Here is a 50,777-nt window from a genome sequence, read left to right as displayed (position 1 = left end):
GCAAGTGGCGGATCACCTTGTGACTGTTCGCGCACACGCCAACCTTCTTGCCGGCTCGGACCAGATCCAAAATCATTCGCGCGCCGGTAAAGGTCTTGCCCGATCCAGGCGGACCCTGGATTGGCAGTACGCCGCCCTCTAACGCGAGTGCTAATCGACACGCCGCATCGAGCGCGACTTCGCCTTCGATTTGGATCGCCTGAGCGCCGAGTCGAGGCCCGAGCCGCAACAGCAAATCTCGTCCTGCCTGAAACGGGCCCAAACCCTCAATGCCCTGCACGACGACGTGATTGCCGAGCCGCACTAGCGAATGCGCCAAGACTTTGGCGTCAATCACCTTGTGGCGGAACATCGCTTCCGGATGGAGCTCCGCAGTGTCCTTGCGCTTCTTGACGTCGACCCAGCACTCATCCCACGAGATTGCATGGATTGCGCCGAACTTCTCACCGCCCACTCTCCGCACCTCGTCGCCCGCACGTGCGTCGCCTTCCTGGGGCGGAAAGGTATAACGGTGGATCGGCACCTTGGTGGTGCCGCCCTGATTGCCGACGTAACTCAAACCCGACACGCCCGCCCGTTCGTCTAGCAGGTCATCCGCAGGCAACTCCGCCAAACGGAAGTACTCCCACCACACTGTCTTTTGCTCCCGGCGATGCCAATCCAAGGTATGCGCGAGCAACCAACGTGCGTGCTGCTCCGCGCTGCGGTCGGCGGCATCCACGGGGACGCCATGGATCAATTGAGCCACTAAAGCATCGACTTTGGCCTGCCATTCTCCCACGGCCTCACTCGGAGCCGCGTCAAGCGCCTTCGGACGAGGCACCTCGGTACCTTGTGCGATTAGGGTGCTTCGTTGGACCTCGAGCCAATCGCGCAGGAAACGTGTCGACCCGCAGTCGTCTCGGTTGTAGCTTGCGACCTTTTCGCGCGTGTCGGCATCGATGAGGTCCATGTCGCCAAGTTCGAGCGCGGTTTGAACTATTGTCAGCGCTTGGTTTGCCTCGGGTAGTGGCGTAGCGCGCGTGAACTCGTATAGGGGTTCGAGCCTTTTGATCGAATAACTCTCGACGCTCGCGCGCAGACCTTGGCGTACCACGGCGAATAGATCCACCAGGCAACGGCCACGGAGCAGCGCGTCAATTTCGTCTTCGCGAGTCGCATAGCGACCCATCAATCGCTTCAAGGCCGCCGGCTCGTAGGGGGCGAAGTGATAGATGTGGAGATCGGGAAATTCAGTCAAGCGCTGAGTTACGAAATCGACGAAACGCTCAAAGACCTGTTTCTCCTCGGCACGCGACAGCGCCCAATCCGCAACGTAGATCTGTTCGCCGTTGGCGTCCTGATACTGATACCCAAACAAGTACTCTAGGCCGCCGTCCCCGGCGAAAGGATCGCCCTCGAGGTCCAGAAAGATGTCGCCCATGCTGGGCGCGGGCAAGGCAGCGAGTCCGAACCCTTCGACGATCGGCAGCAGTTCGTGCATGGCTACGCCCGCTTGGCGGCCGAGTAGTTGGATTCGGGCTTGTTCGCGGACTCGCTCGTATGCTGGCACTGAGCCACGAGAAGGCTTCCAGGGAAGCGGTAGAGGAACGGATGCGAGGCTGGCCAGCGTGTCGATTCCGCGCGCGGTCAACTCATCGATCTGTACCTTGCTGATGCCGGCGACCAGGCTCAGGTGATCGTCAGCTCGCCATTGCGAGTCACACCGCGCCCGCCAACGACATACTTCGCAATGCGCTTTTGGCTCCGGGTAAGTGACTGGGGCGGGTTGTTGCACTACCGCCAATTCCAGAGCCCGCCGCACATACCGATAGTAGGCGGCGAATTCGTCCATGCGGTACGGCTGTAGCGAGTAGACCGTCCAGGGGGCCACGATGTAACCAGTCTCTGGTCGTTTGCCTTGTGACGCTTCGAGCAACGCGGCGTAGAGGCAAAGCTGCAGCACCGCGCCAGCCTTGGTTTCGCGGGCCAGTTTGGTGTCGATGACTTCGTACGACCAAGAGCCGAGGTTGCTCGGCTGTTCAACCCGCTGAAGCACGTCAACTCGCCCGACAAAGTTATTCGAGCGCAAAGCGCCTTGAACGATAACTTCGTGCCCGGAGCGCATTGCAAGTAGCGTTTGCTCGACGGCGGCGTCATCTCCTCCAATACCGTCTACAAGGGTGACGGCTCGTCCTTGCGCTTTGAGGTGATCGACGAAGCCTTGCTCGTGCTGCGCACCGCGCGCCTGAAGAAGCTCCAACAATGGGTCCCAGCGGGTGGGCTTAGCCAAAGCCCCGTTCGCGACCTCAAGGTCCAATCGTGTCAAGTGATCACAGTTCAGGTGCCCGACTAAGTCAGACGCGCTTAGGAGCAGGACGTCGCAGTGCTTGTGCATGTTATCTCCTGACCGAAGCGACGTCAGAGTTTGAAAGCGAGCGGTGCAGAGTTCGAACCTGCGACCCTAATCTCAGGGCTGCCACGACTCCAGCGAAGTGTCATAAGCCAACGTCAACGGATGCCTTGGGTCTCCGCTCGAAGTGAGGCCAAGCACCCGAATTGGACAGACTACGTCGGACGCCAGCGCGCCGTGCACGCTCGCAATCCTCCCCCGCAGATTGCGCGGAACCTTGTTGGCTCGGCCCCAGCACGGCACGACGAGCGAAGCGCCCTGCAGGAGATTGCGGAGGTGGATATCGTTGCGCGGTCCTATCGGATCAGTGACGTACGCCAGTTCATCGACGTCGGTCGATCGCCAGGCAAACAAGTTGGCGACGGCGAAGCTGCCGTATCCCCATCGTTCGGAGAAGCCGCGCCACTTACGCACGGTGTGGTCGTCCACCTCCGCGTCGGCCGTGCTCGGATTTACGCCGATAAAGAGGACGCGGGGTAGGGCAGTGTTCCATTCGCGCGCCAGCGAGTAGCGGTAATGCCCGCACGACGAAATGGTGGCTGACGCCGCAGTTCCTCGCGTGACCATGCGCGTCAACGACGTCAGGCGTGATCGGCCACGGCGTCGTGGAAGTCGTTCTCGTGCACGATCGCCACGCGATGCCCGGCTTTTCGCAACTCCACCGCCTTCTCCACCTTGCGTCCGTAGCACGCGAACGCCCAGCAGGGATTCCCATCCGCCCCAATGACCAGGAAGTGAACCTTGCCGGACATGCCGCTGTGGAATCCGCCGCCCAGATCAACGACCGTCTGCGACAGCTTCTGCCTCGTGTACCGCGCCGAAGCGCCGGTGAAGCAGAAGTTCTTGTCGACGAACGTGATGTCGGGGCAAACAGCGCACAGGCCGCCGATGGAACCTCCGTCGCTAATTAAGCCGCTCGTGATCGTCCTACCGTCGAAAAGCGCGACAAACTCCGAGAAGAAGGATCGGAGCATCTCGTGCTCCTTGTCGTCGATCTTCTTGTCAGACAGGACAGACGTAACAAGCGCGCCGATCTCGTCGTATGGCCAGCAGGTCTTGAGGTGGTCATGCTCGTCGAGCCAATCGGAGAGCCCGCGCAACTCGGCTTCCGTGATCTCGCTGTCAGCGATGATGCCGCCGAGGATCGCGTGCAGGCGCTGCAGGTCTGCGGTGACTCGGTCATAGAACTCGGTCGAGGTCATGCGCTCGCAGAGCCAGACGAGATCTTCGCGCTCTTCGTCGGTGAGCCGCCCGTCAGCCACTGCGGCTTCGACGGCCGGGATGAACTCGTTGTAGGGGTGCAGCTCCCGCAATTCTTCGTGCTCGGACAGCCATAGATTCAGGAAGCTGACTTCCTTGGGGTTGATCTCGCCATCGATGGCGATGCCCTGGATGATGCCGAGGAGCGAGTTGACGGACTTCTCCAGACGCGAGCGTCCGGTGAAATGGAAGTAGGGTCGATGGTCTGTATGCACGGGAGCCCCCTCTCCGTGGATTTCGAGATAGTGAATATACCGCCGCGAGCACGGCTTTCACTCCTTTCGTCCGTTCCGCATTGGGGGGGGGCGAACTACCCACTCCAAATCTCATGATCTCGTCGCCAGGCCTGACGACTCACGACAGTTGCGGTATCGACGTGGCTATTGGTATCCCCGAGCCCGGCCTGTGGCCCGTCCGAAACTCGTTGAGCGAAGTGTGAGGCCGCGAGATCGACACTCGTAGCCTGCGCGGAGCGAATAGACTGTTCGCGCCGGTCGGGGGGATCGGGTAACGGGGAAATTGCGGAACGTATGAATAAGTTCGTATTGGGCGCCCTGGAGTGGCCGCTCTACTTGAAGTTGACGGGCGCCTTCCTGTGCGTGCTTTTCGTTGCTTTTCTCGTCTTGTTCTTGGCCAGAGGGTTTTGGCACTGGGTAAAGTTGGGAAGCATCTTGAAGGGCATTCGGGCGCTCGATGCCACCTCTCGGCCAGAGGCCTACCGCGATCTCTTCAAAGGCGACAAACGCCTTGTGCATCTGTGGGACGAGTACAAGGACACTCTTCACGAGCAGCGGGAAGAGCGGGGTGGCGTGAGTCGCACCGTCGCCTGGCGCGCGACGGTTCCGTCTGAGGTTTACTTCAGCAGCCAATACGTAGTTGACAGCAGGCTGAGCACGGAGTTCTTCAAGCACTTGCCTGGCATCTTTACGGGCATCGGAATCATCGRCACGTTCTTTGGCCTCATCCATGGATTGCAGAGCTTTCAGGTAAGCGCGGATCCAGCAAAGACGATTGAAGGCATCAAGCCTTTGATGGAGGCAGTGCGGGAGGCGTTTTTCGTCTCTGCATCTGCCATTACCGCAGCAATGCTCGTCACATTCTTTGAGAAAGTCTTGGTGAACGCGCTGTACGCGCGGACCGAAGAAATCTGTCACGCAGTCGACGCGCATTTCGATGCGGGCGCAGGCGAGGAGTATCTGTCGCGATTGGTTGCCGCCTCCGAAGACTCGGCAAGCCAATCCAAGATACTGAAGGACGCTCTGGTTACCGAGCTCGGCGACATCCTTCGTGAAATCAGTGGCGCCCAGACTGCTGCGCTTCAAGCATCGAACCGCGATCTTGGGGGCATGATCTCAGCGAGCATCGAATCGAGCCTTAAAGAACCTCTGACGCGGATCGAGAACGCGTTCAAGGACGTGCAGGGTGGTCAAAGCGAGCGCACGGTGCAGATGCTGGGCGACGTGATGGCCAGCTTCAGTCAACGATTGAATGATCTGTTCGGTGGGCAGATCACGGGCATTAATGAGCTCAATCGCCAAAGCGCCGAGACGATGAAGGAAGCCGTCGCATCTCTCAACAAGTTGGTAGGCGAGCTGGGAGACAAGGGGGCGCAGACCACGGATCGTATGGCCGAGAAGATGGTCGAGGCGATCCAGGAAATGGAGCGACGCCAGGCTGACATCAACGCGCGGACCGAGTCTGTCCTACAGAACGTGTCGACGCAGATCGCTGGCTTTGTGGCTACGGTCGCGGAAACGCAGTCGAGCACGCTTGCGGCTAACCGCGAGCGCGAAGCTGAAATGGGGCGCCGGACGACTGGCTTGGTCGAGGGATTGACCGAAAGCGTCGGGGCCGTCATGGAAGAAGTCGCAGCCGCGTCAAAGGCTATGGCCAACAGCGTCGATCGCCTATCCAGCGCGACGACGACGTCGATCGACAAGATGAACGTGGGTGCGGACAAGATTGCTACGGCGTCGGCGAACTTTGTTGCTTCGGGCACCAAGGTGTCCGAGGTCATGGACAAGGCGGCGCTCGTCGGCAACCGCTTGTCCGAGATCTCGGGTCATATGGCCGGGGCATCCAGTGCGCTGCAAGAGTCCCTGCGGGACTATCAAGCGCAACGCCAAGCGGTCGCCGCGCTGCTCGAAAATGCAAAAGCGACTATCGAGCTTGCGCGCAAGGAGGCGGGAGTCACGGAGAACGTACTCCAGCGCATCGAGGCTTCGAGCAACAAGCTTGCTCAGGTCCAGTTTGATTTTGAGGATTATCTCAACGGAGTGAGCGACACCTTGGCGGCGTCGAGCAACGCATTCCAAGATGTGGTTAAGAACACGCTACAGCAGGTCAACACGGAGTTTCACGGTCACCTCAGCAATTCCGTCAGGCTGCTCAAGGGGGCGGTTATGGATCTCGAGGCTACGTTGGGTAGCCTGGATCCGAGGCGCTAAGCGATGTTTGGCACGCGAATCACAATCAAGCGGGGCGGCAAGGACGAGGCAGAGAAGCCGTTCTGGATCTCGTTCTCGGACATGATGACGGCTTTGATGGTGCTCTTTCTCGTTGTGATGGCGGTGGCGTTGCTATCAATTCCCAAGAAGGTCCTCGAAACCGAAGATGGCAGCCGTCAGCACCAGAAGAAGATCGCCGAGATCCTTCAGAAGCTTGAAGAGGCGGCAAAGCGGCACGAAGGCGTGATCGTCGACAAGGAGCGGGGAGTCATCGATTTCGGGCCGAGGGCACAGTTCGAGTTCGGTCAGTGGCAGCTCGATCCGTCCAAGGAGCTTGTGCTTCGCGAGTTCGTGCCCGAAATCCTCAATTTGGCAAATGACGAGATAGGCAAGAGCGTCCTCAAGCGCGTCGTAGTCGAAGGCTACACGGACCGAAAGGGGACGTACCTAGCGAATCTCAATCTGAGCTTGCTGCGAAGCCAGCGTGTTCTTTGCGCGCTGTTCGCCAGTTCGGGCGCGAATGTGTTGAGCGACGCACAAAAGGAAAGTGTGCGACGCCTCTTCTTCGTAGGTGGCTACTCGTTCAACGCGGTTAAGAGAAGCGATGAGGAGAGCCGGCGCGTCGAGATGCGTTTGGAGTTCCTAGCCTTGGGTGAGCGGCGGCCGGAGCCTCCGGAAGGTGCGGTAACGATCGGCGAGTGTGCATTGCGATGAGCTCGCTTGATCGACTTCGGAACCGAATGCGGGAGTCAGGACTAACGAGTCTCCACCTAGACGTGGGTGGCGAATTGGCCGAGTTCAACAAGAAGTTCGAAAAGCAGATCAAAGCGAGCAAGGCATTGATCGACGATGACGTGGTGCGAAAAAGCATTGCCCGCTTCTGGAATGAGCAGAAGTTGGATTCATTGCGCGACGCGCAGTTGGTGTCCCATGGGCTAACACTGAAGGTGGATTCGACCAAGCCTAGCCTCATGGAGGACCGTCAGAGATTCCGTGCAGTGTTAGATACCCAGGCCGGTGTCGGGCAGTGGCTGGAAAATCCTCGATGGTTCAGGCGCTGCTACCGAGGCTTGGTAGGCAGCTACTTTTCGTACGATGGTCGAGACTCGAAAAAGCCGGTAGATGGCCAGAAGAACTGGATCGATCTGCGTGACTATTTGTTTAAACACTCAGAACGCATCATCGACGCCGAATTCAGTATGGACTGGGTCGAAGTCGCGACGCAGAACCGCTCTCTGTTCTCGGACAAGCCGTGCGCGCAATGCGCAAGCGCTGCCTTCGAGGGGCGCACCGAGGTCATTGATTTAATCACGAATGAGCTTGGGATCGATCGAGACTCCTGGTTTCATTGGGAGTTGATCATGGCGCAGGTGCGTCATGCCACCAGCCTCGTCGACGACCGCTTCGTAGATCAGATTCCCCGATTGCTATCGCTGATAACGGGCAACGTGTTCGTTCGCGAAAAGGCGATGGCGCAGATTCTTGACCGATATGCGGAGTCGCGGCAGACGGTGGTTCATCCGGCGCTTCGCGATACGGCGGTGGCTTGGTGGGGAAATCCTTGGCTGCCCTCAGATGAGCAGCGGTGGGGTGGGGTGCAGCAACACACACGGGAGATGGTCGCCGTGTGGCTGCGCAAGGACTTCATCGAAGCCTTCTTTGCGAAGCTCGCCAGAGACGGCGTTGGCGACAAAACGCGCGCCAACTTCTGGCTGCGCTATGTCAAGTCGATGAAGCAGGTCGAGTTTGGCCTTGGCTCCCTCGCACTAAATTCCCGGGATAGGGACTTCGTCCTGTTACGCGAAAAGATGAAGGGGCTATTCCAGCGATTGGACGATCCAAACCCTTCTAACAACGCGTTCATTATGACGTTTGGAAGCCTCGTCGCGGTGGAGTTCGGAGGAGAGAGCAACGCCCTTTACGGATATGACCAGCGTAGGCAGTTACCGTTCGATATGAGCCGCCCGCTTCAAGTTCCCGTCGATGCCCGAAATTCGCTGAAGCACAGGGAGCCGGTACGTGTGCTGTGGCTGCAGCACCAAGACAACATCAGGGGCTACGCGCAATGGGAAGACATGTTCGCCGCGGAGCTGCGTAACAAGTTCGGGATCGTTCCTGACGATCAGCAGCAAGCTAGTGGTGTTGGGCGAAGTACTGTTGTGCGCGGCACTGAAACACGAGGGTCAGACGATCCGCCCATTCCACCGTTCAGCGAAGCCACCTTGGATAATTTTGCGCGGAAGCATGGATTTCGAATCCGTGATAACCGGGCGCGAAACGGCAATCTGCGTGCCGAGACCCATAACTTGATCCCAGAAGTTTCGCGCGTCTTACGGGCCTGGGGGTTTGAGTACAACCACGGCGGGTTTTGGTGGAAGAAGTGAAGGGAGGGCGACAAATGCTCGGAAATCTGTTTACGTCATCCCGGGGTCAGCTGCCGAAATGGCGGATGACGTTCTCCGATTGCGGGGTTCGCGTCAACTCCTCGGGAGAAGGCGTCGATCTAACGTCCTCCCTGTTGCATGGCTACATTGCGCAGCTCGTCGATGACGGATTCGCCTCGGAAACCGCCGACGGGTTCGAGATTCCTTGGGATGGCTTGTATGCGGCGCTGGAAAGTCCTGGTTACGCCGAGTTGCCGCAGTTGTTATGCCTCCCGGTATTTACTGAGCTGACGCCCTCGCTGCGAAGTGCCGGCTCGCTGACGGACGAAGAATTCGCAATCGCTATTGATCAGTGGTCTGCGCCTTCCGGTCGTTCTCGAACGGCAGACTTGACGGGCGCTGTGATTGACGGCGGGCAGAACGCGACTCTCATGCAGCCAGAGCAATGGGCGCTTGTTCGCGAAGTCATTCGATTTGCAGGGCGCGATGCGTCAGAACGCTCCGATGCATCCCAGCGCGCCGCTTGGGGGCGCATCCGAGCACTCGCCAACAAGGCAGGCGCACGCTTAGACGACTTTCTCGACCGTACCGTGGTCTTGACGCCGGATCGCCTGAGCTTCGATCTGCGAAAGTCGGGGGCCGTGGTCGGAAGTACCGTCATCGAGGTGGCTCCACAGTTCGAAGGCGCTCCGACGGACTGGCTCGAAAGGTTTGACGCGCGGCGAGACGTTCCTGACCGATATGACATTCCGACCGATCGCGGGATCGTTCAGGTTCTCGTGACGTCACAGGTAAGAACAGTCTTGCAGGAGATCAAGCGCTTTCCGGGACGGCGGATCGCGGGATCGCGTGCGGAAGCCTTCCTGCTCAATCCTTATGGTGTCTTGGGAGATGATGCGAAGGAGGTAATCGATGAGACTCGGTTCGAAGAGGCCAAGTCGGAAGCCGGCATCTATTTCGAGCGCTTCACTCCCGCTATCGAACATGACGCAAGCGGATATCCGGTCAACGTTGGACTATTGATCGAGACATCTAGCGCAGCGGGCCCTGTCTCTTCGCGAGTTGAGTCTCTGACGGACGAAGACCTTCGTGAATTCGTTAAAGAGCTCGAAACGGCGATTTCAGGCAACCATCCCCTTATGGGGTGGAATGGATACGACCTGGAAGTCCAAGGGGACGCTTCAAGCCATATAGCCGAGCTGAAGGAAGCGCTGGAGCGGCGCAAAACTCCGCCGCCGGTCATCTCGTGGGAGCGGGTCTACGACCTGAGTTCGTACTCCGAGCGAATCGAGGGCATTGGCGAGGAAAAGCCATACTACTCGCCCTACATCGCCAAGAAGAATGACGACGAGCCTTGGTTTCCGGAGAACGTCGAGCCGTACGTAGTACTCACCCCGCCGGATGAATCGGAACCCATCCTGATCCCCGTGAGCGAGAAGTTCCTCAAGCAACTCAAGGCGCTGTTGGAACAGGCGAAGGCAAACGGGCAGCAAGTATTCGACGTTCCTGGCCTTCCTCGGCCCATTTCTGTCGCAGACGCCGAGGGAATCACGGGAACGTTCGAGCGGATCGACGAAGTCATCGATCGCGGTGAGTTTAACCCTGAGGCAAACGTCACCCCGCGTCCCGGAACCCGACGCAACACACTCATCCTTCGTTCGAACATCCAATCTCTGGATTACGAAGTTCGCAGACAAGCGCTGCAAGCTGTCCCAGCCGAACCGGACGTTCCTAAGAGCTTGCGCGCGGAATTTCCGCTGTTGCCGCACCAGAGGACGGGCTTGGCGTGGTTGCAACATCTCTACCGCGCTCAATCCGAGTTTCAGGTTCGCGGCTGTGTCCTCGCCGACGACATGGGGTTGGGCAAGACTTTCCAGTTGCTTGCCTTCATGGCGTGGCTCGCGGAGCGGGATGCCGACGTCTCCCCGATGCTGATCGTCGCGCCGGTTTCGTTGCTGGAGAACTGGAAAGAGGAGATCGCAAAATTCATCCAGCCGGGCGGCCTCCCGGTGTTGACGGCCTATGGAGCGTCGCTTTCCGCGCTGCGTGTGCCCAAGCAGGACGTCGACGCGCGGTTGCGAACTGAAGCTGGGCTGGTCAATTTCCTGAGACCTGACTGGGTCGGCCAAGCCAAGGTGGTTTTGACAACCTACGAGACCCTGCGCGATCTCGAGTTCTCGTTCGCTGCCCAGCGATGGTCGGTGATGATCTGCGACGAAGCCCAGAAAATCAAAAATCCCGCTGCGATGGTCACACGCGCAGCGAAGAAACAGAAGGTCAACTTCAAGATCGCATGCACCGGCACACCCGTGGAGAACACGTTGGCAGACCTGTGGTGCCTGTTCGACTTCATCCAGCCGGGCTTGCTCGGCGCGCTGGATGAGTTCGGAAAGCGATACCGAAAACCGATCGAAGCGAGGACCGATGAGGACCGCGCGCGCGTTGAAGAGCTCCGCGAGCGCATCGCCCCTCAGATTATCCGTCGCACGAAAGCAGAGGTCGCCACGGACCTCAAGCGGAAGGTTGAAGTCGCCGATTGCCAGAGCCTGAAGTTGTCCAATGCGCAGCGGATRCTGTATGCAAAGGCGATTGATGGATTCAAGCGCCGGAATGAACCTGGTTCGGTGGTGCCGTTCAAGAACCACTTGGGGCTGCTGCACTATTTGAGATTGGTTTGTACGGACCCCAGGCTGCCGGGGCTTCATGCATCAACGACTGAGGCGCTAAAGGAGTATCGAACGAAGGCGCCGAAGCTGGACTGGTTGATCGATGAACTGCGCCAGATCGAGAGGCGTGAAGAGAAGGCGATTCTCTTCTGCGAGTTTCGAGACATCCAGCGCCTACTGCAGCACTACATCTCGGACGCGTTCGACTATCGACCCGACATCATTAATGGCGATACGAGCGCCGCTGCGGAATGCAGCGATAATCGACAAAAGCGAATTCGCGCATTCCAGGCGAAGGCCGGCTTCGGCGTAATCATCTTGTCGCCGGTCGCCGTTGGCTTCGGCGTCAATATCCAAGCCGCGAATCATGTCATTCATTACACGCGAACCTGGAATCCCGCCAAGGAGGATCAGGCGACAGATCGCGCTTATCGAATTGGTCAAACAAAGGACGTCTACGTCTACTACCCCGTGGTGCGGGCAGAAGACTTCGTGACCTTCGACGTCAAGCTTGACGAGCTGTTGCGCCGCAAGCGAGTGCTTGCGACCGACATGCTCAATGGCGCCGGGGATCTCGACATCGGTGACTTCGACATCGGCGATGTCGTCCCTCCAGGGGTGGCAGAGGGACTGAATCCGCGGGTCGATATTGGAACCACCAATAGAATGTCTGGGCGCTACTTCGAGGCATTGGTCGCATCGTTGTGGCAAAAGCAGGGGCACGGGTATGTGCTCTGCACGCCGTCCGCAGGCGACCATGGCGTGGACGTCGTGGCCATCTCTGGCGACCAAGGTGTCCTGATTCAGACGAAGCAGAGCTCCGTTGAAGGAAATCGCCTAGGTTGGGATGTGGTCAAGGAAGTGACGGGCGGCGAGGCGTTCTATCGACGCCAGTTTCCAAACATCAACTTTACGAAGGTCGGCCTGACAAACCAGTTCTTCAACCCGAACGCGCACGAGCAGGCTCGATTGAACAACATTCAGCTGATTGAGAGGCCCGGGCTGCAGCAGTTGCTGGAGAGTTTTTCCGTCAATCTAGCCGGGGTGGAACGGCAGATGCACGGATCCAGAGGTTTGGATGCCAATGTTGAGGTCGACTTGGTCTGACTTGATTGAGGATTTAAGCCTAGGTATTCGAATCGGAAGCGGGCAGGGCTAGCGAGGGGGTCTGTCATGTTGCTGAGTGAACATCCGATATGTCGTGTGATCGCGGAACACGCACGCACACTGGCCAGCAGGATTGGACAAGAGGTCGTGTCGGACCTCAAGAAGATAACCGAGCCGCTGTTGTCCGGTGACGAAACGATTCTTACGTCAGTCTGGCTGGAAATCTGCGTGCAAGTGCAGGGCGAGGAATCGTATTTCTGGGACGCGTACCTTCAGCTGATGCGCGACGCTGCACTATCGCGGTTGCTGCCGGTTTCTTCAGCCGAGCTGGAGATGCTATGGATGCAGACAGAACCCGGTTGGGATTGGGCTTGGGACGTCGTCAATTGCGGTGAAGAACCGCCACCCCCGCATCCTGGCGTCGACGACGAGGCGATTGCGCAATGGATCATCCGGGAGTTCGTGAAACCCGCAGCCGAAGCCGACGACCATGAATTGATCGCGCAGTTCTTTCAAGCGCGATGACTTGCGCTTGATCTCCTGCACCCGCCTGCCCGCGGGCACTAGCCTAACTCTTGCAGACCTGTACTCCCCGAAGCGCGGAGCTCGTTGGATGAAAATCCGTACCCAGATCCGTACAACGAAAAGGCCACCTTGGAAGGTGGCCTAAATCACTGATTTATTTGGTGGGCGGTGCAGGGTTCGAACCTGCGACCCTTGCCGTGTGAAGGCAATGCTCTACCGCTGAGCTAACCGCCCGGATGCCGTGCCGCCGCGGGGCGGGGCAGGCGCGGCATTCTACGGAAGCGCGGCCGTTCGGGCAACGGGTTTCACTCGATCTGGTCGCGGGCGTACGCCGCGTCCAGGGTTTCCATCGCATCCTTCGGTTTGGCCTTCGCCGCTTTTTCGAAGGCGGCTGCCGCCGCGTCTTCCTGTTTTTCGCCGTGGAGTAGCAGCAGGACGTTGGCGTGCTCGACGTGCGCAATGGGCGAGTCGGGGGTGAGCTTCAGCGCGGTCTTGATGTGCGATTCGGCCTCGCTGGCTTTCGCGCCGTAAGTGAGGCCGCCGATCATCGCGCCGATCTTGCCGATGATTTCGGCGTGGTAGAGGGCGAGCGCGGTGTGCGCTTCGGCGTGTTTGGGCGCGAGCGCCAATGCGCTGTCGAGCGAAGCGCGCACCTTGCCGGCGATGCCTTGCTTGAGCGCCTTGGCGATCGACAGGCCCTGGCTGTAGCGACCGAGCGCGAATGCGTGGCGATAGTGGCTGTTGGCTTCGTCGGGGAGGGCCTTGATGGCCGATTCGGCAAGCGTGGCCGCGTGTTCGAAGCGCTTGAGCTTTTCCGCATCGTCCTCGACCAGGTAGGTCGCGTGGATGCCGATGGCCTTGGTCGCGACCGACGCACCGACGGGGCCGAGCTTTTCGCCGGCCTCGAACGCGGCCTGGAAGTCCCCGCGATGGAAGGCGCGCCAGGCGTCCTGCAGCGCGGCGGCGAGTGCGTCGGCGTCGAGTTTCGGCGCCGCCTTTCCGGCGGCTTTCAACAACTTGGCCGCGTGTTTGGCATCGGGAAAGGGCTCGACATCGCCCGCGTGCAGTTGCGGCCAGGCCTTCTTCAGCGCATCGCCCGCGTAGGCGAAGGCCTTGGCCTCATGCGGGAACGGCGCCCATTTCGACTTGGCCATGCGGACCTTCCTGGATTCGATGGAAGCGGCAGCATTGCGCCGCGTGCGCGTCTTCGCAAGGTCTGAGCGCCGGGCGTGGTGTGATTGCTCCATGGATGAGGCGGCAACGTGCCGTCTGCGCAGGAGGCTTCATGTCACGCGAAACCAATCTCCGTCATCTCTGGCTCGCCGGCCTGGGCGTGCTCGCGCGCTTGCGCCGCAGCGCCGACCGCATCGCCGGGCGCATTCCGATCGCGGAAGAACCGCCGCTCGAGCCGCCCTTCGCGACCACGCAGAAGGTGGCCAAGCGCAGCACGCATTCGTCGGGATCGCGCAAGGCGGGCGAGCGGGAATCGCAGCGACGGATCGCGGGGAAGGGGCGGTGAAACCCGCGCGTCAGTCGATGTACGCGCGCGTCAACGTATTGAGATGCACGCGCTCGGCATCGCGCAGGAACGGCGCGAGCAACATCATCACCTGCACGATGCCCGCGCGGATCGAGGCCTGTTCGTCCTTGTCGCCGCGCGCGGAGGCGTAGTTCAACCAGAAGGTGGCGATCACCAGCACGTTGGTCGCCGCCGCGTCGAGTTCGTCGGCGCTCGCGCGCATCACCCCACCTTGCGACAGACCGCGCATCACCGTGTGCGCCTGTTCGTCGGCGCGGCGCAGGATGCGCGCGAAGCGGATGCGCAGGCGGCGGTTGCGGCTGAGGATGTTGGCCAGGTCGCGATACAGGAAGCGATAGTCCCAGATGCACTCGAACACCAGGTGCAACTGCAGCCAGATGTCTTCCAAACCGGGCAGGCGGCCTTCGGGTGCGCTCAGCGCGGCATCGATGCGCTCTTCGTAACGCCCGAAGAGGTGCTCGATGATGTCGTCCTTGTTGCGGAAGTGGTAGTACAGGTTGCCCGGGCTGATCTCCAGCTCGTCGGCGATGTGGTTGGTGGTGACGTTGGGTTCGCCCTGCGCGTTGAACATCGCGAGCGACGCATCGAGGATGCGCTGTCGGGTTTGTCGGGCCACGTCAGGCGGTCAACTTGCCCACCAGGTCGATGTACTTCTGCATCGCCTCGTCCTGGCCGGTGCCCTGCAGCTTGGCCCAGGCTTCGTACTTGGCGGTGCCCACGAAGTCGAAGAAGCCCGGCTTGGGGCCGGAGACGTCGCCTTCCGAGCCCTGCTTGTAGAGCGCATACAGGCGCAGCAGCGTTTCGTTGTCGGGGCGCTCGGACAGCCCCTGGACATCCTTGGCGGCCTGTTCGAAGCGGGCTTTCAGGTCGGACATGGTGCGCAGGCTCCCGGTCGGCAGGCGGGCATCACAGCATGCGGTGTCGACGTTTTCAATACGCAGGGGAATTGTGGCGCCGTGCGGGGCGTGGCAACGTAGGCGCAGGACATCGGGGAGCACGCAGGACATGAGCTACTTCGTCACCGGGGCCACCGGCTTCGTCGGCCGCCACCTGGTCAGCGCGCTGCTCAAGCGCAAGGGCCCCGTCCTCGTGCTGGTGCGCAAGGATTCGCGCAAGAAGCTCGACGCGATCGGCGCAAAGATGGGCTGGGACATGAAGCGCATCGTGCCGGTCGAGGGCGACATGACCGGCGCCAAGTGCGGGGTCGGCGCCGCGCAGGTGCGCGCGCTCAACGGCAAGGTCAAGCATTTCTTCCACCTGGCCGCGGTCTACGACCTCACCGCCAAGGCCGACGTGCAACGCGCGGCGAACGTCGACGGCACGCAGCACGCGCTGGACCTGGCCGCCGCCATCGGCGCGGGCACCTTCCACCACACCTCGTCGATCGCCGCCGCCGGCCTGTATCCGGGTGTTTGGCGCGAGGACATGTTCGACGAAGCCGAAGGCCTGGACGATCCCTACCTGCGCACCAAGCACGATTCGGAAGGGCTGGTCCGCAACGAGAAGCGCATCAAGTGGCGCATCTATCGCCCGGGCATGGTCGTCGGCCATTCGCAGACCGGCGAAATGGACAAGATCGACGGCCCGTACTACTTCTTCTCCTTCATCAAGAAGCTGCGCGAAATGCTGCCGCAGTGGATGCCGATGCTCGGCCTGGAAGGCGGGCGCATCAACATCGTGCCGGTGGATTTCGTCGCCGATGCGATGGACCACATCGCGCACAAGCCCAAGCTCGACGGCCACACCTTCCACCTCACCGATCCCGAACCCATGCGCGTGGGCGAAGTGCTCAACGCCTTCGCACGCGCGGGCCATGCGCCGGAAATGACGATGCGCATCGATGCGCGCATGTTCGCCTTCGTGCCCGGCGGCGTGCGCGCGGCGGTGGGCAACCTGCCGCCGGTGCGGCGGTTCATCGGCATGTTGCTGCGCGACTTCCGCATCCCGAAGGAAGTGCTGAAGTTCATCACCTATCCCACGCGCTTCGACAATCGCGAAGCCGAGCGCGCGCTCAAGGGCAGCGGCATCGCGGTGCCGCGCCTGGATGCCTATGCGTGGCGCCTATGGGATTACTGGGAACGGCACCTGGATCCGGACCTGTTCGTCGACCGCTCGCTCAAGGGCAAGGTGCGCAACAAGGTCGTGGTGATCACCGGCGGGTCGTCGGGCATCGGCCTGTCCACCGCGCAGCGCGTGGCCGAAGCCGGCGCGGTCGTGGTCATCGTGGCGCGCGGCGAAGAAGAGTTGTTCAAGGCGCGCGACGAGATGAAGGCCAGGGGCGGCAAAGTGTTCGCCTACACCGCGGACCTGGCCGACATGGCCGACTGCGACCGGCTTGTCGCCACCGTGCTGAAGGAACACGGCCACGTCGACATCCTGATCAACAACGCGGGCCGCTCGATCCGTCGCTCGATCGAGTTGAGCTACGACCGCTTCCACGATTTCGAACGCACGATGCAGCTGAATTATTTCGGCAGCCTGCGCCTGATCATGGGCTTCCTGCCGACGATGACCCATCGCCGCAAGGGCCACATCATCAACATCAGTTCGATCGGTGTGCTGGCCAATTCACCGCGCTTCTCGGCGTACGTGGCCTCGAAGGCGGCGCTGGACGCATGGGCGCGCTGCGCGCAGGGCGAGTTGTCGGGCAAGGGGATCGCGTTCACCACGATCAACATGCCGCTGGTGAAGACGCCGATGATCGCGCCGACCAAGATGTACGACAGCGTCCCGACGCTGACCACCGAGGAAGCGGCCGACCTGTGCGTGCGGGCGATCATCGAACGCCCGAGCCGCATCGCGACGCGCCTGGGCATTTTCGCTTCGGTCCTCAACGCACTCGCGCCGAAGGCCTACGAAGTGGTGATGAACACCGCGTTCGAATTGTTCCCGGATTCGGCCGCCGCCAAGGGCGACCGCAAGGCGCTCAAGGGCGAGATGGAACCGAGCGGGGAGCAGATCGCCTTCGCCGCGCTGATGCGCGGGGTGCACTGGTAAACACCGGAGATCTCCCGGGTGGAAGAGCCCCTTTTAGTAAAAGGGGCGCGCGACAGCGGGGGAATTTGGCATGCGACCGAAGTGCGACGCTCGTTAGAGCGTCGCGCATTGCTTGAAGCGCGGCGCCTGCTCGCTGTTTTCCGGCGGTTCCAGGTAGACGCGCGCCGTCCGCAGGGTCGCGTAGCGCGTCAGCACCGTGCACACCGCGTCGAAACGTTCGGTCGAGGTTTCGTCGACCTGCACCTGCAACGTGGACTTCGTCGACCACGCCGCGCGGAACACGCCGGGCAGCGACGAGACGCGGCGCACCACTTCCACGCGCTGCAGGTCTTCTTCTTCGGGCGTCATGGGCATGGCCGCCGCCGGCTGCGTGGAGGCAGCCGATGCGACGGTGTCCTGTGCCAGCTCCGCCGCGGGCTTGATCGGCCGCTTGACGATGGGCGTGACGTCGTTCGGCGGCGGCGCATCCTGCATGCCGACGATCGCGCCGACGGTCAGGCCCACGACCAACGCGGCGGCCCACGAGATCCACACGGCGCGGCGCGCGCGCTGGCTCGCATCCTTGCGGACGTCGTCGGACAGGCTCTGCGGCAGCAGCGGTGCGATTTCGGGCCAGAGCCCGTTGCCGTCGATGAGTTCGACGCGCGCTTCCTCCGCGGCCTTGCGCGCGTCGGGGTCGATCGAACCGGGGGTGACCAGCAGGCCGCTGCGCGCGCCCTGGAATTTCATCGCGCCGAGGAAATCGGCCACCGACTGTTTCGACAACTTGTATGCCGAGCCGTGCTTGCAGCCGAGCAACGCACGCTCGCCGTTTCGCGTCAGCAGGAATTCGGTCTGGTGCCCGCGCTCGGACTCATCGTCGGGCGTCAGGACGTCGTAACCGCGGTGGCGCATCGCATCGATGACGAAGTGCGAGAACTCGCGCCAGCGCATCGCCGAGAGCGCGCGCACGCCGTTGAGCGCTTCGTCCTGGCGGCGGCGGATGTTCGAGAAGTACAGCGTGCCGAGCGCGCCGATGAGCACGACCACGATCAGGGCGGCCAGGAGCGATGTCGCTGAGGGCATGCGGGGTCTGCGGGTGCGGGGTGGCGCATCTTACGCCAGCGGCCGCTGTATGCCGTGTAACGCAGGTCGAAAAAAAAGCCCGCCAGTCCGAAACCGTCAGGGGAGGGGAGCGACGGAACCGCCTGGACTGGCGGGCTGGAGCGTTCGGATCAGACGACGGCGCGCTTCTTCGTCGCCTTCTTGCGCGCGTGCTTGGCCGGGGCTTTCGCCGGCGCGGCGGAGGTCGTGGTGCGGCGCGGCGAAACGCGGCGAAGCTCAGCGGTCAGCGCATCGACGCGATCCACCAGCGCGGCCAGGTCTTCGCGATTGGGAACGCCGAGCTTGACCAGCGCGCGCTGCACGCGTTCCTCGAACACCTTTTCCAGGCGATCCCACGTGTCGACCGCGCGTTCGCGCGCCTGGCCGACGCGGCTCTCGACGGCGTCGCGCACGACATCGGCGCGATTGCCCGCGAGCTTGCGCGCGGTCTGTTCCAGGTTGAGGCCTTCCTTCACCAGGCCTTCGAACAGGCGCGTGCCTTCGGCCTGCGCGCGCCCGAACGCGCCGACGCCGGCGAGCCAGATCTGCTGCGCCGATTCGCTGAGGGACTTGGAGAGGCGTTCGGCCTGCGCCTGCGCTGCGGCGTCGGCGGCGGCCGACTTGCGGGCGGTCTTCGCGGTCTTTGCGGTCTTCTTCAGCTTGGCCATGGCGTGGATGCCTTTGGAGGATTGAGACGGAGAATCCGGCCCACGCCTAGAGCATTCACACCAAGGTGTGTGCCTAGCGTCGGGAAGCGATCAGATGGTCGACTTCATCCAGCGCCCGGCGCAGGCGCGCCGTGGTTTCGGTCGCGCGCGGGCGGTGCGGGAGGCCATCGACGATGGACCGTGTTTCGTCGTTGACCACTTCCTCGCGCAGGGACAGGCCATGGGCCTCGAGCACCGGCCGCAACTCGGCGGCGCGCTTGCGCAGGTCGTCCATCGTGTTGCGGTAGGCGATCTCGCACACGCGCCGGCGCGCGGCGAAGGAGAAGACGTTGGTGAAGAACAACTCGCCGTCGTCGCTGTTGGGTTCGAACACGAGCTGGTCGATGTTCGGATAGGTCTGCGCATACCGCTGCAGGCCGACCTGCATGCGCGATTGCAGCAGCGTGCGGAAGGTTTGCGACAGCACCATCGGCAGGCCGCCTTCGGACAGGCGCGAGTCGATGCCATCGGGCGTGCGCCGCGAGACGTTCGCATCGAAGGGCACCAGCGGATTGATGCCGATCAGCAGGTCCACGCCGCGTTCGAGCAACAGCGAGGCGTGCATCGTGCGGCGCAGCGCGCCGTCGACGAAATGCCGCCCGCGCACTTCGACGGGTGCATACAGGCCCGGCAACGCGGCGCTGGCCTGCACGGCGAGCGAGATCGGGATGTCGTCCCAATCCTCGCCGCCGAAGCGCACGGCCTTGCCGCTGTCCAGCTCGACGGCCACGACATACAGGGGCGCGGCCAGTTCGCGGAAATCGTTGCTGCGGCCGCGGCGCGTGAACACCTCGCGCAGGAAGCGTTCGATCTCCGCGCTGTCGAACAGGCCCGTGGGCACCAGGCCCCCGAACCGGTTGATCGCATCGGACCAGCGCGAATCGCCGCGGCGGAAGACGATGTCGCGCCACCATTCCATCGCCAGGCGCGGGGCGCTCGCGGCGCGGCGCATGTATTCGATGAAGGCCGGGCGCAGGAAGGTTTCCGGGCGGAACTGCACGTCGTCGCTGTCGCCGGTGATGAAGATCCGGCACATCTCCGCGGTGTCCATGCGATTTGCCAGGCCCGCGGCGAGGAAGGCGCCGGAGCTGACCCCGACGTAGCAATCCAGGCGCGTGAGGTCCAGGCCTCCGATCGCCTCGTCCATCGCGCGCAGCGCGCCGAGCTCGTACATCCCGCCGATGGGGCCGCCGCCGGCGACGGCCAGGCCGATGCGGGGCGGGTGGGGAGTGGAGGTGCGTTCGCGCGCGGTGTGGAGGGAGAGCATCGGGCGAGTGTAGCGGCGGGGCGGGTGAAAAGCGGGGAGTGCCCCATTCCCCATTCCCCATTCCCGCTCTTATCCTCCCCCAATGTCGCGCCATGCCGACGTCGTCCATCGCCTGCAACGCACCCTGGCCTGCCACCAGGCGCTGCACGATCCGGCGTGCGAACCCCGCAACGGGCTGCGCTGGCTGCCCGAACTCCGGCGCTGGCAGGCCGCGCGTTTGCAGCGCAGCTTCCAGCGTTTCCTCGAAGACCCCCGTCGTGCCGCGGCCGCGCGCTTCTTCCTGACCGACGTCTACGGCGACCACGACTTCACCAAGCGCGACGCCGACATCGCGCGCGTGCTGCCGACGATGCAACGCCTGCTGCCGGCCTCGCTGCTGGCCGCCGTCGCCGACGGCATCGCCCTGGGCGCGTTGACGCATGCGCTGGACCTGCGGATGGCGCAGGCGCTCGGATCGATCGCGCCCAACGGGCGGCGACTGGACGATGCACGCTATGCGCAGGCTTATCGCCGCGTGGGGTTGCCGCGCCTGCGGTCGCGGCAGATCGATCTGATCCGCGACGTCGGCCACGGCGTGGGCAGCGCCTTGCGCCTGCCGGGGATCACGACCTTGCTGAAACTCTCGCGCGGGCCCGCGCATGCGGCGGGCCTGGCGGAGCTGCAGGGATTCCTCGAACGCGGCGTGGCGGCCTTCAGGCAACTCGGCGACGCCGATGCCTTCCTGCTGGACATCCAGCGCGGCGAACGCGCGGTGGCCGCGCGCTTGCTGTCAGGCGCGCCGGATCCGTTCGGCGACGGCCCTTAGGCGAACTTCTCGTCGAGCACGCGGCGGATTTCCTGTTCGATCGGGCCCTTCATCGCCGAGAGCAGGAACCCCAGTTGCGCGGTGACATGCAGCGAATCGGGCTGCAGCGCGATGTGCCCGTCGACACCGCTGCGGGTGAAGTGCAGCGTGTCGCCTTCCCAGCGCGATTGCATGCCGAAGCGGTCGTCGAGCTTGGCGGCGACCTGTTCCAGCGACTTGCGCGCCGTGGCCATCGGCTGGGAATGCGGGTGGCGGATATCGATTTTCGACATGGGGCGCGAGACTCGTCGTAGGGATCCGACCGCATTGTCTGCTAGATTCCCGCGCGGTGGATACCTTGCGATTGCGCTTCCCTGATTCGAACCAGCCCGACGCCGGCATCGGCCCCGGGCTGCACGGTATCGGCCGCACGGCCGATGGCGCGCTTGCGCTCGTGGCCGAAGGCGGGCGCATGCTCGCGCAGTTGTGCGTGGATCGCCGCGGCACCTGGCTCAAGCTCACCGACGGCGCGCGCACCGTGCACGTGAACGGGCGCCCGGTGCAGCGCATGGCGATGCTGCGCGTTGGCGATGCGATCTACATCGACGGCGGGCAGGCGGTGCTCCTGGGCGCGCCGCGCGAACCGCAGCCCTTGCCCGCGCCCGGTGGCGAGGGCGGCGATCCGCGCGTGCTGTTGCGCGGCGTCGGCGGCCAGTATCACGGGCGAAGCTTCACGCTGGACCGCCCGCGCCTGGTCGGGCGCGGCGTGGAATGCGACATCCGCATCGACGATCCCGCGTTCCCCGAGCGCCATGCACGCATCGACGTGCAGCAGGGCCTGGTCGTCCTGCGCGGGGTGAATGGCGCCGAGCCCAGCCTGGTCAACGGCGAAGCGGCGCGCGATGCGGTGCTGCGCACCGGCGACCAGATCGTGTTCGACGCGCATCATCGCTTCGTCGTCGAATCGCCGGGGCGTCCTTCGCTCGTGCACGATGCGATGGCGCCGGCCTTGCCCGACGACATCGACCTGGAACATTCCGACGCGCCGATCCGCTCACCGAGGCCGGCCCGCAATGCACGCCGTCTGCCGTGGTTGCTGCTCGCGGCATTGCTGCTGGCGGCCGCCCTCAGCGCGATCCTGCTGTCCGGCTCGCCTGGTTGAGGGACGGGGCGGCCATGCGCCGCTTGTTCGCCAACCACTTCCACGCACGCCAGCCCAGCAGCACCGCGAGGATGCCCGCGTACAGCGCCGGCTCGCGGATATCGGATTTCACCAGCCACCAGAAGTGCAGCACCGCCAGCACGCCGATCGCGTAGACCAGTTTGTGCAGGCGCGCCCAGTTGCGGCCCAGGCGCTTGATCCAGCCCTTGGTCGAGGTGATCGCCAACGGAAGCAGCAACAACCACGCCGTGAACCCGACCGTGATGTAGGGGCGCTTGGCGATCTCGGCGAAGATCGTCGTCCAGTAACCGCGCAGGTCGAGCACCAGGTAGGCGCTGAAGTGCACGCTCGCGTAGAAAAACGCATACAGCCCGAGCATGCGGCGGAAGCGCACCAGCACCGGTTGGTTCGTCAGTTGCCGCAGCGGTGTGATCGCCAGCGCGAGCATCAACAAGCGCAAAGCCCACAGGCCGAGGAAATGTTCGATCGCCGCGACCGGATCGGCGCCCAGGCCATCGCCGGTTTGCGCGACTTCGTAGACTTTCAGGCCGATCCAGGCGGCGGGCAGGAGGGCGAGGGCGTGGACGACGCCCTTTGCGATCGGAACCCACTTCAAAACCATTTCCTCAGATCCATGCCCGCATAAATCGAAGCCACCTGCGCCGCATAGCCATTGAACGGCCGGGTCGGAATGCGATCGGCGAACAACTTGCTCGCCGTTCCCGCGATCCTGCGTTCGGTCTTCTGGCTCCAGCGCGGATGGTCGACCGCCGGATTGACGTTGGAGAAGAACCCGTATTCCTCCGGTTGCGATGCGTGCCACGCCGTTTCGGGCATCGTCTCGACGAATGCGATTCGCACGATCGACTTGATGCTCTTGAACCCGTACTTCCACGGCACGACCAGCCGCAGCGGCGCACCGTTCTGCTGCGGCAGCGGCTTGCCGTACAGGCCGGTGGCAAGGAAGGCGAGGGGATGCATCGCTTCGTCGATGCGCAAGCCTTCGCGATACGGCCAGTCGAGGATCGGCGCACGGATGCCGGGCATCTGCGCGGGATCGCCGAGGGTGACGAAGGCGACGTACTTCGCCTTCGAGGTGGGCTGGAAACGCTTGAGCACCGAGGCCAGCGGCACGCCGAGCCACGGGATCACCATCGACCAGCCTTCCACGCAGCGCAGGCGATACACGCGCTCCTCGGGCTTGAGGCCCTTGAGCAAATCGCCGAGTTCGAGCGTGCCGGGTTTTTCGCAGGCGCCGTCGACGATGACGTGCCAGGGTTTGGTGCGCAGGGTCTTGCGCGCCTGCGACGGATCGGCCTTTCCGCTGCCGAACTCGTAGAAGTTGTTGTACGAAGTCACGTCTTCGTAACGCGTCAGCGGCTCGTCGGTGCGGAAACCCGACTTCGCCTGCTCGGGCGTAATTGCGACTTTCGACGGCGGCGGAGGAGGCGCGGCTTCGGTGCAACCGGCCAGCGCCAGCGCCGGGCTCGCGGCGAATGCGGCGAGCAGGCGACGGCGATCGGCGTACACCGCTTCGTCGGTGATCTCGGAAGATCGGATGCGCAAGGCGTCGCGCAGGGACATGGACGGCTTCCTCGGGGGTGACGGGACAGTTACGCCTGAAAGCGTCGAGCGGATGCGATGGCCGAGTGTCGGCTCGAATTTCGGTGTTGCATACTGCCGGCATCCCTCATCGACGATACCCAACATGCCACGTGCCTGGAACTTCAGTGCCGGTCCCGCCACGCTTCCCGAACCGGTGCTGCGCAAGGCGCAGTCGGAAATGCTGGAATGGCGCGACGCCGGGGCTTCGATCGTCGAAATCAGCCATCGCGGCCCCGAGTTCATGGAAGTGGCCGCGGCTGCCGAACAGGCGCTGCGCACGCTGCTGTCGATCCCCGACGATTACGCGGTGCTCTTCACCCAGGGCGGCGCGACGGCGCAACAGGCGGTGATCCCGTTGAACTTCGCTGCCCCCGGGCAACCGGCCGACTACGTGCTGACCGGCCATTGGGGCAAGACCGCGATGAAACAGGCGCAGCCCTATGTCGCCACGCACGTGTCGGCGACGAGCGAGGCCGACAGATTCCGTTCGATCCCGGCGCGCGACACCTGGCAATTCGCCGCCGATTCGGCCTACGTGCACATCACGGCGAACGAAACCATCCATGGCGTCGAGTTCCGCGACATCCCCGACACCGGCGACATCCCGCTGGTCGCCGACTTCAGTTCGTCGATCGCCAGCGAGCCGCTGGAGATCGCGAAGTTCGGGGTCGTCTACGCCGGCGCGCAGAAGAACCTCGGGCCGGTCGGCATCGGCGTGGTCATCGTGCGCCGCGACCTGCTCGAACGCGCCGGCCAGCCGCGCGCCGACATCTTCGACTATCGCTCGCAGCTCAAGGCCGAGTCGATGCTCAATACGCCGCCGACGTGGAACTGGTACATGCTCGGCCTCAACGTGCAGTGGATGCTGGACGAAGGCGGCGTCGCCGAATTCGCGCAACGCAACGCGCGAAAGGCGCAACTGTTGTACGCGGCGATCGACGGCTCGGGCGGCTTCTATCGCAACGAAGTCGACCCGGCGGTGCGCTCGCGCATGAACGTGCCTTTCTTCCTGCGCGACGAAGCGCTGGAAAAAACCTTCCTGTCCGAATCGAAGGACGCCGGCCTGCTCGCGCTGAAGGGGCATCGCGCCGTCGGCGGGATGCGCGCATCGATCTACAACGCGATGCCGGAAGCGGGCGTGCAGGCGCTGGCGGATTTCATGCGCGACTTCGCCGGCCGCCATGGCTAAGAAAAAGGCGAGCCCGCCCCTCCCCGACCCCTCCCCGCAAGCGGGGAGGGAGCGTGCGGATGCAGCGCCGCTGGATCTCGTCGCGGTGCGCACGCAGATCGACGGCATCGACCGGCAGATCCAGGCCCTGATCGCCGAGCGCGCGCAGTTCGCGCGACAGGTGGGCAAGGCCAAGGGCAAGCTCGCGGCGGCGGTGGATTACTACCGGCCCGAGCGCGAAGCGATGGTGTTGCGCGGCGTGGTCGATCGCAACGACGGTCCGCTCGCCGACGACGTGCTGGTGCGCCTGTTCCGCGAAATCATGTCGGCGTGCCTGGCGCAACAGGAACCCTTGAAGATCGGTTACCTCGGTCCGGAAGGCACGTTCTCGCAGCAGGCCGTGCACAAGCACTTCGGGCATTCGGCGAAAGGCCTGCCGCTGGCGAGCGTGGAGGAAGTCTTCGACGAAGTCGCCGCCGGCCACGCCGATTTCGGCGTCGTGCCGGTGGAAAACTCGGGGCAGGGGACGATCCAGTCCACGCTCGATCTGTTCCTCACTTCGCCGCTGAAGATCTGCGGCGAGGTCGAGTTGCGCGTGCACCAATACCTGCTCTCGCGCACGGGCCACATCGAAGACATCGAACGCGTGTATTCCCACGGGCTGTCGCTCGCGCAGTGCCGCGCGTGGTTGCGCCAACACTTGCCGACCGCGGAGAAACTGGCGGTGGCGAGCAACGCCGAAGCCGCGCGTCGCGCGCGCAATGCCGACGACGCCGCGGCGATCGCCGGCGAGAACGCGGCGCATGTGTACGGCTTGAAGAAAGTCGCCGGCCCCATCGAAGATCGTCCGGACAACACGACGCGCTTCCTGGTGATCGGCCGGAGCATGTTTCCGCCCTCGGGCAACGACCGCACCTCGCTGATGGTGTTCGTGCGCGACCAACCGGGCGCCCTGTTCCAGGTACTCGAACCGCTCTCGCGTCGCGGCGTGAGCATGAATCGCATCGAATCGCGCCCCGCGCACACCGGCCTGTGGCAGTACGCCTTCTTCATCGACGTGGGCGGGCACGTGGACGAGGCGCCGCTGCGCGATGTCCTGGACGACCTGGCCGACTTCGCGGAAAACGTGACCGTGCTGGGCTCGTATCCGGTGGCGGTGCCGTGAATTTCGACGGCCTCGCGGTGCCGGCGCTGCAAGGTTTGCGCGCGTACGATCCGGGGCACGACCTGGTGGCCTGGCGCCGGCGTTTCGGGCCGTCGCTGGTCGAACTGGGATCGAACGAAAATCCGTGGGGCCCATCGCCGGCGGCACGCGCGGCGGTGCTCGACCAGTTGCACGCGATGCATCGCTATCCCGATCCGCTCGGTGGCGATCTCAAGCGTGCGCTGGCGGCGAAGCACGGTGTCGGTGTCGAACAGCTGATCCTCGGCAATGGATCGCATGAGCTGCTCATGCAGTTCGCGCAGGTCTTCGCCGGGCCGGGCGATGAAGTGGTCGTCTCGCAATATGGATTCGCGGTGTATGCCATCGCGACACAGGCCGCGGGCGCGACGCTGCGCGCGGCGCCGGCCTTGCCGCGCGATCACGCGACGATGCCGCGCGGGCACGATCTCGACGCGATCGCCGCGCTGGTCGGGCCGCGCACGAAGCTGGTCTATCTCGCCAATCCGAACAATCCGACTGGCACGCATTTCCCGATCGACGCGCTCGCGGGCTTCCTGCGGAAGATCCCCTCGCAGGTGCTGGTCGTCGTCGACGAGGCCTACGCCGAATTCGTGGAAGGCGACACATCGGCGCTCGCCCTGCTGTCGCAACATCCCAACATGATCGTCGCGCGCACCTTCAGCAAAGCCTACGCACTCGCCGGACTGCGCGTCGGTTTCGCCGTCGCGCATCCGGGCCTGATCGCCGTGGTCGAACGCGTGCGCGAGAGTTTCAACGTCAATTGCATGGGGCTGGCGGCGGCCGAAGCCGCACTGGGCGATGTCGAGCACCTGCAGTGGGGCCTGGCGCGCAATGCGGAAGAGCGCGCGCGCCTGTCCGATGCGCTGGCGGCGCGCGGCTGGTTCGTGCATCCCTCGCAGACCAATTTCCTGCTCGTCGAATTCGGCGCGCGCACCGCGGCCATCGAAGCGGGCCTGCTCGAACGTGGCGTCATCCCGCGCCCCATGGGCGGTTACGGCTTGCCCGATTGCCTGCGCATCACCGTCGGCGATCGCGACGAGAATCGCCGGTTCCTGGACACGCTGGACGCCATCGCATGAGCGTGACCACGCAGCGCGAATCCTGGGTGGCATCGCCCGGTGCACCGTTGCGCGGCGAAGTGCACGTGCCGGGCGACAAGTCGGTCTCGCACCGCGCGATCATGCTGGCGGCCATCGCCGACGGCACCTCGCGCATCGAGGGCTTCCTCGAAGGCGAAGACACCCTGGCCACCGCGGCGATCTTCGAACGCATGGGCGTGCGCATCGAGAAGGCCGGTGCGAGCACGCGCATCGTGCATGGCGTGGGCATCGACGGCCTGCAGGCGCCGACCAGCGCGCTGGATTGCGGGAACGCCGGCACCGGGATGCGCTTGTTGGCCGGCTTGCTCGCGGGCCAACGCTTCGACAGCGTGCTGATCGGCGATGGGTCGCTGTCGCGGCGGCCGATGCGGCGCGTGCTCGATCCGCTGGCGCGCATGGGCGCGTCGATCGCGTCGCACGACGGGTTCCCGCCGCTGAAGATCGCCGGCGGCAAACCCTTGCACGGCATCGCCTACGCATCGGACATCGCCAGCGCGCAGGTGAAGTCGGCCGTGCTGCTCGCGGGCTTGTACGCGAAGGGCGAGACCGAAGTGCGCGAGCCGCATCCCACCCGCGATTACACCGAACGCATGTTGCGTGCATTCGGTTGGCCGATCGAGTTCTCGCCGGGCATCGCGCGCCTGGCCGGCGGGCATCGCCTGCGCGCCACGGACGTGTCGGTGCCTGCGGATTTCTCCTCGGCGGCGTTCTTCCTCGTCGCCGCGTGCGTGATTCCGGGGTCCGACATCATCCTGCGCCGCGTGGGCATGAATCCGCGGCGCACCGGTTTGTTGCGCGTGCTGCGCGCGATGGGCGCGCATGTCGACATCGAAGCGATGGGCGAGCAGGGCGGTGAAGCGGTTGCGGACCTGCATGTGCGCTACGCGCCGCTGCACGGCATCGACGTCCCGGTGGACGCCGTGCCGGACATGATCGACGAATTTCCCGCGCTGTTCGTCGCCGCCGCCTGCGCGTCGGGCACGACGCATGTGCGCGGTGCGGCGGAACTGCGTGTCAAGGAGTCCGACCGCATCGCCACGATGGCGTGCGGCTTGCGCTCGCTCGGCGCCGTGGTCGAAGAAACCGAAGATGGCGCGGCGATCCATGGTGGCCCGCTGCGCGGTGGCCACGTCGATTCGCATGGCGATCATCGCGTGGCGATGGCTTTCGCGATCGCGGGCCAGATGTGCGAAGGCGAGGTGCAGGTGTGCGACACCGCGAACGTCGCGACCTCGTTCCCCGCCTTCGATGCGCTCGCGCGCAGCACGGGGTTCGCGTTGCGCGAAGCCTGAGCCTTACAGGCGGAATTCGATCGGCACGACCACCGAACCTGCGACGGCCTGGCCGCCGCGCTGCGCCGGGCGGAAGCGCCACTTGCGCACCGCGTCGAGTGCGGCGCGGTCCAGATCGCGCGACTGGCTGCTGCTTTCCACGCTGACATCCGTCGGCACGCCATCCGCGCCGACCGTGACCAGGACGCGCACCGTGCCGGTTTCGCGAAAGCGCAGGGCGCGTGACGGGTAGTGCGGCGCTGGCCGTGAAATCGGCGTCGGGACGGCGAGATCCGCCATCGCGGGCGCGGCCGTGGGCGGCGGCGCCGCCGGTGCGGGCGCAGGCGGGGCCTCGCGGCGCGGCGCTTCTTCCAGGCGGGGTTGTTCGGCGATCGCGTCGGCGTCCGGCTCGTCCATGCCGCTTGCGCCATCCACCTGGCCCGGCATCGGTGCCGGAAGCGGCGCGAAGTCGGGCTTGTCGGCGGTGGCGCGCACTTGCGCGGGGGCGCCGCTGCGCTCGCCCGACCACACGATCAGGAACAGGACCAGGCCGACGAGGACGGCGACGGCGATCATCGAAAGGCCGCGCCGCGTGGGCCGCCAGGCGGCCAGGCGTGCGGCGAATGTGGGGGAATGACTCGACATGCGCCCGATTCTGTCATGCCGTCGCGCTGCAGCCGGTCGGCAATCGACCGCACAGGCCGCATAATTCAGCCCCCGTATCGAAACGTGGCGCCCCATGCTCGACCCCCATCTGTTGCGCACCCAGACCGCCGAACTCGCGGCCAAGCTTCGTTCCCGCGGTTTCGACCTGCCGGTGGCGGCCATCGAATCGCTCGAGGCCGACCGCAAGCGCCTGCAGGTGCGCACGCAGGAATTGCAGAACCTGCGCAACACGCGCAGCAAGGCGATCGGGCAGGCGAAGGCGAAAGGCGAAGACGTCGCGGCGCTGATGGCGGAAGTCGCGTCCTTCGGCGACGAACTCAAGGCCTCGGAAGTCGAACTCGAACGCATCCGCGGCGAGCTCGACGCAATCACCCTGGGCGTTCCCAACATTCCCTACGACGACGTGCCGCACGGCGACGACGAAGCGCACAACGTCGAGCAACATCGGTGGGGCACGCCGCGCGCTTTCGATTTCGAAGTCAAGGACCACGTGCAGTTGGGCGAGCGCAACGGTTGGCTCGACGGCGACACCGCCGCGAAACTCAGCGGCTCGCGCTTCACCGTGCTGCGCGGGCAGCTCGCGCGCCTGCATCGCGCGCTCGCGCAGTTCATGGTCGATCTGCACAGCAACGAACACGGCTACGAAGAAACCAACGTGCCGCTGCTGGTGAATGCCGAGTCGATGCGCGGTACCGGGCAGTTGCCGAAGTTCGAAGACGATCTGTTCGCGACTGCCATCGGCGGCGACGAAGCCGGCAGCCGGCGTTATTTGATCCCGACCTCCGAAGTGCCGCTGACCAACATCGTGCGCGATGTCATCGTCGACGAATCACGTTTGCCGCTGCGCATGACCGCGCATTCGATGTGCTTCCGCGCCGAAGCCGGCAGCCATGGCCGCGATACGCGCGGCATGATCCGCCAGCATCAGTTCGAAAAAGTGGAGTTGGTGTCGATCGCGCGGCCGTCGGAGTCGGCAGGCGAACACGAGCGCATGACGCGTTGCGCGGAAGTGGTGCTGGAGAAGCTCGGCCTGCCGTATCGGCGCGTGTTGCTGTGCACCGGCGACATGGGCTTCGGCGCGGCGAAGACCTTTGATCTGGAAGTCTGGTTGCCGTCGCAGGACACCTATCGCGAGATCTCCTCGTGCTCCAACTGCGATGCCTTCCAGGCGCGTCGCATGCAGGCGCGCTGGCGCAATCCCGCCACGGGCAAGCCCGAACCGGTGCATACGCTCAACGGTTCCGGCGTGGCCGTCGGGCGCGCGCTGATCGCGGTGATGGAGAACTATCAAAATGCCGACGGCACCATCGCGGTGCCGTCGGTGTTGCGTCCCTACATGGGTGGCGCCGAAACGATCGGCTGATGCCTTACGCGGCTTCGAGCACCGGCTCGGCGATCGAAGCATGCGCGCCGGCCAGCGCATCCACGCGATGCTGGTCCGAATACGCCACGCCTTCCGCGCGGACGAACTCGATGTCCGTGACGCCGAGGAAGCCGAAGGTGTGGCGCAGGTAGGCTTCCTGGAAATCCGCCGGGCTGCTGTCGCCGTAGATGCCGCCGCGGCCGCTGGCCACGATCATGCGCTTGCCCGTGGCGAGGCCTTCCGGTCCGTTCTCGGTGTAGCGGAACGTCTTGCCGGCAACGGCGACGCGGTCGATCCACGCCTTCAGGGTCGAGGGAATGCCGAAGTTGTACATCGGCGCCCCGATCACGATGACGTCGCTGTCCAGGAACTGGTCCATGGTCGCGTCGCCTTCGGCCTTGGCCGCGGCATCGGCGCCGGTCAGCACCGGGCCGGTGAGGTGGGGCAGCGGGTTGGTGTCCAGGTCGCGATATTCGACCTTCAGACCCGGCACGGCGGCCTGCCAACGCGCGACAATGGCCGCACTCAGCTCGCGGGTCACGGAGTTCGCGCCCAGGGCGCTGGTGTCGAGATGCAGGAGTTTCATGGCAGAGCCTCAAATTCGGGCAGCGGGTCTGCTGCGTTGGGGAGAACTCTAGGCCGTTGCATCGATGGGATAAAGATGGTCAAATGCCACGCATCGTTGCATTAGCGACAATGATTCGGAGGTGGTGGTCATGCAAGACCTCAACGATCTCTATTACTTCTCCGCCGTGGTCGACAACGGCGGCTTCGCGGCCGCCGAACGCGCCCTGGGCATTCCCAAGTCCCGCCTGAGCCGGCGCATCAGCGCGCTGGAGAACGAACTGGGCGTGCGCCTGCTGCAGCGTTCCACGCGCCGCTTCGCGGTCACCGACGTCGGCAGCGCCGTGCATCGCCACGCGCAGACGATGCTGGAAGAAGCCAAGGCCGCGCGCGAAGTCGTCGATCGCCTGAGTTCGGAACCGCGCGGCACCATCCGCCTCAGCGTGCCGGTGAGCTTCGCGCAGGAAATGGTGCCGCGGCTGATGCCCGAGTTCCTCGCCAAGTACCCGCAGGTGCGCGTGCAACTGCACGTGAGCAATCGCCGCGTGGACGTGATCAACGAAGGCTTCGACCTTGCGATGCGCGTGCGCAACAAGCTCGACGACGACGGCAGCCTGGTGATGCGTTCGTTCGGCCAGATCCAGGAATTGCTCGTCGCCAGCCCCGCCTATCTCGATCGCATGGGCCGGCCGACGGATCCGGATGCGTTGAAGGACCACGTCACGCTGAGCATGAGCGAAGACGAAGCGCGCCAGCGCTGGGATCTGCAGGACGCGAACGGCGAGATGCGCCGCGTCGAACTCAAGCCGCGCCTGGCCGGCTTCGATTTCCCGATGCTGATGGCGCTCGCGCGGCAGGGCATCGGCATCACGATGCTGCCCGAAACCGTCTGCGCCGAAGCCATCCGCGCCGGCGAACTGGAAGTGGTGCTGCCGCAATGGCGTTTGCCGCAGGGCATCGCGCACCTGGTGTTCGCGTCGCGTCGCGGCTTGTTGCCCGCCGTGCGCGCGATGATCGATTTCCTCGCCGAGCGCATGCCCGCGCTGATCGAGGAATCGCGCCTGCATTGCCGCAATTGCCCGCAGGGCAAGGAAAAACAGGACGTTCCCCAAGTGGAGCGCCGCAAGCCAGCAGCGGTGGCCGTCGCACCGCAAACCTGAGTTCGGTTCAGTGCAGTTGGTGCCGGCCGCGCCTGGGGTCGTAGAACTGCGCGGCCGTCAGCAGGGCGAATGCACGCGACTGCAGCTCGTGTTCGACGCGATGGCGCAGTGTCGGATCGAGTACTTCGGGTTCGAGTACGCCGAGCCAATGCACCTGCGTGCCGCGTATCTGTTCGATCACCGGACCGCGTTGCAGCATGTAGTGCCCCTGGTAGCACCGATAGACGTTCAGCAAGGTTGACGTCATGGAAGCGGCCGTAGGTTTGAACGAAAGTGCCGCATCGTCCTTGACGATCGTGAGGTTTGCGAATCCCCCGTCACGGTGAGCCAGTGGCGGTCGCTTCGTGTCCGGTTTCGCCTTCGCACTCACGCGCGCAAGCGGCGCAGGAACTGTCGAGTCTTGCCGCGCAGCGGCTGTAGCGTCTTGCCGTAGAGCGTCGACAACGCGCGCCGCTTGGGCGGAATACGCCACGCGAAGCCATCCTGGATCGCGTACTGGCAGGGATTGCAGAAACCGCAGGGCTCGCCGTCCGGCGTCGGCGAATGACAGAACCACGTCATCGCCATGACATCGTGCCAACCGCTGCGCTCGACCACCGCGATGGTCTGGTCCTTCTCGGTGTTGAACAGCGGTAGCGAAAACCCGCCGTAGATCTTGCCGATCGGCGTGTCGAGGCACTCGTCCTTCACGCGGAACGTGTCATGGCCATGCGCATCACGGGCAGGCGTGACGTAATCCTTGATCACGCCGTACGCGCCGTGCACGGTCTTCTCCAGCGAAAGCTCGATGCCCTGGACGCCGAACTGCTTCACGAAGCGTGCGAGGAACGCGTATTGATCGCCGAGGCCGCGCAACCGCAGCATTTGCACGAAGGCGCGTTCGATCTCCGCATCGGGGCGCACTTCCTCCAGCTGAACCACCCGCGTGGGCAACAGCAGCTCGCGCGTTTCCGGATGGTGTTCGGCCAACCAGGCGCGAATCCGGTCCATCGCCTGTGTTTCGCGTTGCGCCGACCCCCGCTTGCTGTCGAGCAGGTACCAGGGTTGGACGCGCGCGCGTAGCGCGAGCAACAACACGAGCAGGCGAAAGGTGGAATCCCATCCCCCGGTCCAGAGCAGGGGCACGGGCGTTTGCGTCTCGATGGCCATCCGATTGGCTCCTTTCCAGCGCGGGCATGGTAGGCAGAACACGCGCCCAGCGACGATGAACGGCCATTTGGCCGGTTCAGCAAGTGCCGTTAAAGTGTCGTGACCGGAGGGATGGCCGAGCGGTTTAAGGCACCGGTCTTGAAAACCGGCGTCGTGGAGACACGACCGTGGGTTCGAATCCCACTCCCTCCGCCATGGATTCGGCGAAATGGCTGGAATATCGGGTGCGGCTGGGGCTGACTTGGTGTCATTCCCAACAAGATTCCCAACAGGCGTTGACAGCCTGTCTCGCTCTCGCGCGCGACGGTGGACGCTCATAGATCAGACCAGCTTGAGAAGAAGATAGCCACTCGTGGGCATGAGCAGCCGGCCCGACGCCCGCTTTCGACCCATAGCGGACATTCGGTAAGCTCCCAGAGGCGCTACTCGGGGGGCAGAGTCGAATGAGAAGACTGCTGGTCGTTGCGGGCATCGGCATGACGATGACGGCCTGCTCCTCGYGGCCCGACAAGTCGCGGCTCTGTTTCATCGACGACCCACCTATCAACCCGACAAGTCGCGGCGAGATGAAGGCCGTCGAGTTCGTGAAACGCCGCATTGGCGACAGTTGTCGGCCAGCCATCGTCGAGTGCAATTTGCAGTTGCGTCGTGAGGCCAACGGTCAGATCGAGGTGGTCGCCTCCAGGGCATCGGTTACAGGCGAACCGCCCTCGTGCATGCGGCTCGAAGGTGGTTTCGAGACCTACGTTTTCTCGGAGGAAGGCGAATACATTCGAACCGACCTTGGTCTATAGCCCGGGGTAAAGCGGTGACGAACCATGGGGATGTCCGCTTGTGGCCGATAGCGGACATTCGACCATGACCGCTTTCGACCCAAAGCGGACAGTCAACATAGGCGGAGCAAATGGTATGCCGCATTTATCGCGGGCGGGGACGGTCTCAAGAAATTTCTACCTCGCACCGCGTGGGTGACTAAAACCCTCACTGCGTGCCATTCTCGCAACCATGCAGCCGACAAAGGGGAGCGGGGATGCGGAAGGATCTTGCATTGACATTTTTGCTTACGGTTTGTGCGGGATGTTCCGGACAGCCTGGTACGCAGGCAACTCAATCCGAGCCCGCCTCTGGAGTAAGCAGTGGGACGGTGGGTGTAGATGAGACAAAGATGACAGGCAATGCTAGCTCAGAGGAATGGTCTACCGAAAAGAGACAGTCGACCATCGACGGAGAAACGTATCTCGCGAAACGCGTATACGACTTTCCGCAACACCAGTCGCGATTTGAAGTGACGCTCGCTTGTGTCGTTGCAACTGGTAGTGCTGACCTAGCGGTTGATTCCTTCGTAGGCGAAACAAAAGCCCCTAGTCCCCAGAGCGCCTTTTTGTCCGAAGGCGGAAGGGTGAAGTCGGCAGACGGCACGGTCTCTGACCTGAGCGCTTACTTCAGCGTGGGATCTGAGTACAGCAATCGTATTACTTTGGATAAGCAACGGCTGTTCTCTGAACAGGTTGCAAGCTCCTCGGAGCTAGATAAATTCCGCACGTACCCGCTAGACGAAGAGATCAACCAAGCAAGGGCGTATCTCGCAACTCTTCCAATGATTGTCGAGGTAAAAAATGGCGCGGGGACATTTGAACTGGACATCAATAAGAGCAGGAGCGTTACGGACTTGCTCACTGCCTGCGGCGGGGATCAGGAATTGTTGAAGGAAACGTACGTTGTTCGTTCCCGTCAAATCGAGGAACAGGTGCGTGACACGGTAGTAAAGAACCTTAAAAACATCTGTAGTTACAGGGGGAAAATTCGCGTAACTGGCGAAGATTGGATAGAGCACGCCAAGACCCTTTCGATTCCCTTGGACTGCAACGCGTCTGCACCTTCGGAGCTGGCGGAATTCAATTCCAAAATCGATAGCTATTTGCAAATGGCTCAGACCCGCGGGTTTCAGTGCCAGCGAGATGCGCTGATCAAGCAAGCAGAAGATCAAGGGCTTGACGAGTCCATGTGGAGCGACAGTAATTACCTGCAGTTGTTCTGCAAAGCCTGATGCTGGGGGGCGACCAGGCAGGCGCTTGGTGTCCCTTTTTCAAGGCTTCTGGGTTGCTGTTTGCTCCGGTGGGAAAGCAACAACGCCACCGAGCGATATTGGTCCAACTGACCTCGCCACTGCATTCGCTTCGCGGGTCTCCCAACCCATGTTGGCGAATGTCTGCTTCTGGCCGTTAGCTGGCATTCGAGCACGACCGCTTCCGACCCAAAGCGGACATTCGCGTCGAGCCAATTGGTCTGGAGATACGCAGCTTGTTGGCCGGATCAAGTCTCCATAAGATCAGGGCAATTCAGTCGCTGGACTTCCATGTCGCTCTCTCGGAACGTGTTCGGAGACTTTTCGGTTGCCTTCCGTAGCCCTCTGCCTGTCCCTGTGGCGGCAGGGAGGCTGGCGGCGGTCTCCGATCAAAGCACCTTTCGGCAATCCACTCCTGGATTGCATGGCTACGCGATCGCAAGCGAGGTCCTTGTTTGGGAGGGACACGAATTCTTGGTGAATCCATTTCGACCATACTTCCGCGGCTCTTTTTCCGAAGAGCACGGCGCTACGGTCCTGAGTGGTGTGTTTCACTCGGATTGGAGGGTCAAGGTTTGGTGCGCCCTTGCGGCAATTGCCAGCCCAATTGCGTTCTTCTCCGGTTTGGCAGGAGGGCTGGCACATAATCCCCTTCACTACTTTGCTGCTCCTGCTATCGCGGCGGCCGCATTATTTTGCCTTCGCCGCTCAATTCGCCCGGGATCAAGGCTGGTGCGATCACTTTCAAAAAAGATCGAGATGGCAGTTGCCGGCGAGGGGGGCTGACAACGCAATCATGCCGGCACCGTTTCGTGTCGGCTCGAGGCCAACACCTGGGCGTGCCGGATGAGTCACGTATGTCGATCGTCCCGGGCTGCCCGAACATGCGGGCGACCCCTGGCGGCCCGGCCGGGCGCCACGGTGATTCTTGTCCGCCGTGTGACTATGCTTTGAGGCGGGGAGCGCCGCACGGTGGCGCACAGGGGAACTGCAAATGATTCGATCGACGATCGCCGGGCGCGCGTTGGTGCCGGCGCTGTTGGGACTGTTGGGATTCGCGCCGCTGCTGGCGCATGCGGAGGAGTGGCGCTGGTGCGCCGCGGGCGACGTGATGGACAGCGGGCCGCCGAACGGGCCCTTCCGTAGCGCCGAACCGTTCCGCGCCGACGACTTGCCCGACTTCCAGGCGCAGTTCGAGGCCCAGATGCGCTCCGCGATGGCGCCGATCGAGGGCGAGTTGACGGTGATCTGCTCGCCGGCCTTCCCAGATGAAAAGTCGGCGTTGAGCCACCAGACGGATTGGTTCATCTCGCTGGAAGGCGCGATTCCGGTGACGACGGCCTACTGGACGCCCGAGCGGCATCCCGTTGCAAGCGACACACCGACCGACGCGGCTGCGAGCGCGGGCAAGCGCATTGACCGGGCAGCGTCATCGGCTTCCGACGCACGCGTGGCTACCGCCACGAGCGCGCCGCAGCCCGTGGTCGATACCGCATCGAGCGGTGCGGAACAAGACAGGGCGGCGGCGCAGCGCGCGGAGGAGCGCCGGCAGCATTACGAGCGCGAACGCATCGCCGCGCAGCAGGGCGGCAAGCCGTTGCGCTTCGTGCTGTGGGTTGGCTTGCAGCCGCAGGTGGGCGATTCGTCGAACCCGTCCTGCTACTCCAACGTCATCACCCGCCCCGGCCCCGCGGGGTGGGGCGCCGAGAACCTGCCAACGGGCACGGCCGAACAGGCGATCGCAATCATCGATGCCGCCAAGGCATCGTTCCTGGCGAAGTGTCGCGCCACCAGCGGGCGGGAGATCTCCGGCATCGTGCACCACGAGCGCAACCAGGACGAACGCGACGAGGCGTCGCTCCTCAAGGTGCGCGCGATTGGCCCTCAGGACTCGACCGTGCCGATGGATTGAGCTGGGGCGCCCACTTAGAGCTGACGCTGATTCGTGTCCGATTTCGACCCATAGCGGACCTTCGATCTACTACCGCTCAGGTCTCGGAGTGCCGACCTCGGCTTGTTGGCCTTGCGCCATCTTGCCTAAGCTTGAGGCAACGCATGGAAGGGGCGGTGTATGGGGATTGATGTCCACTGGAAGGATGAGCGTGGGGCAGTCCTTGGCGCCGTCGAGGATGACGGCGTATTGAGCAGCCTCAGCGCTCTCCTTCATCGCCAAACGGAAAGCATCTGCTTGCGCTTCATCGATCCAGCGGGAGAAGCCTGTTTCAACCAGCAACAGCGTCCGATACTGCTGGACGAGTTTCGACGGTTGTTGCCGACTCTTGGCGGCAGGCAGCGCATGCAGGTTGATGCCATCGTGCAACTCATCGAGGGCGCAGTCATGACGCACACGTACGTCTGGTTCATCGGGGACTAGTCGACGCAGGACGAGCACGTCCGCTTTTGGCCGAAAGCGGTCATCGACCCTGAGCGTCTGCTTTCGACCCAAAGCGGACACCTGCTTGCGTAAGCTTCGGCACCCCTGCGACAACGCATTCGGGAGGCACCTTGCGAGACATTGACGAGATCATCGATGCGCTGACCCGTGCGCACGCGGACATTGTCGTCCAGCAATTGCAGGTGCTTCACCCCGGGGCGGATGACGACGGTGTGTGGTTCTTCCGGCATCCGGCCAGCCCGCATGAAGTGCAACTTGAGTCGCCTGCTGGCGCTTGCCCATTCCTGTTTGAGTCAGACGCTCACCCGTCGCCTGCCACCGCCAATACGGTTGCGGAAGGCATCTCGTTGGTTGCGGGCGGTTTGGGCTTGGCTGTGCCGCGGGCCTAGCAACTAAAGCAGACGCCAATTCGCGGCTTGACTTGATCGCGAGCGTTGGCAATGTCCGCTCATGGCCGTTAGCGGACATCGCGCCTGGAGTGACCGCTTTCGACCCAAAGCGGACATTCGTCCGTTACGATCCGCGTGGGTCCCTAACCGCCTCGTTGGCAATTTGGCATGCAAAGACTTCTCTCTCTACTGAGCTTCCTTGCCATCCTTCTCTGCGCCTGCGCCGTTCAATCAGGCGCCGCAGCGAATGCCGCGCCTGTAGATGGTGGCACCCAAGAGCAGCAGAAAGAGGTCCGGGCGGCTGCGAAGATTTTGGTAGCTCRCCTCGACGCCGGTCAGTACGCTGAAGCTTGGGCGATGGCTGGCCCGAGCCTTACGGCAAAGACCACGCAAGCAGAGTTTGTGCGCTACATCTCTACGCTTCGCGCGCCTCTCGGCGCGGCCGGGAAGCGAACGATCAAGGGATTTGGCTTCCCCACAGAGCTTGAAGATGCGCCACGGGGCCAATACGGGGTGATCGCCGTTGAAACCGACTTTGCAAATGCCGAGGCCGTGGAGGAGAAGCTCGTCTTCGAGTTCGTTGGCGGGAAGTGGCGGCTCGTCGGTTACTGGCTTTCCAAGACGCTCACCATTGGCGCTGCGCAGATGCCGAACAAAGCAATCAAGTCGCAGCCCCTTCGCGGCCCCGCTTGAGTAAGTAACGAATGTCCCCTTCTGGCAGAAAGCGGACACCCGCTAATCTAACGGCTGGTACGCGCAATAGTGAGTTAGCTGCGAACCCATTCTGGACGTGGCTCGTCCCAAGAGGCTGGGTACGGTGGAGGACCTTCTGGATGCTTGTCCAGAAAATAACTGGCCAGCTTCAGCACGTCATCGGCGATTCGCAACAGCGTTCCGCTGTGGCCGTCGGTGATTTTGCACTGTCGTAGCTCAAAGAGATCATCTAGCCAGTGTTCAATGTCCCAGTCTTCGTGCGCGGCGCCGGCTTGTTCAGCCCAAGCTCGAACAAACGTTAGGTTCGAGATCCCACCGCGTTCGAACGTTTGTGCACCACCTGCGGTCGGGATCGGTTTCAGTGATTCCACTGCATATTCGTTGAGATAGTCCTCTAGCAGCACGTGACGCCCGTTGTGGAGGATGGTCGCTTCGAAATTGCATGCGGCCATCAAGTTTGTCAGGAGCGGAACATTGGATCGAAACGGGCAAACGAGGATTCTCAGCTTCGCTGCAATCTCGCCGTAGAACCTGTCGTCGGTGGGTGCGCGGTCTCGGTACTCTCTGAGGAGCGACAGGTGTGCACGAAGCCGGCTCATGAGGTCTTGCCAGGTGCGTCGACTCTTGAGTTTTCGGGGCGCCATCGGCAGAGGGTAGCGCTAGTCCGACCCCGCTCGGCATTCGCATGATGAAGCCGGGGAGGTCAAGGGAGGGCTCTGCATGCGCGCGCGAATGACTTTGGTGGGGAAGCCGGCGAAAAGCACGGCTACCCGGAAGGGGGTGTGCACCCCCTTGAAGGGGTCCAAGGGTGGGGGGCGCTGCACGGCGAGAACCAAGAGGGGTACCCCTTGCAGGGCTTGGGCGGAAGCGGGGTACAGCCGTTGTCGACGCCATCATGGGCTATGCAGGGCGCTTACGAAGGCCGGCAAACCCTGTCGGGGAGGGAAGCTCCGCGGCGGGCGGTGCAAATGGCATGGGGGGCGCTCGACTGGGCCGCGATCGATTGAGGGAAAGTTCAAGGTGGCAATGAACCTTCCGCGGGTTCGTGAGGCACACGCATCGGGGATTTGGTAGCAAGGTCCCTAGGCACAGCGGTCGAGCAATTGACTCTTAATCAATAGGTTCAAGGTTCGAATCTTTGACGGCCCACCAATTCCGAGAATTAAATCAAGCGCTTAGGGGAAACCTAGGTGCTTTTTTTGTTCTGAATTTTCGGGAGTTATTTTCCGGAGCCGGCCTGAAAGCCTTGACCTGACTGCTTAGAGCAATTGATTTTTGATCAATTGCTGTACAGGGTTGAGCCGCGCCCCTGCTCAAACTGGTACAAATTTGACGATGGCCAAGATCCCTCCCGGACTCAAAGAGATTCTGGTCAACGGTGTCGTGGTCGGCCACTTCGAGAGTAGCGGTGACACAGAGCAGGACCTTCCGCGCTTCCGCGCGAAGCTTGAGGAGCTCGGGCACTCGGTGAGAGAGCTTCCGCAATGGATGCACATCCGGCAGCAAGCCCTCTACTTCCAAGATACCTGCGCTCACTTGCTTAGGACTGAGCTTCACCGGCCCACCCCGCGTAGGCCCTTCGCCTTGATTCCTTACGTCGTCAATACAGCGTTCTGCATTGAGCTTTATCTAAAAGCGTTGTCGTTGAAGCACGGAAAGACTCTCCAGGGTCACAAATTGGCGACGCTCTACAAAGCCCTGCCACCAAGCGCCTTGAACGATATCGATGCGAGTATTGAAGAGGCCGCTAAGACAGCGCCTTTGGGCGAGCCGCCGGATGTTGCCGCATACATGACTCACCTCAATAACGCGTTCGTTGAATGGCGCTACGTGTACGAGCGAGAGCACACTGGCGAGGTGAGGATGGATGTGTTGCATTTCCTTCGGATGCTCATGTTTCTGGCTTGCCGAAATGAAATTTCTCAATCGAGTGGCGAGTCGGGGAACGCATGACCCTTGTCATCGGAGATGTTGCTAGCTGGGCCGGCGTCTTTGTAGGCGTCGTCGCCATTGGAATGACCCTAAATGACCGATCTCAAGAGAAAACGCGTCGCGAAGAGGAAAAGCAGCGCCGTAAAGATCAAGCGCGCGTACTCAAGACTCTGATTCGTCAAGAGATCGAAGACCTAAGCAATAGCCTGCTGAGAGTCCAGGCCGAACTTTATGGAAATCCTCGGGCTGCGGACGTTACCGCCCTAGCATTTGCTCTGATGGCTGACCCCGAGGCTGCAACGCGGATTCGATCGCACGCGGTCCATATCGACATGCCGTTGGTTAGAGAGTTCTTTGAGTACCTGACTGATCTAGAGCCGGCATTCCTTGAGTCGCTAGAAAAATTGCTGTTCGGCACCCTCGATCTCCGACGCTACCTGGAATATTCAATCAATCCAGGCGATGACGTGGCGCGAATTGACTGGCTTCGCGAAAAATATGAGGCAGCGAACACCGCAATGACGGATCTTCGACGTCTTGAGCAATGGTGGTGAATCGAACCATCCACTGCTGCGAGGGCCCTGTATCGTCGACGATGCGCAATGCGACGTTCAAGGCGTCGACAGTCGTCCATATTCCGCCTTTCCCGTCGTGCTTGTAGCGGATGCCTTGCGATTCCGCCCATCGAATTATCCCTGCCATACGAAGCTTGCCGCTTAGCCTCTAAAGGTCTTCGAGCGGCAAGACCTCGGTTTAGTGACTAGCGCGATGAAGCCAGAGGCGGGGCCCTCGCGTTATTTGGCTACGAACGTAGGGAGCTCCGGCGGGTACTTGGCGACTTTCCAGGCGGCCCGACAGAGATGCTCCATGTTGGCTCCGAGTTGCGACAACTCGACCAGCGGGTCCGGACCTTGGCTGGCCAACGGCGTATGGCTTTCTGGTTCCCCCAATCTAATCGTCTTGATCTCTCCAAGACACGTGGCAGCAATCTCAATCACAACGCCGGACACGCGTTTGTTGGATGCCATGGGCACCTTGTGCAGCATTTCATTGCGCACTTCGCCAAGCCTGCGAAGCCAGTTGGGGTTGTGTTCCGTCCCGGACGCAGTGAGCACGAGTTTCGAAAACGGTTGCGTAGCCTGTGCGCTATTAGCCTGCTTCCCAATCCAGTCTTCCAGGCGAGCCAGGCAATCAATCTTCTGCGGCGCGCCTGCGTGAATGGCTRCAATCCGGGCGAGGTGGTCGCGAGCAGAGGAGAGTTCAGAAGCGAGAGAGTGGCAATCCGCGTAAAGATCTAGCAGCGCTGCGTTCGAAGACCACCGGCCCGGCTGTCTTTTATCGGCAAGTGCCCACTTTAGCTGGGCGTGGTATCTGTCTGAGACGTCCCGCAAGCGCAGTCCGGCTGCCTTCAAGCAAGCACTCAAGTAAGATGCACTGTTGGCGTACTCTCCGTCACCCCATATTTCCGCCCGGTTAGCAACGGCGCTCCAAGAATCTGCGGCACCAAGCCCGTTGGCAGGGTCCCGCGCACCCCACTCCCAAATGTCCATGGGAGGGGAATTCCCACCCATTTGGTAGTGAACGCACACGCCAAGAAATCGCTGGCCACACTCTTTTGTGGCGAACTCGAAGTGGACCCGTTGATCTCCAAACAACAACACGTCCTGATTCGGGTCTTCAGATGCCGGAAACAGTGCCCAGCCCTGGTCCGTCTGGTATCCACGAAGTCCCCCACTGAAGTGAATTTCTTCGGTGGTTGAGGCCTTGCCGGTCTCCAACTTCTCAATTTCAAAAGCCATGAGTCGTCCTTTCTGAAGGATCTTGGTTAACTGCGTTTACGTCATAGCGAACGCAAGACGGCAATCGACCCCGCGCCGAACACTACGCGCAGAGGATTAGGAAGGGCGTAATAAACTAGCGTCCGCTGTTGACCTAAAGCGGACACTCGGCCACCGACGGTGGCGGCTGCGCCGGCGCATCTGGTCTGGGGTTGCCCGCCATCGAACTGGTATGCGACCGACTTGCGGCGGGGCTGCCAGGTGGCTGCGCTCAAAGCCTTTCCACTCCAGTGGGAGGGAAAGGGCGCGGAAGATCAAGAAGTACTCAAAGCGCGACCAAGCGAAGCTGGTGCGCTATTACCGTCGTGCCGGATTCAAATCATTTAGTGCCGACGGGTGCATGGTGCGTGCGCTCTAGTGCAATGAATAGCGCATGCGCAACGTAGCTGTTGCTAAACATCAACGCTGTGCGTCCAATGCGGGCTCCATCCCTTGGAGAGGTAGTTTACAAGGTGCTTGTCACCAAAAAAGGTAACCTTTCCGTATTGCATAAAGGCCAGCGCTGATTGATCGACTTTCAAACCGCCCGCACGAACCTTCGCAGTCAGTTGCGCGAGAAGCTTGGAGTTGTCTGTGTTCGTTCCACTCGAGGACCTAGCATCGAAGACGGCGAAGTCGATGTATCCCACTAGAATCCTTCAGCTCCCGCCGCCAAGGCCCTCCATGGAACACGTCTGGATTCGCTCGATCGCCATCGATGACCATGGGCTTTTGGAGGTCGAGCCCACGCTCCCGCCAGGTCAGGACCTCCGCTTCATCTACCGCAGTGCCACTGGCGTGACATGGAACGAGAAGGCGGGAAAGCTGCACCCGGCTAACGGTAGTAGCTCCGACCACGTTGCTTGGATGCGTCGAATAATCGAAGCCGTCCGAAGTGAGTATGGAATCGAACTCGTCGCTCGCGATCAGACGGTCTGGCGCAACGCTCCGGCCAGCCTCATCGACGAGCTGAAGGCCGCTGCGACACCGGAATCCGCTCGCTCCGAGTGACCGCTGTTGGGCCGATAGCGGACATTCGACCCCTCCGCCGGGTTCCTCACCTTGGGTGACCGCTATCGACCCAAGGTGGACGTTGGCCGTCATCCATGGCCGCGCGTCTGCACGGATCGATCCGAAGTCACCTCGCCAACGCAAGTAGACAACCTGCGCTTGAAATCGTGTACTGCGGCACGGTTTTCCTGCGCCGTTCCGAAAGGGCGCTATTAAGGGCTGTCGCCAGCAGCGATTCTGTCCCCGGTCGTCAAGGGGATCCCCAATGCATCGTCGCTCATTGGCGCTCGCCGCCATGCTGTCCGTTTGTGCGTTCCCGGTCGCCGCGCAGGTCACCATCCCCGAGGAATACGGCAAGGCCATCAAGACGGCCGAGACCGTCGGCGCGCTGGGCGACAACCTCTTCGGCGAAGAGACGAGCTTCTACACCGGGGCGACAACCTTCGGTGCCACCGATGTCAGCCTGCCCGGCAACAACGCGATCCCGGTGGCGGTCGGGCGTCGCTACAGCGTCGAGGGCCGTACTGGCACTGAGCAAATTCGACTGCTGCAGCACGATGGCAGTTTCGCCGATTGGGATCTCGACATCCCGCACCTGCACGGCACCTATTCGGTGGCCGGCTGGCAGGTAGACGGCCACACGACGGCGGGCATGAACGCGCGTTGCTCGCAGCCCGAATCCGGTTCCTACGAAGCGCCAATCGTGGAAGGCACCTTCAACCGCCTGTGGAGCGGCCCGGAATATTGGCAGGGCACCAGCATGTACATCCCGGGGCAGGGCGACCAGACGATGATGATGGTCGTCGGCACCGGCCTGCCGAAGCCCACCGACGGCAAGACCTACCGTTGGGTCACCAACGGCCTGTGGTACTTCTCGTGCCTGGACAAGATGACGCTGGGCGCGGGCGAAGGCTTCGAAGCGGTTTCCCCGCAGGGCTTACGCTACACCTTCGACTGGATGGTCAGCCGTGATGTCGAATTCATCAACAAGAACGACAGCAGCGGCGCCCTGTTGATGGCGCAGAAGACGGGCGACGCGATCATCAACGCACCGCCCAATTCCAACGCGACCTCGCTCAACCGCAAGGAAGTCTGGATCCTGCCGACCAAGGTCGAGGACCGCTTCGGCAACCGCGTCACCTACACCTACAACGCGCTCAACCCGTGGCGACTGGAGAAGATCGCGTCCACCGACGGTCGCGTCATTACACTGACCTACAACGCCTCGGGGTACATCGCGACCGTCAACGATGGCACGCGTACCTGGACGTACGAGTACGCCAACGGCCTGAGCGGCGTGGTGTTGCCGGACAGCTCGCGCTGGACGATCGACTTCACGACGCTGCGCAAAGCGTACGCCACGCCGTATTCGGCCAGCAACGAATGCGACGACCCGACACTCTCGCCGGTCCAAACCACGGTGACCGGCACGATCACGCATCCCTCGGGCGCGGTGGGGCAGTTTTCCTTCACTCCCAAGATGCACGGCCGCTCCTACGTCAACCGCGTGTGCCGGCAAACGAACTGGCCGTCGACCGAGGGCTACGTCGTCTTCCCCAATCGCTTCAACGCAATCTCGCTGACGCAGAAGAAAATCACCGGCCCCGGCATCGCGACGATGCAGTGGGACTACACCTACGGCGCGCCGAACGCGAGCTGGCTGGAAAACTGCCCGACCGATACGAGTTGCACTTCGACAAAGACGGTCGAAGCCATCGAGCCTGACGGCACCTGGACGCGCTGGACCTTCGGCAACCGTTACAAGGTCTCCGAAGGCAAGCTGCTGAAGGTGGAAACCGGCACGGGCCCAACAAACATCCTGCGCACCACGGCCACGACCTACCAACTCGATCCGACCGGCATGCCGTACGCGCGGATCGGCATGGACCCGTTCATCAAGAGCGACTTCACCTCGGAAAACTTCCGCCCCGAGATCGCACGCACGATCACGCAGCAAGGGCGCACGTTCAACTGGCTGGTGCAGTCGAACTGCGATGCCCAAGGCACGCCGAATGCGACCGGGCCGACGATCTGTCTCGACCAATTCGCGCGGGCAACCAAGGTCAGGCGTTACAGCGGCACGGACACGCGCACCGATGCAACGTGGTTCGAAGACAACCTGGCGAAGTGGGTCGTCGGCAAGCCGCGCAAGTCGCTCAATACCGATACCAACCGGATCGTATCCGAAACCTCCTACGACCCGACCACGGCCCTGCCGCTGTGGACCAAGGCCTTCGACAAACTCAAGCTGACGGCCACGTGGAATCCGGACGGCACGCTCGCGACCACCTCGGACGGCCGGGACTCTCCGTCGACGAACACGACGGTTGGATATTCGATCTGGAAGCGCGGCATCCCGCAGGTGATTGCGTTTCCCGATGGCTACACCAAGCAAGCTGTCGTCGAAAACCCTGGCTGGATCAGCTCGGTCACCGACGAAAACGGCTACGTGACCTGCTACGGCTACGACCAAATGGGTCGCCTCAACAAGATCACCTATCCCAACAATGCGCTGATCGCCAACGCACAAGCTTGCGGTACCGACGCCTGGAACACGTGGGACCGCACGTTCGTTCCCGTCGCCACCGCGGAGGTCGGCCTTCCGGCCGCCCACTGGCGCGAGCAGATCACGACCGGGAACATGCGCAAGTTCGCTTACTACGACGCCCTGTGGCGCCCGGTGCTGACGCAGACGTATGACATAACAAACACCAGCGGCACGCTTAGCCAGTCCGTCACGCGCTACGACGCCGACGGACATCCCGTGTTCCAGTCCTACCCGCAGACGGGTATCACTGACTTCAACCAGACACTGAAGGGCACGCGCTCGACCTACGACGCACTTGGCCGCCAGACCCGGGTGGAGCAGGACGCCGAAGCCGAGCTCAACGGCATCCTCGCCACCACGACGGACTATTTGTCCGGATTCCAGGTGCGAGTGACCAACCCGCGCGGCAAGGTCACCACCACCACGAGCTTTAAGGTCTACGACCAGCCGAGCACCGATCTGCCCGTCAGCATCACCGCGCCCGAAGGTGCGGTCACCGACATCAACCGCGACATCTTCGGCAAGCCGAAAGCCATCATCCGGCACGACCTGGGCAATATCGTGCAGGTGACGCGTTCTTACACCTACAACCCAGCCCAAGAACTGTGCCTCGTACAGGAGCCGGAGACTGGTTCGAGCTACATGGGTTACGACGCGGCCGGCAACCTGGAGTGGTCGGCCTCGGGCTACGGCCCGGCTTCGGCATGCGCCACGAAAGAAGCCGTCGCCGCACGTCGCTCCGACCGACTCTACGACAGCCGCAATCGCCTCGTCGACCTCAGCTTCGCCGACGACACCGGTGAGCAAGTCTGGAGCTATACCCCCGACGGCTTGCCGGCAACGATCACCACGTACAACGCTGCGGGCCGCACCTACCCATACATCAACACCTACAGCTACAACAAGCGTCGTTTGGTGGGAGGACAGGGCGAGTCGGGGCAGGATGGTAGCGACACCGCGCCCTGGTACACGTACTCGATCGGCTACGGCTACGACAAGAACGGCGCACTGGCCAACAACGTCTACCCGGATAGCCAGATCGTCGACTACGCACCCAATGCCCTCGGCCAGGCGACCAAGGCAGGTACCTACGCCACGGGCGTGACCTACTACCCGAACGGCGCCATCAACCAATTCACCTACGGCAACGGCGTGATCCACAAGATGGATCAGAACGAACGCCAGTTGCCGGAACGCAGCCGCGACTACTACGGTACCGGCAACATCCTCTACGACAGCTACGACTACGACGCCAACGGCAACGTGGTGGCGATCAGCGATGGCACGGGTGGCCGCGGCAATCGCGACATGACCTATGACGACCTGGATCGTCTGACATCGACGACCTCCCCGAGATGGTTTGGCGGCACGATCATCTACACCTACGATGTGCTGGACAACATTCAATCTGTCGCGCGGCCCAATGGCCAAAGCTATCACTACTGCTACAACACAGCGGGGCAGTTGGAGTTCCTGCGCAACGGTGAAGCGACGGCGTGCAATGCAGGCTCGGCCGCGTTTGCGTTGACCTACGACCCGCAAGGCAACCTTTATCAGAAGAACGCACAGCGGTATGCCTTCACGCAGGACAACCGCCTGCGCAACGTCACCGGCTTGGAGTATTACCGCTACGACGGCTATGGCCGCCGCACGCTGAGCTGGAGCCCGACGCTGGGCAATCTGATGTATCTGTATGGTCAGGATGGGACGCTGCGCTTCATGAATGATGTGCGGCGAGGGAAGAGCGAGCACTACGTGTATTTGGGTGGGAGCTTGGTGGCGATCCGCGAAGTGGCCGGATCAACTACGACGATCAAGTATCAGCACACTGATGCGTTGGGGTCGCCGGCGGTGGTGACGGATGCGGCGCGTAACGTCGTTGAGCGCAGCGAGCGCGAACCTTACGGAAAGCTATTGAATCGAGCAATGCACGATGGCCCCGGGTTCACAGGTCACGCGGAGGACGCGCTGACTGGTCTGTCCTATATGCAACAGCGCTACTACGACCCCTGGATCGGCGCCTTCTTGTCTGTCGACCCAGTTACCGCGTACAGAAAGCCCGGGGCAAGTTTTAATCGGTATTGGTATGCAAACGACAATCCGTTCACGTTCAAGGACCCAGATGGAAGGGAATGCAAATCTGCCACCGGGATGACCTCATGCACTCCATACAGGAAGGGATGGGATTTGCCTACGATCACATTTCCAACACCCTATGGCTGGCCAGACACAATCACTGACACAGGCCTGACAAGTCACGAGTATCGTTACGAAACGAGCACGGATGGGAAATCCGATGAGTCGGTACAAGACTCAATTGCGAATGACCCTACGCCGGGCGACGACAAGCCGGCTACTCAAAAGGGAACAGCCAATGACGCGTCGCCAAAGTCTGGACCACGGCAACTCCTTAGCGCCCTAGCAGACAGCCCAGTAAAGAGCTACGTGAGATGGGACAAGAACGGGAATAAGTGGACAATCAACGTCACGCTGCCGGGGCATCCATTGTTTCCAGGATTCGTCATGCGCGGCGCGGTGGGCGGAAAAATTATTACGTATGGACAGGGAGCGGGGGTTCTTCAGGCTGGCGGCCCCCTTTCACAGCTTCTGATTAACGATGTATGGAAAACCCAAAACAGGGTAAACGTAGACAATGCAAAATAACCGAGTACTAAGAACAATCGTTGCTACAGTTGTCGTTCTACTGCTCCTGCTGCCGTCATTTATAACGGCTATTGTGTGGACGACGGTAAATTTGTACGTGGCTGTGCTTGCAATTTCGGCGCTGGCCGTCGTCGCCTACCTTTTGCCTAGATTCAAATGGCTTTTTGCGGCAGTAACTGCAGGCCTAATCGCTCTGCCGCCGTATCCCAATTGGCTGTTTTGGAATGAGTCACGAGGGTGGTTCTTCACGGTTGGCCCGAATCTGCAAGAGTTTAGTATCGGATTTAGTGTTCTTTGCGCCGTCATTGTGCTGGCTCTGGTCCGCGTGCTTTTTTGGGCAATTGGGAAACCGGTCAAGGATGAGCGAGTTACCAACGAGCAAAAATAAACCGTTGACAGAAAAAGCCCGCTCACTGAGCGGGCTTTTGTTTGTGCCCGCTACGGCTACGACGGAATGGGCCGTCTGGCGCGCATCGATCAGCCCAACGACGCGTTGGATGCGCAGGGCAAGGAAGTCTGCGGCACCGATCGCTGGAGCGCGACGGTGCGCACCTTCAAGCGCGCCGACGTCAGCGACAAGGACTACGGCCTGGGCGGGCCGGAGCAGCCCTCATGGCTGGCGGCAACATTGCGCCCCCGAACTTGCTTGCTACCCCGGTGCTACCCCGGCGCTCGCCGGGTCAGAAACGAAAACGCCCCGCTTGGGCTGAAACCAAAGCGGGGCGCGGTATTCGCATGGTGGCCGGGGAGGGAATTGAACCCCCGACACGGGGATTTTCAAGGCACAGTCGAATTTGGCGTGTTGTTAATCCAATCAGCCACTTGCGGCGCTTGCCACCTATTCGAGCCGTAGTTGAGTCGTCCTCTAGGGCAGTTGAGCGAGGCCACGGATGTCCGCTATCGGCCAGAAGCGGACATGCCAAGCACGGACGGGCCGCGAATGGCTCCGAGCAGACGATCGTTCGCGCCCCAGCCGCATTCAAATGCGTGTGGACTCGCTCCATGGGACTGAGCTTATGCAACGTGACTTAAGGCAACAAATGGGCCGCGTTCCCTGCCATTGAGCCGCGCAGCAACCATGGCTACTCGTACCCAGTGAAGTTCACGATTTTCAGGGACTTCTTATCCACGATATACCTTACGCGCCCACCGTTGAAGTCGAAGACGCCCGGCTTGTCCCGCAGATTGATCACGACGATGTATGCGCCGCTCGTTTCGCTTAATCCAATTGCGTAATTGCGGATGTCCGCCACGTAAGGACCCCACTTCCAGTCCGTCGCAGGCTCGTGGCTCAGGCGTATCCGAAAGTCTTCCAGTGCAACTTTTGCAGCATCAAGAACGCCGCGAGCTTCTTGGGCGAAAGCGGCTCCGGCCTGCACGACCCCGCTTACCGCCAGCACGAAGAACATCAAAGTTTTGAGAGTACGCAAGGGTCACCATTCAATAAGAGTCGGTGGGTCGAAAGCGGTCACCGCGCAATGATGTCCGCTTTCGGCCAGAAGCGGACATTCGCTTACGAAATAGACCGAGCGCGCTGGGAGCTCTACGCCGACCAACAGTAGAGCGGACTGCCGAACACGCCAGGCGCGCCAAGGTTGCTCTGATCAGTGCCCCAGAAGCAAAGGAATCGTTCTCGCTGCGGCTGATACACGAGCCAGTAGCCAGCATGGTGAGCAACACAGTGCCCGG

General features: G+C 62.4%; 46 protein-coding genes and 3 tRNA genes. 28 read left to right on the top strand and 21 right to left on the bottom strand.

Annotated elements, in window-relative coordinates; translation table 11 throughout:
* The 3 genes from AC1DOM_RS16235 to AC1DOM_RS16225 all read right to left on the bottom strand — a co-directional run.
* A partial coding sequence (locus tag AC1DOM_RS16235; protein ID WP_498965168.1) for a TM0106 family RecB-like putative nuclease occupies positions 1 to 2,377 on the bottom strand: 2,377 nt, incomplete at its 3' end.
* Between the two features lie 72 nt (positions 2,378 to 2,449).
* Entirely contained in the window at positions 2,450 to 2,959 is a 510-nt protein-coding gene (locus AC1DOM_RS16230; protein WP_498965172.1) for a DUF1643 domain-containing protein, read from the bottom strand.
* A 14-nt stretch (positions 2,960 to 2,973) separates the two neighbouring features.
* Positions 2,974 to 3,867 (bottom strand): BRCT domain-containing protein, encoded by an 894-nt coding sequence (locus AC1DOM_RS16225; RefSeq protein WP_498965166.1) that lies wholly within the window; start codon positions 3,865 to 3,867, stop codon positions 2,974 to 2,976.
* A gap of 315 nt (positions 3,868 to 4,182) precedes the next feature.
* Here AC1DOM_RS16225 and zorA point away from each other — a divergent pair, with 315 nt between their 5' ends.
* From zorA to AC1DOM_RS16200, 5 genes are all read left to right on the top strand, one after another.
* Positions 4,183 to 6,099 (top strand): anti-phage ZorAB system protein ZorA, encoded by a 1,917-nt coding sequence (gene zorA / locus AC1DOM_RS16220; RefSeq protein ID WP_498965164.1) that lies wholly within the window; start codon positions 4,183 to 4,185, stop codon positions 6,097 to 6,099.
* A gap of 3 nt (positions 6,100 to 6,102) precedes the next feature.
* Positions 6,103 to 6,813, top strand: coding sequence for a flagellar motor protein MotB (locus AC1DOM_RS16215; protein WP_498965162.1), 711 nt, complete (start codon positions 6,103 to 6,105; stop codon positions 6,811 to 6,813).
* A 62-nt stretch (positions 6,814 to 6,875) separates the two neighbouring features.
* Positions 6,876 to 8,483 carry an EH signature domain-containing protein gene (locus AC1DOM_RS16210; RefSeq protein WP_498965160.1) on the top strand — a complete coding sequence of 536 codons (1,608 nt, stop codon included), beginning with the start codon at positions 6,876 to 6,878 and terminating at the stop codon, positions 8,481 to 8,483.
* A complete protein-coding gene (locus tag AC1DOM_RS16205) occupies positions 8,471 to 12,256 on the top strand; it encodes an SNF2-related protein (protein ID WP_498965158.1) in 3,786 nt (1,261 codons plus the stop codon). Before AC1DOM_RS16210 ends, AC1DOM_RS16205 begins: the two co-directional genes overlap by 13 nt.
* 66 nt (positions 12,257 to 12,322) lie before the next feature.
* Positions 12,323 to 12,781: a hypothetical protein gene (locus tag AC1DOM_RS16200; protein WP_498965156.1), complete on the top strand. Its 459-nt coding sequence runs from the start codon at positions 12,323 to 12,325 to the stop codon at positions 12,779 to 12,781.
* A 159-nt stretch (positions 12,782 to 12,940) separates the two neighbouring features.
* On the opposite strand, the gene AC1DOM_RS16195 is transcribed toward AC1DOM_RS16200, so the two are convergent.
* Positions 12,941 to 13,015, bottom strand: a tRNA-Val gene (locus AC1DOM_RS16195).
* 71 nt (positions 13,016 to 13,086) lie between these two features.
* Complete coding sequence (locus AC1DOM_RS16190) at positions 13,087 to 13,935, bottom strand: hypothetical protein (RefSeq protein WP_498965154.1); 849 nt, start codon at positions 13,933 to 13,935, stop codon at positions 13,087 to 13,089.
* A gap of 131 nt (positions 13,936 to 14,066) precedes the next feature.
* Here AC1DOM_RS16190 and AC1DOM_RS16185 point away from each other — a divergent pair, with 131 nt between their 5' ends.
* Positions 14,067 to 14,300, top strand: a complete 234-nt coding sequence (locus AC1DOM_RS16185; protein ID WP_498965152.1) for a hypothetical protein — start codon at positions 14,067 to 14,069, stop codon at positions 14,298 to 14,300.
* Positions 14,301 to 14,310: 10 nt separating this feature from the next.
* On the opposite strand, the gene AC1DOM_RS16180 is transcribed toward AC1DOM_RS16185, so the two are convergent.
* Together AC1DOM_RS16180 and AC1DOM_RS16175 are read right to left on the bottom strand one after the other, a co-directional pair.
* Entirely contained in the window at positions 14,311 to 14,937 is a 627-nt protein-coding gene (locus AC1DOM_RS16180) for a TetR/AcrR family transcriptional regulator (protein WP_498965150.1), read from the bottom strand.
* Position 14,938: 1 nt separating this feature from the next.
* A complete protein-coding gene (locus tag AC1DOM_RS16175; protein ID WP_498965148.1) occupies positions 14,939 to 15,196 on the bottom strand; it encodes an acyl-CoA-binding protein in 258 nt (85 codons plus the stop codon).
* Between the two features lie 130 nt (positions 15,197 to 15,326).
* Between AC1DOM_RS16175 and AC1DOM_RS16170 the strand changes: the two genes are divergently transcribed.
* Positions 15,327 to 17,318 carry an SDR family oxidoreductase gene (locus AC1DOM_RS16170; protein WP_498965146.1) on the top strand — a complete coding sequence of 664 codons (1,992 nt, stop codon included), beginning with the start codon at positions 15,327 to 15,329 and terminating at the stop codon, positions 17,316 to 17,318.
* Between the two features lie 93 nt (positions 17,319 to 17,411).
* On the opposite strand, the gene AC1DOM_RS16165 is transcribed toward AC1DOM_RS16170, so the two are convergent.
* The 3 genes from AC1DOM_RS16165 to AC1DOM_RS16155 all read right to left on the bottom strand — a co-directional run bounded on the left by AC1DOM_RS16165 (position 17,412) and on the right by AC1DOM_RS16155 (position 20,375).
* On the bottom strand, positions 17,412 to 18,383 hold the full coding sequence (locus AC1DOM_RS16165) for a restriction endonuclease (RefSeq protein ID WP_498965145.1): 972 nt from the start codon (positions 18,381 to 18,383) through the stop codon (positions 17,412 to 17,414).
* A 149-nt stretch (positions 18,384 to 18,532) separates the two neighbouring features.
* Positions 18,533 to 19,069 carry a phasin family protein gene (locus AC1DOM_RS16160; RefSeq protein WP_498965144.1) on the bottom strand — a complete coding sequence of 179 codons (537 nt, stop codon included), beginning with the start codon at positions 19,067 to 19,069 and terminating at the stop codon, positions 18,533 to 18,535.
* Positions 19,070 to 19,142: 73 nt separating this feature from the next.
* Positions 19,143 to 20,375, bottom strand: a complete 1,233-nt coding sequence (locus AC1DOM_RS16155) for a patatin-like phospholipase family protein (protein WP_498965142.1) — start codon at positions 20,373 to 20,375, stop codon at positions 19,143 to 19,145.
* Between the two features lie 82 nt (positions 20,376 to 20,457).
* Here AC1DOM_RS16155 and AC1DOM_RS16150 point away from each other — a divergent pair, with 82 nt between their 5' ends.
* Positions 20,458 to 21,180 (top strand): DUF8198 family protein, encoded by a 723-nt coding sequence (locus AC1DOM_RS16150; RefSeq protein WP_498965140.1) that lies wholly within the window; start codon positions 20,458 to 20,460, stop codon positions 21,178 to 21,180.
* Here the strand turns inward: AC1DOM_RS16150 and AC1DOM_RS16145 are convergent.
* The gene (locus AC1DOM_RS16145; RefSeq protein WP_498965138.1) at positions 21,177 to 21,452 is read right to left on the bottom strand and encodes a polyhydroxyalkanoic acid system family protein; all 276 of its coding nucleotides are present in this window, start codon (positions 21,450 to 21,452) and stop codon (positions 21,177 to 21,179) included. The genes AC1DOM_RS16150 and AC1DOM_RS16145 overlap by 4 nt on opposite strands.
* A gap of 56 nt (positions 21,453 to 21,508) precedes the next feature.
* Here AC1DOM_RS16145 and AC1DOM_RS16140 point away from each other — a divergent pair, with 56 nt between their 5' ends.
* Positions 21,509 to 22,321 (top strand): FHA domain-containing protein, encoded by an 813-nt coding sequence (locus AC1DOM_RS16140; protein ID WP_498965136.1) that lies wholly within the window; start codon positions 21,509 to 21,511, stop codon positions 22,319 to 22,321.
* Here AC1DOM_RS16140 and msrQ read toward each other — a convergent pair.
* Both msrQ and msrP read right to left on the bottom strand, forming a co-directional pair.
* Entirely contained in the window at positions 22,287 to 22,943 is a 657-nt protein-coding gene (gene msrQ, locus AC1DOM_RS16135; protein ID WP_498965134.1) for a protein-methionine-sulfoxide reductase heme-binding subunit MsrQ, read from the bottom strand. The genes AC1DOM_RS16140 and msrQ overlap by 35 nt on opposite strands.
* Positions 22,934 to 23,905, bottom strand: coding sequence for a protein-methionine-sulfoxide reductase catalytic subunit MsrP (gene msrP / locus AC1DOM_RS16130; protein WP_498965132.1), 972 nt, complete (start codon positions 23,903 to 23,905; stop codon positions 22,934 to 22,936). The genes msrQ and msrP overlap by 10 nt, the downstream gene beginning before the upstream one ends.
* A gap of 124 nt (positions 23,906 to 24,029) precedes the next feature.
* On the opposite strand from msrP, the gene serC reads away from it, so the two are divergent.
* From serC to aroA, 4 genes are read left to right on the top strand one after another with little or no spacing between them, the layout of a single operon-like run.
* Complete coding sequence (gene serC / locus AC1DOM_RS16125; protein WP_498965130.1) at positions 24,030 to 25,115, top strand: 3-phosphoserine/phosphohydroxythreonine transaminase; 1,086 nt, start codon at positions 24,030 to 24,032, stop codon at positions 25,113 to 25,115.
* Positions 25,108 to 26,259: a prephenate dehydratase gene (gene pheA, locus AC1DOM_RS16120; RefSeq protein WP_498965127.1), complete on the top strand. Its 1,152-nt coding sequence runs from the start codon at positions 25,108 to 25,110 to the stop codon at positions 26,257 to 26,259. The genes serC and pheA overlap by 8 nt, the downstream gene beginning before the upstream one ends.
* Positions 26,256 to 27,359 (top strand): histidinol-phosphate transaminase, encoded by a 1,104-nt coding sequence (gene hisC, locus AC1DOM_RS16115; RefSeq protein ID WP_498965125.1) that lies wholly within the window; start codon positions 26,256 to 26,258, stop codon positions 27,357 to 27,359. Before pheA ends, hisC begins: the two co-directional genes overlap by 4 nt.
* Before the next feature lie 2 nt (positions 27,360 to 27,361).
* A complete protein-coding gene (aroA, locus tag AC1DOM_RS16110) occupies positions 27,362 to 28,672 on the top strand; it encodes a 3-phosphoshikimate 1-carboxyvinyltransferase (protein WP_498965170.1) in 1,311 nt (436 codons plus the stop codon).
* 3 nt (positions 28,673 to 28,675) lie between these two features.
* Here aroA and AC1DOM_RS16105 read toward each other — a convergent pair whose 3' ends face one another.
* Positions 28,676 to 29,296 carry an energy transducer TonB gene (locus AC1DOM_RS16105; RefSeq protein WP_498965123.1) on the bottom strand — a complete coding sequence of 207 codons (621 nt, stop codon included), beginning with the start codon at positions 29,294 to 29,296 and terminating at the stop codon, positions 28,676 to 28,678.
* A 94-nt stretch (positions 29,297 to 29,390) separates the two neighbouring features.
* On the opposite strand from AC1DOM_RS16105, the gene serS reads away from it, so the two are divergent.
* Entirely contained in the window at positions 29,391 to 30,680 is a 1,290-nt protein-coding gene (gene serS, locus AC1DOM_RS16100; RefSeq protein ID WP_498965121.1) for a serine--tRNA ligase, read from the top strand.
* A gap of 4 nt (positions 30,681 to 30,684) precedes the next feature.
* On the opposite strand, the gene AC1DOM_RS16095 is transcribed toward serS, so the two are convergent.
* Positions 30,685 to 31,266 (bottom strand): FMN-dependent NADH-azoreductase, encoded by a 582-nt coding sequence (locus tag AC1DOM_RS16095; RefSeq protein WP_498965119.1) that lies wholly within the window; start codon positions 31,264 to 31,266, stop codon positions 30,685 to 30,687.
* Between the two features lie 130 nt (positions 31,267 to 31,396).
* On the opposite strand from AC1DOM_RS16095, the gene AC1DOM_RS16090 reads away from it, so the two are divergent.
* Positions 31,397 to 32,404 carry a LysR family transcriptional regulator gene (locus AC1DOM_RS16090; protein ID WP_498965117.1) on the top strand — a complete coding sequence of 336 codons (1,008 nt, stop codon included), beginning with the start codon at positions 31,397 to 31,399 and terminating at the stop codon, positions 32,402 to 32,404.
* 7 nt (positions 32,405 to 32,411) lie between these two features.
* Here the strand turns inward: AC1DOM_RS16090 and AC1DOM_RS16085 are convergent, their stop codons facing one another.
* Together AC1DOM_RS16085 and AC1DOM_RS16080 are read right to left on the bottom strand one after the other, a co-directional pair.
* The gene (locus AC1DOM_RS16085; RefSeq protein WP_498965114.1) at positions 32,412 to 32,651 is read right to left on the bottom strand and encodes a hypothetical protein; all 240 of its coding nucleotides are present in this window, start codon (positions 32,649 to 32,651) and stop codon (positions 32,412 to 32,414) included.
* Between the two features lie 119 nt (positions 32,652 to 32,770).
* Positions 32,771 to 33,553, bottom strand: a complete 783-nt coding sequence (locus AC1DOM_RS16080; protein WP_498965113.1) for a hypothetical protein — start codon at positions 33,551 to 33,553, stop codon at positions 32,771 to 32,773.
* A gap of 105 nt (positions 33,554 to 33,658) precedes the next feature.
* On the opposite strand from AC1DOM_RS16080, the gene AC1DOM_RS16075 reads away from it, so the two are divergent.
* The 4 genes from AC1DOM_RS16075 (at position 33,659) to AC1DOM_RS16060 (ending at position 37,530) form a co-directional block, all read left to right on the top strand.
* Positions 33,659 to 33,748, top strand: a tRNA-Ser gene (locus tag AC1DOM_RS16075).
* A 248-nt stretch (positions 33,749 to 33,996) separates the two neighbouring features.
* Positions 33,997 to 34,347, top strand: coding sequence for a hypothetical protein (locus tag AC1DOM_RS16070; RefSeq protein ID WP_498965112.1), 351 nt, complete (start codon positions 33,997 to 33,999; stop codon positions 34,345 to 34,347).
* Positions 34,348 to 34,718: 371 nt separating this feature from the next.
* Entirely contained in the window at positions 34,719 to 35,600 is an 882-nt protein-coding gene (locus tag AC1DOM_RS16065) for a hypothetical protein (RefSeq protein WP_498965111.1), read from the top strand.
* Between the two features lie 1,045 nt (positions 35,601 to 36,645).
* Positions 36,646 to 37,530, top strand: a complete 885-nt coding sequence (locus AC1DOM_RS16060) for a hypothetical protein (protein WP_498965110.1) — start codon at positions 36,646 to 36,648, stop codon at positions 37,528 to 37,530.
* A 69-nt stretch (positions 37,531 to 37,599) separates the two neighbouring features.
* Here the strand turns inward: AC1DOM_RS16060 and AC1DOM_RS16055 are convergent, their stop codons facing one another.
* Positions 37,600 to 38,010, bottom strand: coding sequence for a hypothetical protein (locus AC1DOM_RS16055; RefSeq protein WP_498965107.1), 411 nt, complete (start codon positions 38,008 to 38,010; stop codon positions 37,600 to 37,602).
* Between the two features lie 113 nt (positions 38,011 to 38,123).
* Here AC1DOM_RS16055 and AC1DOM_RS16050 point away from each other — a divergent pair, with 113 nt between their 5' ends.
* Together AC1DOM_RS16050 and AC1DOM_RS16045 are read left to right on the top strand one after the other, a co-directional pair.
* Entirely contained in the window at positions 38,124 to 38,402 is a 279-nt protein-coding gene (locus AC1DOM_RS16050; protein WP_498965105.1) for a hypothetical protein, read from the top strand.
* Positions 38,403 to 38,570: 168 nt separating this feature from the next.
* Complete coding sequence (locus tag AC1DOM_RS16045; protein WP_498965103.1) at positions 38,571 to 39,095, top strand: DUF4019 domain-containing protein; 525 nt, start codon at positions 38,571 to 38,573, stop codon at positions 39,093 to 39,095.
* Between the two features lie 74 nt (positions 39,096 to 39,169).
* Here the strand turns inward: AC1DOM_RS16045 and AC1DOM_RS16040 are convergent, their stop codons facing one another.
* Positions 39,170 to 39,760, bottom strand: coding sequence for a hypothetical protein (locus tag AC1DOM_RS16040; protein ID WP_498965101.1), 591 nt, complete (start codon positions 39,758 to 39,760; stop codon positions 39,170 to 39,172).
* A 76-nt stretch (positions 39,761 to 39,836) separates the two neighbouring features.
* Here AC1DOM_RS16040 and AC1DOM_RS16035 point away from each other — a divergent pair, with 76 nt between their 5' ends.
* The 4 genes from AC1DOM_RS16035 to AC1DOM_RS16020 all read left to right on the top strand — a co-directional run bounded on the left by AC1DOM_RS16035 (position 39,837) and on the right by AC1DOM_RS16020 (position 41,602).
* The gene (locus tag AC1DOM_RS16035) at positions 39,837 to 40,190 is read left to right on the top strand and encodes an HGGxSTG domain-containing protein (RefSeq protein ID WP_498965099.1); all 354 of its coding nucleotides are present in this window, start codon (positions 39,837 to 39,839) and stop codon (positions 40,188 to 40,190) included.
* A gap of 11 nt (positions 40,191 to 40,201) precedes the next feature.
* Positions 40,202 to 40,268, top strand: a tRNA-Lys gene (locus AC1DOM_RS16030).
* 183 nt (positions 40,269 to 40,451) lie between these two features.
* Positions 40,452 to 41,069 (top strand): hypothetical protein, encoded by a 618-nt coding sequence (locus AC1DOM_RS16025; RefSeq protein WP_498965097.1) that lies wholly within the window; start codon positions 40,452 to 40,454, stop codon positions 41,067 to 41,069.
* Positions 41,066 to 41,602, top strand: a complete 537-nt coding sequence (locus AC1DOM_RS16020; protein ID WP_498965095.1) for a hypothetical protein — start codon at positions 41,066 to 41,068, stop codon at positions 41,600 to 41,602. The genes AC1DOM_RS16025 and AC1DOM_RS16020 overlap by 4 nt, the downstream gene beginning before the upstream one ends.
* Positions 41,603 to 41,842: 240 nt before the next feature.
* Here the strand turns inward: AC1DOM_RS16020 and AC1DOM_RS16015 are convergent, their stop codons facing one another.
* Positions 41,843 to 42,847 carry a hypothetical protein gene (locus tag AC1DOM_RS16015; protein WP_498965093.1) on the bottom strand — a complete coding sequence of 335 codons (1,005 nt, stop codon included), beginning with the start codon at positions 42,845 to 42,847 and terminating at the stop codon, positions 41,843 to 41,845.
* Between the two features lie 702 nt (positions 42,848 to 43,549).
* On the opposite strand from AC1DOM_RS16015, the gene AC1DOM_RS16010 reads away from it, so the two are divergent.
* The 3 genes from AC1DOM_RS16010 (at position 43,550) to AC1DOM_RS16000 (ending at position 49,476) form a co-directional block, all read left to right on the top strand.
* Positions 43,550 to 43,876, top strand: coding sequence for a hypothetical protein (locus tag AC1DOM_RS16010; RefSeq protein WP_498965091.1), 327 nt, complete (start codon positions 43,550 to 43,552; stop codon positions 43,874 to 43,876).
* A 280-nt stretch (positions 43,877 to 44,156) separates the two neighbouring features.
* The gene (locus tag AC1DOM_RS16005; RefSeq protein ID WP_498965089.1) at positions 44,157 to 49,088 is read left to right on the top strand and encodes an RHS repeat domain-containing protein; all 4,932 of its coding nucleotides are present in this window, start codon (positions 44,157 to 44,159) and stop codon (positions 49,086 to 49,088) included.
* A 97-nt stretch (positions 49,089 to 49,185) separates the two neighbouring features.
* Positions 49,186 to 49,476, top strand: coding sequence for a hypothetical protein (locus AC1DOM_RS16000; protein WP_498965087.1), 291 nt, complete (start codon positions 49,186 to 49,188; stop codon positions 49,474 to 49,476).
* Positions 49,477 to 50,170: 694 nt separating this feature from the next.
* On the opposite strand, the gene AC1DOM_RS15995 is transcribed toward AC1DOM_RS16000, so the two are convergent.
* Positions 50,171 to 50,497, bottom strand: coding sequence for a hypothetical protein (locus tag AC1DOM_RS15995; RefSeq protein WP_498965085.1), 327 nt, complete (start codon positions 50,495 to 50,497; stop codon positions 50,171 to 50,173).
* Between the last annotated feature and the right edge of the window lie 280 nt (positions 50,498 to 50,777).

It is taken from the genome of Lysobacter sp. P5_B12 (assembly GCF_056400425.1).
This window is presented reverse-complemented; position numbering and strand designations above follow the sequence as displayed.

Coding starts and splice junctions, on each gene's coding strand:
- AC1DOM_RS16230 (WP_498965172.1), bottom strand. CDS start 2,959: ATGGTCACGCGAGGAACTGCGGCGTCAGCCACCATTTCGTCGTGCGGG.
- AC1DOM_RS16215 (WP_498965162.1), top strand. CDS start 6,103: ATGTTTGGCACGCGAATCACAATCAAGCGGGGCGGCAAGGACGAGGCA.
- AC1DOM_RS16200 (WP_498965156.1), top strand. CDS start 12,323: ATGTTGCTGAGTGAACATCCGATATGTCGTGTGATCGCGGAACACGCA.
- AC1DOM_RS16190 (WP_498965154.1), bottom strand. CDS start 13,935: ATGGCCAAGTCGAAATGGGCGCCGTTCCCGCATGAGGCCAAGGCCTTC.
- AC1DOM_RS16185 (WP_498965152.1), top strand. CDS start 14,067: ATGTCACGCGAAACCAATCTCCGTCATCTCTGGCTCGCCGGCCTGGGC.
- AC1DOM_RS16175 (WP_498965148.1), bottom strand. CDS start 15,196: ATGTCCGACCTGAAAGCCCGCTTCGAACAGGCCGCCAAGGATGTCCAG.
- AC1DOM_RS16170 (WP_498965146.1), top strand. CDS start 15,327: ATGAGCTACTTCGTCACCGGGGCCACCGGCTTCGTCGGCCGCCACCTG.
- AC1DOM_RS16165 (WP_498965145.1), bottom strand. CDS start 18,383: ATGCCCTCAGCGACATCGCTCCTGGCCGCCCTGATCGTGGTCGTGCTC.
- AC1DOM_RS16160 (WP_498965144.1), bottom strand. CDS start 19,069: ATGGCCAAGCTGAAGAAGACCGCAAAGACCGCGAAGACCGCCCGCAAG.
- AC1DOM_RS16155 (WP_498965142.1), bottom strand. CDS start 20,375: ATGCTCTCCCTCCACACCGCGCGCGAACGCACCTCCACTCCCCACCCG.
- AC1DOM_RS16150 (WP_498965140.1), top strand. CDS start 20,458: ATGTCGCGCCATGCCGACGTCGTCCATCGCCTGCAACGCACCCTGGCC.
- AC1DOM_RS16145 (WP_498965138.1), bottom strand. CDS start 21,452: ATGTCGAAAATCGATATCCGCCACCCGCATTCCCAGCCGATGGCCACG.
- msrQ (WP_498965134.1), bottom strand. CDS start 22,943: ATGGTTTTGAAGTGGGTTCCGATCGCAAAGGGCGTCGTCCACGCCCTC.
- msrP (WP_498965132.1), bottom strand. CDS start 23,905: ATGTCCCTGCGCGACGCCTTGCGCATCCGATCTTCCGAGATCACCGAC.
- serC (WP_498965130.1), top strand. CDS start 24,030: ATGCCACGTGCCTGGAACTTCAGTGCCGGTCCCGCCACGCTTCCCGAA.
- pheA (WP_498965127.1), top strand. CDS start 25,108: ATGGCTAAGAAAAAGGCGAGCCCGCCCCTCCCCGACCCCTCCCCGCAA.
- AC1DOM_RS16105 (WP_498965123.1), bottom strand. CDS start 29,296: ATGTCGAGTCATTCCCCCACATTCGCCGCACGCCTGGCCGCCTGGCGG.
- serS (WP_498965121.1), top strand. CDS start 29,391: ATGCTCGACCCCCATCTGTTGCGCACCCAGACCGCCGAACTCGCGGCC.
- AC1DOM_RS16095 (WP_498965119.1), bottom strand. CDS start 31,266: ATGAAACTCCTGCATCTCGACACCAGCGCCCTGGGCGCGAACTCCGTG.
- AC1DOM_RS16090 (WP_498965117.1), top strand. CDS start 31,397: ATGCAAGACCTCAACGATCTCTATTACTTCTCCGCCGTGGTCGACAAC.
- AC1DOM_RS16085 (WP_498965114.1), bottom strand. CDS start 32,651: ATGACGTCAACCTTGCTGAACGTCTATCGGTGCTACCAGGGGCACTAC.
- AC1DOM_RS16080 (WP_498965113.1), bottom strand. CDS start 33,553: ATGGCCATCGAGACGCAAACGCCCGTGCCCCTGCTCTGGACCGGGGGA.
- AC1DOM_RS16065 (WP_498965111.1), top strand. CDS start 34,719: ATGACAGGCAATGCTAGCTCAGAGGAATGGTCTACCGAAAAGAGACAG.
- AC1DOM_RS16040 (WP_498965101.1), bottom strand. CDS start 39,760: ATGGCGCCCCGAAAACTCAAGAGTCGACGCACCTGGCAAGACCTCATG.
- AC1DOM_RS16035 (WP_498965099.1), top strand. CDS start 39,837: ATGCGCGCGCGAATGACTTTGGTGGGGAAGCCGGCGAAAAGCACGGCT.
- AC1DOM_RS16025 (WP_498965097.1), top strand. CDS start 40,452: ATGGCCAAGATCCCTCCCGGACTCAAAGAGATTCTGGTCAACGGTGTC.
- AC1DOM_RS16020 (WP_498965095.1), top strand. CDS start 41,066: ATGACCCTTGTCATCGGAGATGTTGCTAGCTGGGCCGGCGTCTTTGTA.
- AC1DOM_RS16010 (WP_498965091.1), top strand. CDS start 43,550: ATGGAACACGTCTGGATTCGCTCGATCGCCATCGATGACCATGGGCTT.
- AC1DOM_RS15995 (WP_498965085.1), bottom strand. CDS start 50,497: ATGTTCTTCGTGCTGGCGGTAAGCGGGGTCGTGCAGGCCGGAGCCGCT.